This is a genomic window from Microvirga sp. jy35, assembly GCF_056148915.1.
In genome coordinates this window covers 1-57671 of the sequence record NZ_JBWBEW010000031.1, presented here as the reverse complement: position 1 = coordinate 57671, position 57671 = coordinate 1, and the positions used below count along the sequence as shown (strand labels likewise).

General features: G+C 58.7%; 45 protein-coding genes and 4 pseudogenes (1 of these 49 running past the window's edge). 31 read left to right on the top strand and 18 right to left on the bottom strand.

The genetic code is table 11. From position 1 onward, the window contains the following. From AC0QTX_RS19685 to AC0QTX_RS19660, 6 genes are all read right to left on the bottom strand, one after another. Nucleotides 1-67, bottom strand: the beginning of a protein-coding gene (locus AC0QTX_RS19685; protein WP_474605514.1) for a TRAP transporter large permease. It extends 1193 nt beyond the left edge of the window; only the first 67 of its 1260 coding nucleotides appear in the window; it begins with the start codon at nucleotides 65-67; its stop codon lies beyond the left edge, outside the window. Further along, nucleotides 64-645, bottom strand: coding sequence for a TRAP transporter small permease (locus AC0QTX_RS19680; protein ID WP_474605513.1), 582 nt, complete (start codon nucleotides 643-645; stop codon nucleotides 64-66). The genes AC0QTX_RS19685 and AC0QTX_RS19680 overlap by 4 nt, the downstream gene beginning before the upstream one ends. Before the next feature lie 4 nt (nucleotides 646-649). Then, a complete protein-coding gene (locus AC0QTX_RS19675) occupies nucleotides 650-1648 on the bottom strand; it encodes a TRAP transporter substrate-binding protein (RefSeq protein WP_474605512.1) in 999 nt (332 codons plus the stop codon). A 111-nt stretch (nucleotides 1649-1759) separates the two neighbouring features. Next, nucleotides 1760-2812 (bottom strand): transketolase family protein, encoded by a 1053-nt coding sequence (locus AC0QTX_RS19670; protein WP_474605511.1) that lies wholly within the window; start codon nucleotides 2810-2812, stop codon nucleotides 1760-1762. Next, a complete protein-coding gene (locus tag AC0QTX_RS19665) occupies nucleotides 2809-3684 on the bottom strand; it encodes a transketolase (RefSeq protein ID WP_474605510.1) in 876 nt (291 codons plus the stop codon). Before AC0QTX_RS19665 ends, AC0QTX_RS19670 begins: the two co-directional genes overlap by 4 nt. Before the next feature lie 49 nt (nucleotides 3685-3733). Next, complete coding sequence (locus tag AC0QTX_RS19660; protein WP_474605509.1) at nucleotides 3734-4483, bottom strand: SDR family NAD(P)-dependent oxidoreductase; 750 nt, start codon at nucleotides 4481-4483, stop codon at nucleotides 3734-3736. Between the two features lie 115 nt (nucleotides 4484-4598). Here AC0QTX_RS19660 and AC0QTX_RS19655 point away from each other — a divergent pair, with 115 nt between their 5' ends. Further along, nucleotides 4599-5543: a LysR substrate-binding domain-containing protein gene (locus AC0QTX_RS19655; RefSeq protein ID WP_474605508.1), complete on the top strand. Its 945-nt coding sequence runs from the start codon at nucleotides 4599-4601 to the stop codon at nucleotides 5541-5543. 432 nt (nucleotides 5544-5975) lie between these two features. On the opposite strand, the gene AC0QTX_RS19650 is transcribed toward AC0QTX_RS19655, so the two are convergent. After that, nucleotides 5976-6191, bottom strand: coding sequence for a hypothetical protein (locus AC0QTX_RS19650; protein ID WP_474605507.1), 216 nt, complete (start codon nucleotides 6189-6191; stop codon nucleotides 5976-5978). A 23-nt stretch (nucleotides 6192-6214) separates the two neighbouring features. Between AC0QTX_RS19650 and AC0QTX_RS19645 the strand changes: the two genes are divergently transcribed. Further along, entirely contained in the window at nucleotides 6215-6427 is a 213-nt protein-coding gene (locus tag AC0QTX_RS19645; protein WP_474605506.1) for a hypothetical protein, read from the top strand. 115 nt (nucleotides 6428-6542) lie between these two features. Here AC0QTX_RS19645 and AC0QTX_RS19640 read toward each other — a convergent pair. Together AC0QTX_RS19640 and AC0QTX_RS19635 are read right to left on the bottom strand one after the other, a co-directional pair. Further along, nucleotides 6543-6722: pseudogene (locus tag AC0QTX_RS19640) on the bottom strand (hypothetical protein); the annotation flags it as partial. A gap of 186 nt (nucleotides 6723-6908) precedes the next feature. Further along, nucleotides 6909-7082 (bottom strand): annotated as a pseudogene (locus AC0QTX_RS19635) (DUF6538 domain-containing protein); the annotation flags it as partial. A 695-nt stretch (nucleotides 7083-7777) separates the two neighbouring features. Here AC0QTX_RS19635 and AC0QTX_RS19630 point away from each other — a divergent pair. The 13 genes from AC0QTX_RS19630 (at nucleotide 7778) to AC0QTX_RS19570 (ending at nucleotide 27047) form a co-directional block, all read left to right on the top strand. Then, nucleotides 7778-9280 carry a site-specific DNA-methyltransferase gene (locus AC0QTX_RS19630; protein ID WP_474605505.1) on the top strand — a complete coding sequence of 501 codons (1503 nt, stop codon included), beginning with the start codon at nucleotides 7778-7780 and terminating at the stop codon, nucleotides 9278-9280. Further along, complete coding sequence (locus AC0QTX_RS19625; protein WP_474605504.1) at nucleotides 9270-9689, top strand: DUF5681 domain-containing protein; 420 nt, start codon at nucleotides 9270-9272, stop codon at nucleotides 9687-9689. The genes AC0QTX_RS19630 and AC0QTX_RS19625 overlap by 11 nt, the downstream gene beginning before the upstream one ends. After that, nucleotides 9682-11139 (top strand): phage terminase large subunit, encoded by a 1458-nt coding sequence (terL, locus tag AC0QTX_RS19620; protein WP_474605503.1) that lies wholly within the window; start codon nucleotides 9682-9684, stop codon nucleotides 11137-11139. The genes AC0QTX_RS19625 and terL overlap by 8 nt, the downstream gene beginning before the upstream one ends. A 252-nt stretch (nucleotides 11140-11391) precedes the next feature. After that, on the top strand, nucleotides 11392-11943 hold the full coding sequence (locus AC0QTX_RS19615) for a DUF3489 domain-containing protein (protein WP_474605502.1): 552 nt from the start codon (nucleotides 11392-11394) through the stop codon (nucleotides 11941-11943). A 3-nt stretch (nucleotides 11944-11946) separates the two neighbouring features. Further along, entirely contained in the window at nucleotides 11947-12483 is a 537-nt protein-coding gene (locus AC0QTX_RS19610; RefSeq protein WP_474605501.1) for a DUF2924 domain-containing protein, read from the top strand. Next, a complete protein-coding gene (locus AC0QTX_RS19605; protein ID WP_474605500.1) occupies nucleotides 12480-14051 on the top strand; it encodes a recombinase family protein in 1572 nt (523 codons plus the stop codon). Before AC0QTX_RS19610 ends, AC0QTX_RS19605 begins: the two co-directional genes overlap by 4 nt. Nucleotides 14052-14269: 218 nt before the next feature. Then, on the top strand, nucleotides 14270-14905 hold the full coding sequence (locus AC0QTX_RS19600; protein ID WP_474605499.1) for a carboxymuconolactone decarboxylase family protein: 636 nt from the start codon (nucleotides 14270-14272) through the stop codon (nucleotides 14903-14905). A gap of 756 nt (nucleotides 14906-15661) precedes the next feature. Further along, complete coding sequence (locus AC0QTX_RS19595) at nucleotides 15662-16468, top strand: AfsR/SARP family transcriptional regulator (protein ID WP_474605498.1); 807 nt, start codon at nucleotides 15662-15664, stop codon at nucleotides 16466-16468. 612 nt (nucleotides 16469-17080) lie between these two features. Beyond that, complete coding sequence (locus tag AC0QTX_RS19590) at nucleotides 17081-18064, top strand: DUF1702 family protein (protein ID WP_474605497.1); 984 nt, start codon at nucleotides 17081-17083, stop codon at nucleotides 18062-18064. Beyond that, on the top strand, nucleotides 18061-20025 hold the full coding sequence (locus AC0QTX_RS19585; RefSeq protein ID WP_474605496.1) for a CRTAC1 family protein: 1965 nt from the start codon (nucleotides 18061-18063) through the stop codon (nucleotides 20023-20025). Before AC0QTX_RS19590 ends, AC0QTX_RS19585 begins: the two co-directional genes overlap by 4 nt. After that, on the top strand, nucleotides 20025-21017 hold the full coding sequence (locus AC0QTX_RS19580) for a hypothetical protein (protein ID WP_474605495.1): 993 nt from the start codon (nucleotides 20025-20027) through the stop codon (nucleotides 21015-21017). Before AC0QTX_RS19585 ends, AC0QTX_RS19580 begins: the two co-directional genes overlap by 1 nt. A gap of 4 nt (nucleotides 21018-21021) precedes the next feature. Beyond that, entirely contained in the window at nucleotides 21022-26580 is a 5559-nt protein-coding gene (locus tag AC0QTX_RS19575) for an SDR family NAD(P)-dependent oxidoreductase (protein ID WP_474605494.1), read from the top strand. After that, the gene (locus AC0QTX_RS19570; RefSeq protein WP_474605493.1) at nucleotides 26580-27047 is read left to right on the top strand and encodes an acyl-CoA thioesterase; all 468 of its coding nucleotides are present in this window, start codon (nucleotides 26580-26582) and stop codon (nucleotides 27045-27047) included. The genes AC0QTX_RS19575 and AC0QTX_RS19570 overlap by 1 nt, the downstream gene beginning before the upstream one ends. Here the strand turns inward: AC0QTX_RS19570 and AC0QTX_RS19565 are convergent. Next, nucleotides 26985-27578: a transposase gene (locus AC0QTX_RS19565; RefSeq protein WP_474605492.1), complete on the bottom strand. Its 594-nt coding sequence runs from the start codon at nucleotides 27576-27578 to the stop codon at nucleotides 26985-26987. The two genes, AC0QTX_RS19570 and AC0QTX_RS19565, sit on opposite strands and share 63 nt — an antisense overlap. Nucleotides 27579-27622: 44 nt before the next feature. On the opposite strand from AC0QTX_RS19565, the pseudogene AC0QTX_RS19560 reads away from it, so the two are divergent. The 8 genes and pseudogenes from AC0QTX_RS19560 to AC0QTX_RS19525 all read left to right on the top strand — a co-directional run. Then, nucleotides 27623-27912 (top strand): annotated as a pseudogene (locus AC0QTX_RS19560) (IS3 family transposase); the annotation flags it as partial. Between the two features lie 349 nt (nucleotides 27913-28261). After that, on the top strand, nucleotides 28262-29707 hold the full coding sequence (locus AC0QTX_RS19555) for a hypothetical protein (RefSeq protein ID WP_474605491.1): 1446 nt from the start codon (nucleotides 28262-28264) through the stop codon (nucleotides 29705-29707). A gap of 15 nt (nucleotides 29708-29722) precedes the next feature. Then, a complete protein-coding gene (locus tag AC0QTX_RS19550; RefSeq protein WP_474605490.1) occupies nucleotides 29723-31039 on the top strand; it encodes an ABC1 kinase family protein in 1317 nt (438 codons plus the stop codon). Between the two features lie 445 nt (nucleotides 31040-31484). Next, complete coding sequence (locus AC0QTX_RS19545; RefSeq protein ID WP_474605518.1) at nucleotides 31485-31721, top strand: transposase; 237 nt, start codon at nucleotides 31485-31487, stop codon at nucleotides 31719-31721. 522 nt (nucleotides 31722-32243) lie between these two features. Next, the gene (locus AC0QTX_RS19540; protein WP_474605489.1) at nucleotides 32244-33896 is read left to right on the top strand and encodes a hypothetical protein; all 1653 of its coding nucleotides are present in this window, start codon (nucleotides 32244-32246) and stop codon (nucleotides 33894-33896) included. A 159-nt stretch (nucleotides 33897-34055) separates the two neighbouring features. Continuing rightward, nucleotides 34056-35531, top strand: coding sequence for a hypothetical protein (locus tag AC0QTX_RS19535; RefSeq protein WP_474605488.1), 1476 nt, complete (start codon nucleotides 34056-34058; stop codon nucleotides 35529-35531). Between the two features lie 19 nt (nucleotides 35532-35550). Then, the gene (locus AC0QTX_RS19530; protein WP_474605487.1) at nucleotides 35551-36117 is read left to right on the top strand and encodes a DUF899 family protein; all 567 of its coding nucleotides are present in this window, start codon (nucleotides 35551-35553) and stop codon (nucleotides 36115-36117) included. 288 nt (nucleotides 36118-36405) lie between these two features. Beyond that, the gene (locus tag AC0QTX_RS19525) at nucleotides 36406-36603 is read left to right on the top strand and encodes a hypothetical protein (protein WP_474605486.1); all 198 of its coding nucleotides are present in this window, start codon (nucleotides 36406-36408) and stop codon (nucleotides 36601-36603) included. Nucleotides 36604-36914: 311 nt separating this feature from the next. Here the strand turns inward: AC0QTX_RS19525 and AC0QTX_RS19520 are convergent, their stop codons facing one another. Further along, a complete protein-coding gene (locus AC0QTX_RS19520) occupies nucleotides 36915-37454 on the bottom strand; it encodes a hypothetical protein (RefSeq protein ID WP_474605485.1) in 540 nt (179 codons plus the stop codon). A gap of 471 nt (nucleotides 37455-37925) precedes the next feature. Between AC0QTX_RS19520 and AC0QTX_RS19515 the strand changes: the two genes are divergently transcribed. From AC0QTX_RS19515 to AC0QTX_RS19505, 3 genes are all read left to right on the top strand, one after another. Then, nucleotides 37926-39872, top strand: a complete 1947-nt coding sequence (locus AC0QTX_RS19515) for a DUF2075 domain-containing protein (protein WP_474605484.1) — start codon at nucleotides 37926-37928, stop codon at nucleotides 39870-39872. 1902 nt (nucleotides 39873-41774) lie between these two features. After that, nucleotides 41775-44117, top strand: a complete 2343-nt coding sequence (locus AC0QTX_RS19510; RefSeq protein ID WP_474605483.1) for a UvrD-helicase domain-containing protein — start codon at nucleotides 41775-41777, stop codon at nucleotides 44115-44117. A gap of 2 nt (nucleotides 44118-44119) precedes the next feature. Then, a complete protein-coding gene (locus AC0QTX_RS19505) occupies nucleotides 44120-45370 on the top strand; it encodes a cadherin repeat domain-containing protein (RefSeq protein WP_474605482.1) in 1251 nt (416 codons plus the stop codon). Here the strand turns inward: AC0QTX_RS19505 and AC0QTX_RS19500 are convergent. The 7 genes and pseudogenes from AC0QTX_RS19500 to AC0QTX_RS19470 all read right to left on the bottom strand — a co-directional run bounded on the left by AC0QTX_RS19500 (nucleotide 45315) and on the right by AC0QTX_RS19470 (nucleotide 52240). Next, complete coding sequence (locus AC0QTX_RS19500; RefSeq protein WP_474605481.1) at nucleotides 45315-45599, bottom strand: DUF6894 family protein; 285 nt, start codon at nucleotides 45597-45599, stop codon at nucleotides 45315-45317. The genes AC0QTX_RS19505 and AC0QTX_RS19500 overlap by 56 nt on opposite strands. Nucleotides 45600-46199: 600 nt before the next feature. Next, complete coding sequence (locus AC0QTX_RS19495; RefSeq protein ID WP_474605480.1) at nucleotides 46200-47174, bottom strand: bile acid:sodium symporter family protein; 975 nt, start codon at nucleotides 47172-47174, stop codon at nucleotides 46200-46202. A gap of 32 nt (nucleotides 47175-47206) precedes the next feature. Next, a complete protein-coding gene (locus AC0QTX_RS19490; RefSeq protein WP_474605479.1) occupies nucleotides 47207-48595 on the bottom strand; it encodes an NAD(P)H-dependent oxidoreductase in 1389 nt (462 codons plus the stop codon). 73 nt (nucleotides 48596-48668) lie between these two features. After that, nucleotides 48669-49931: a 3-oxo-tetronate kinase gene (gene otnK, locus AC0QTX_RS19485; RefSeq protein WP_474605478.1), complete on the bottom strand. Its 1263-nt coding sequence runs from the start codon at nucleotides 49929-49931 to the stop codon at nucleotides 48669-48671. Further along, a pseudogene (locus AC0QTX_RS19480) lies at nucleotides 49928-50740 on the bottom strand (hydroxypyruvate isomerase family protein). Before AC0QTX_RS19480 ends, otnK begins: the two are co-directional and overlap by 4 nt. Nucleotides 50741-50744: 4 nt before the next feature. After that, complete coding sequence (otnC, locus tag AC0QTX_RS19475; protein ID WP_474605477.1) at nucleotides 50745-51464, bottom strand: 3-oxo-tetronate 4-phosphate decarboxylase; 720 nt, start codon at nucleotides 51462-51464, stop codon at nucleotides 50745-50747. A 74-nt stretch (nucleotides 51465-51538) separates the two neighbouring features. Further along, the gene (locus AC0QTX_RS19470) at nucleotides 51539-52240 is read right to left on the bottom strand and encodes a GntR family transcriptional regulator (protein WP_474605476.1); all 702 of its coding nucleotides are present in this window, start codon (nucleotides 52238-52240) and stop codon (nucleotides 51539-51541) included. 229 nt (nucleotides 52241-52469) lie between these two features. Between AC0QTX_RS19470 and AC0QTX_RS19465 the strand changes: the two genes are divergently transcribed. From AC0QTX_RS19465 to AC0QTX_RS19445, 5 genes are all read left to right on the top strand, one after another. Then, nucleotides 52470-53492 (top strand): 4-hydroxythreonine-4-phosphate dehydrogenase PdxA, encoded by a 1023-nt coding sequence (locus AC0QTX_RS19465; RefSeq protein WP_474605517.1) that lies wholly within the window; start codon nucleotides 52470-52472, stop codon nucleotides 53490-53492. Between the two features lie 64 nt (nucleotides 53493-53556). Then, entirely contained in the window at nucleotides 53557-54552 is a 996-nt protein-coding gene (locus AC0QTX_RS19460) for a Bug family tripartite tricarboxylate transporter substrate binding protein (RefSeq protein WP_474605475.1), read from the top strand. Between the two features lie 73 nt (nucleotides 54553-54625). Beyond that, entirely contained in the window at nucleotides 54626-55105 is a 480-nt protein-coding gene (locus tag AC0QTX_RS19455) for a tripartite tricarboxylate transporter TctB family protein (protein ID WP_474605474.1), read from the top strand. A 30-nt stretch (nucleotides 55106-55135) separates the two neighbouring features. Further along, the gene (locus AC0QTX_RS19450) at nucleotides 55136-56650 is read left to right on the top strand and encodes a tripartite tricarboxylate transporter permease (RefSeq protein ID WP_474605473.1); all 1515 of its coding nucleotides are present in this window, start codon (nucleotides 55136-55138) and stop codon (nucleotides 56648-56650) included. Between the two features lie 33 nt (nucleotides 56651-56683). After that, entirely contained in the window at nucleotides 56684-57571 is an 888-nt protein-coding gene (locus tag AC0QTX_RS19445) for an NAD(P)-dependent oxidoreductase (RefSeq protein ID WP_474605472.1), read from the top strand. Nucleotides 57572-57671 lie beyond the last annotated feature (100 nt).

Sequence of the window (57671 nt, the reverse complement as noted above, 5' to 3'; positions counted from 1 at the left end):
GGGCGTGCCCGACGGGGATCGCCAGCAGCATCAGGACCGTGAAGACAACAACGAGAATGATGCTCATATGCCGGTCTCCTCTGGATCGGGGGTCGGCATGGCCTCGGGGCCGAGCTTCCAGACCCGCAGGGCAAGCGCGAATGTGGTCAGGATGACCGCGAGGCAGCCGAGGGCAAGTGCGTAGTAACTCCAGCTACTGGACAGTCCGAGAACGGGGCTGGTCTCGATCGACACGATATCGGCAACCCCTATCGCCTCCCAGCCAAGAATGGCGTAGGAGGCGATGATGATCGCGAAGCCGACGAGCAGCAGGACGCGTGCGCCGCTGCGGCTGAGGCGGGCCAGCAGTGACTCCACTGCCATGTGGCCGCCCTTCTGCACGGCGAGCGCGACGCCGGCCATGATGAACCAGGGGAAGAGTCGCTCCGGCAGTTCCTGGGAGAAGCGAAAGCCGCCGCTTTCCATCACGTAACGAGCAACGACGTTCGCCGTCAGCAGGACAAGGAGTGCAAGTCCGGTCAGAAGGATCACTGCACGGCATACGAAGCCGACCGTGCGATCGATGATATTGGCCACGGTGAGCGCGCCGCCCCCCATGGCCCGCGCTGGTTCATCATGGTGGGGCAGGGGGGAGACGCGGGTCATGGCATCAGACCTGGGCAGCCTTGACCAGCTTGTCAACGAAGTCACCGAAGGGCTTTGCGCGCCAGGTGTCGACGACCTTGGCGGACGCTTCCCGGAATGCGGGCTTATCTACCTCGTTGACGGCCAGCTTCGGATCGGCCCTGAACTGAGCGTTGAACTTGGCCTCGTTCTCGGCAAACAGCTTGCGTTGCAGGTCGCCTGCTTCCTTGGCAGCGGTCTTGATGATTTCCCGGTCCGGCGCGGACAGGCGGGTCCAGGTGATCTGCGACATCAGGAAGGGCGAGCTCTCCCATTTGTGGCCCGACAGGCTGATGTACTTGTTCACCTCGAAGAGCTTCGAGCTCGCGATGTTGGTGAGCGGGTTCTCCTGTCCGTCGACCACTCCCTGCTGGAGTGCAATATAGAGCTCGCCGAAGCTGATCTGCTCGGTTCCGGCGCCGAGCGCCTGGAAGATGTCGATCGTCATCGGGTCGGGCGGCGTGCGGATCTTGAGACCTTTGAGGTCTGCCGGTTTGGCCACGGGTCGCTTGCTGTTTGTGATGTGGCGAATGCCGTTGTCCCACCAGCCGAGAGGCACCATCTGGACCTTGGCGAAGCGCTGGGCGAGTTCCTCGCCGATCGGGCCCTCGAGCACCTTGAAGGCAGCGGCGCTATCCGCGAACAGGAAGGGCAGACCGAGTGCCGCGAGTTCTGGTATGAGCGCCGACGTGGAGCCCTGGCTGTTGACGGTCATGCTGACGGCACCAGTCCGCAGGCTTGTGAGCAGCGACTGCTCGTTGCCGAGCTGCTCGGATCCTGCAACGCGGACGCTGATGTTGCCGTTCGATCTCTCCTTGACCAATTCGGCGAAACGCTCCGTCGCGATACTGCGTGGATTGCCGGGAGCCGCGTTGTGGCCCAGCGTGAGGTTGGTGGCGGCCTGAGCGCCCCGGGGGAAGGTTAGGATGGCCGGGGTCGCGAAGGCCCCGGCAAGGAGGGTGCGGCGTGAAATCGTGGTCTTCATAAGCGTTTTCCTTCTGGATGATGCCCGTTGGCCGGGCTTCTTGGTCGTTGTGAGGGATTGGATTGATCAGCTACCGCTTGCCCCAGGTCATGGGCCTCGAGGCAAGCGTTCCTAAAGCCAGCCCTTGATGCTGTCCGTCATGGCCTTGGTGGAGATGCCGTAACGGTCATGGAGGGTCGGCAGGGCGCCAGCATCGAGGAATTCATCGGGCAGGGCGACCTGGCGGAAGGCAGTCGGGAACACGCCGGAGCGCATCAGGAGCCCGGCGACAGCCTCTCCCAAGCCGCCGACGATGGTGTGGTTCTCCGCCACGACCACCGTTCGACCGGTGCGCGATGCCTCCTTCAGGATCGTGGCCTCGTCGAGCGGCTTGATCGTGGGCACGTGCAGCACCGCGACATCCACCTTGTCATCCGAGAGGGCCTTTGCCGTCTCGAGCGCCCGCATGGTCATCAGGCCGGACGAGATAATCAGCACGTCATTGCCGTCGCGCAGCATCTTGGCCCTCCCGAGCTCGAACGTGTAGCCGTACTCGTCGAGCACGAGAGGCACGTTGCCGCGCAGAAGGCGCATGTAGACGGGCCCCTGATGCGCCGCGATGGCCGGCACCACCTGCTCGATCTCGTGCGCGTCACAGGGATCGACAATGGTGATGTTCGGCATGCCCCGGAAGATGGCGATATCCTCAGTGGCCTGATGGCTCGGCCCATACCCTGTTGTCAGGCCCGGCAGGGCACAGACGATCTTCACGTTGAGGTTTTCCTCGGCGATCGCCATGCAGATGAAATCGTAGGCGCGCCGTGCCGCGAAGACCGCGTAGGTGGTCGCAAAGGGCATGAAGCCCTCCCGCGCCATGCCGGCGGCGGCACTGATCAGGAGCTGTTCGGCCATGCCCATCTGGTAGAAACGGTCCGGGTGAGCCTTCGCAAAGACATGCAGGTCCGTGTACTTCGCCAAGTCCGCCGTCAGGCCGACGATCTCCGGACGTGTCTCGGCCAGGGCCGCAAGGGCGTGGCCGAAGGGGGCAGGTTTCGTGCGCTGGTCGGAGCCGGCGAGCGAAGCGATCATCGCCGAGGTGGTCAGCCGCGGCTTGTCCGCCGTACCCTGTCCTCCTTCGCCCTGTTCCCCGAGCCAGGCGGGCCGTGTGTATTTCGAGCGCCTCATGGTGTCCTCCCGGCGTCAAGCAGTTCGAGGGCTTTCTGCCATTCGTGCGGCTCGACCCGCAGGAAGTGGTTGCGCTCGCGCTCCTCAAGGAACGGGACGCCCTTGGCCATTTTGGTGTCGCAGATCACGATCCGCGGCTTGGGCTCGTTCAGGTTGCGGGCTGCGTCGAACGCGGCAACGAGGGCATCGATGTCGTTGCCGTTGACCCGCTGCACATGCCAGCCGAACGACTCGAAACGGGCCGCGAGCGGCTCGAAGCCGGTCACCTCGGAGGCCGGACCGTCCGCCTGCTGGTTGTTGACGTCGACGATGCCGATCAGGTTGTCGAGCTTCCAGTGGCTCGCCGACCAGGCTCCTTCCCAGACGGAGCCCTCGCCCAGTTCGCCGTCGGAGAACAGGCAATACACGAATGACTTCGATTGCTTGCGCTTCAAGGCGAGGCAGAACCCTACCGCAAGCGCCAATCCGTGGCCGAGCGAGCCGCCCGTGATCTCCATGCCGGGCGTGTAGGCGGCCATACCCGACATGGGCAAGCGGCTGTCATCGGAGCCGTAGCTCTCGAGTTCGTCTTCCGGAATGATCCCGGCCTCGATCAGGGCCGCGTAAAGAGCGATGGCATAGTGGCCGATCGAGAGAAGGAAGCGATCGCGCTCCTCCCATTCGGGATCTTCCGGCCGGTACTTCATCGCATGGAAGTAGGACACTGCCAGGACGTCGGCGATGCCGAGGGCCTGGGCGATGTAGCCCTGGCCCTGCACCTCGCCCATGCGGAGGGCATTGCGGCGGATGCAATAGGCGCGCTCGGTGAGGGATACGTTGGACAGGGGAGGCTTTGACACCTGCTGTCCAGCGTCGCTGGTGCTCGTATTCATCGGTCTCTCCAGGGTTGGAGGGCGCGAGCTGATGGCGCCCAAGCGCCGATCAGTGGATCAGCATGCCGCCGTTCACGTCGATCACAGCGCCGGTGATGTAGGCGGACAGATCGGAGGCAAGAAACAGGTAGGCACCTGCCACGTCATCGGCGTCGCCGAGACGGTTGAGCGGAATGCCTTTCAGGATGTCCCTGCGCATCTCGTCGGTGAGCTTGCCGCCCGTGATGTCCGTCTGGATCAGGCCCGGCGTGACGCAATTGACCCGGATACCATCGGGGCCGAGTTCCCGCGCCATCGCCTTGGCCAGTCCCAATACGCCGGCTTTCGCAGCAGAGTAATGTGGCCCGCCGAAGATCCCGCCACCGCGCTGGGCCGAGACGGAGGACATGCAGGCGATCGAGCCCTGCCGGCGGGAACGCATGTGGGGAATGAAGGCCTGGCTCAGATAGAGGACACCGGTGAGGTTGACGTCCACGATGCGCTGCCAGCTCGCCTGGTCGATCTCCATCGTCTTCACGGGCTGTGTGATGCCGGCATTGTTGAGAAGGATATCCACCTGGCCGAGAGCCACGATGGCGGCCTCTGCGGCCTGCTTGCACGATTCGAGGTTTGCCACGTCACAGCCGATGCCGAGATGATCCGGCCCGAGTTCCGCAGCCGCGTCCTTGGCGCCTTGTTCATTGAGGTCGAGAATGGCGACCTTCGCGCCGTGCCTGGCGAAGAGACGGGCGGTCGCGAACCCGATTCCGCGCGCGCTGGCCGCACCGGAAATGACGGCAGTCTTGCCTTTCAGCAACATCGTTTCCTCCAATAAGATTTATTGTCTTTACTTTTATTGGGGGAGTATTCGTCGGATCGCGCGTTCGGACAAACGCATTATTTACACCTCCTGTTGAATCTGATTCACTACCCTGATGCTTCAGGATGTGCCTCTCTCCTATCTCCGGATCTTTGAGGCTGCCGGCCGTACAGGGTCTTTTCGGGCGGCCGCCGCGGCGCTGAACCTGACGCCGAGCGCAGTCAGCCACGCGATCCGGAAGCTGGAGCAGGTTCTCGGCCTTCCCCTCTTTGAACGCGATACCCGCCATGCTTGCCTAAGCTATGAGGGCGAGGTGCTGATGCGTCACGTCAGCCGGGCCTTCGATGACTTGCGGCGAGGCATGGAGGTGGTCTCGACCCGCGGACCCAAGCTCCTGCGCCTGCATTGCGCACCGAGCTTTGCAACCCAATGGCTGACACCCCGGCTTGCCGCCTTCCTGAAGCAACATCCCGGCATTGAGGTTCGTCTCGCAGCCGGAACCGACTACACAAGGTTTAATTCCGACGAGTTCGACGCGGACATCGTATATGGTCCTCCCAGGGGCGAAGGGCTGGTAGTCGTGCCTCTCGGCGAGGAGATGATGGCACCCATGTGTACGCCTGATCTTGCAGCGACGATCACCTCGCCAGCGGACCTGTTCGACCACGTACTGATCCAGAGCGACAGCAAGCAGATCCAGTGGGCGGACTGGTTCGCCGCTAACGGCTTGGTCGCGCCGCCCCCGAACGGAAGCCGGTTTGACCGCAGCTTCCTGGCCATCGCCTTCGCTACCCAAGGCCTGGGTGTCGCCCTGGAGTCCACTCGCCTCGCGGAGGGTGAGCTCGCGTCGGGCCGCTTGGTCATGCCCTTGGAGCGAATGTCAATCTCCGTCCGCTATGTCGGGCACAATCTGGTGTTTCCCCGCCACGTCCGGCAACGCCAACCCCTGAGAACCTTTGCCGAGTGGCTTCTGGCGGAGCTTGGGGTCGAGGCACAAGTGCCCCTCGATAGGATCGTAACCGACGCCTCCGTGCTACCGATTGCTGACCAGCCGGCCTGAAAAGGCAAACCCGCCTCGCGGCGGGTTTCATCCCTCGGGCATTCATCCAATCGCAGGGTCCACGGCATCGGCTCACAGGGCTGATTTGCCAAATCGTGCCCTTTTGAGGCAACGGACCTTTGCTTTGATGAACGGATATCGTCAGTAGTGGTAAACCCCACGCTTGGAATTCGCCAAGGCTCGAGCTCCGCGGATCTCGCCTGTACGAACCATGATCTTCCAAAGCCCGAGCCCGAAGCTCTTCAAAACAGCAATCAACATCGTGATCAGCCCCATTTCTTATGCACAGCAATATCAACAATGTATTATGTTCTATTCGCGTATCAACCAGCATTAAGTGATTCAGTCATGCGTCAAGGGCATAGCACGGATGCTACTAAAGTCGGATTCAATTAACCGAGCTTAAACTTCGCTGTTCAGCCGAGTTCATCGTCATGTCCAACCCGGCATCACGGCGACGGTCCTGGCACAGAAGTGAAGTACGAGAAGGGCGTCATGCCACGGCTGCGTCACGGGATGGCAGCGCCCGGAGGTGCCGACGCCGGCAAGGAAGAGCTTTCGCAGCTTGTTCGGCGATGTGCTCGCCCAACCGATGGTTGCGATAATCATGGCATGGCGTTGCGGGAGCATGGTTTGACCGACGTCCATTGTGGAACCATCAGAAGAGGCTGATGGAAATGGCCGGTACCGACGATGGAGTAGGCGGCAACGCTTATTACAAGCGAATTGCCGAACGACCGCATATGGCACGTTCCGGACAGGGGGCGAACTTCCGCTTTGGACAGGAACAACGGAAGTTCCTGTCAGTGAACGAGTTTCACTACCTGACCCGAACCGGACGATCGTCACCCCGCAAGGCTGTTCATCATCCGCATCATCTGTAAGTGCTATGAGGTGGGAAGGCCCTTCTCGCTTCTGATCGTAACATCGCGGAACCTTTATTCAGGCCAACGGGATCGTGCAGGTTGTTCAGATTTCGGTCGGCTGGTGTCAGCCCGCTCAACCCGCCTGTCCTTCCGGCGGGGGCGGCTTGACGAGCTTGAGAGCCTGATGGGCCGCCACCGGCCCGGCTTCCTCGCGACCTGCGACTTGGACACTGGGGACGGCAAACCGGATGCCGTTTCCGTCAAAGGCCTTCTTGATCATGCCCAGGGCGCGGCGGCGGATGACGAACTGCTCCGCATGGGGCGAGCGCCAGTCGATGCTGGCAAGCTGCGCCCACCAGTCCGCTTCACCGGGTTCGTCCTCGTGCGCGGTCACCGTCTGGCGGTAGAACTCGCCCGAAAGGGCGACGATCTGCTTGTGGGTAAGCCTAACCGGCATCGGAGTACCAAGCGTGCTCCCGCCGGACGCCATGAGGTTCCATTGCGCTTCTATCTCGGCGGCGACGGCGGCGTGCCGCTCACGGGCGAGGGCAGGGTCCTTGGTCTTGAGGGAGCGCTTCACCTCGCGCTTGCCGACGAGAGGACGCAGCCGGTCGGGGACGCGCTTGCGGAACTCGTAGACGCCGGTTTTGGGGTGTTTGCGGGGACGTGTCATCGCGAGGACCATGTGGACCACCCTTGTGTACCAAACGGGCGTCCGAAACCTGAAGTCCTGCTTGAAGTTAGCGTAAATCCAGCCTGAGGGGCTGGTGCTGCTGGCAGTCTGGCGCGAACCAGTCTCCACTGGGAAGTCCCTGCTTGCAGGGAAATGTGCAGGGAAACCGGCCTATAAGTGGGAGGCCAGAGCCACCTCTCGGCCCTAGAAGCCGAACGGCAGCAGCAATTTACAACCACTTCCCTTGCGTGAATGAGCAGGGAATTCATCCAACCAGAGTAGGGAACTTTGGCTATCCGAGCAGGAAAATGGAGCGTAGTTTGTCTTTCGCTGCAAGGTTGGGCTCTCTGCAATGAGTGGATCCTAACATCTTAGCCGCCTCAGCGTGGATCTCTGAAGCAAACAGCCGTACAGGAAGGCTGCCAGCAGAGGCGATGACAAAGGGAGTCTACTTCTCTACTTAATTCAGCCCATGATCCTAACGGATGAGCAGGGAAAGTGAGCCAGGTATGCTCAGAAGTGCTTGACGGCAGAATCTGCGCCGCTTATGTAAGCTTCGTTGCACTCTGGTGCAGCATTAGCCCGAGACCGATCAGGTCGACGGCACTCCTGAGGCATTTCGCTTTTGCGAGCAGTCCTCGTTCCGTTCTTCAGCCTCCGAGCGCTTGCGCGTCTCGGCTGGGAGCGGTGCGGGATTGCTCGTTCTGACGTGGTCGATCTCCTTCATCTTGAAGGAATCGATGATGACTACCACCCACCGCATACGCCGTAGCCCCACCCGTCCGGCAGACCAGCCCCTCCCAACCATCGCAGAAGAATCTCCAGGTGCTCTCGCGTTTGATCCTTGTCTCGCTCTCAAGGTGGTCTACTGCCCTGTCGCTTCGTTGCGGCGTTCCCCGCATAACGCGCGCACCCATTCCAAGAAGCAGATCCACAAGATCAAGGCGAGCCTGCGCCAATTCGGTTTCACTAATCCGATTCTGATCACCGCTGAAGCTGAGATTGTTGCTGGTCATGGCAGGTTTGAGGCGGCCAAGGAGCTTGGCCACGAGCAGGTGCCGACGATCTGTCTTGAACACCTGAGCGAGACCGATCTGCGGGCCTACCGGATCGCGGACAACCGGCTTGCAGAGCTGGCGGGCTGGGACGACGAGATCCTGAAGCTCGAATTCGCCTATTTGGCAGACATCAACATGGATCTGCCCGAGCTAACCGGCTTCGAGACCGCCGAGATTGACATCATCCTGGACAGTCCTGCAACGCCAGCCATCAAGGATGACCCAACTGATGCGGTTCCCGTTGTCGCTGAGACTGCTGTGAGCCGGATTGGCGATCTGTGGCTGATGGACCAGCACCGCGTAATGTGCGGCGACGCCCGCGACCCGCACGCCTATGCACGCCTCCTTGACGGTGAACTGGCGCAGATGATCTTTGCCGATCCGCCGTACAACTGTGCCGTGAATGGTCATGTCGGCGGCCTGGGCGCTACTCAGCATCGCGAGTTTGTTATGGCGTCAGGCGAGATGTCCCGACCAGAGTTCATCGGGTTCCTGAAGACTGTCCTCGCTGAACTGGCCAAAGCCTCGCAGGATGGTGCGCTCCATTACATCTGCATGGACTGGCATGAGCTTCACGCACTCTTGGAAGCGGGCCATGCCACCTATGATGAGCTCAAGAACATCATCTGCTGGGCCAAAACCAATGGTGGCATGGGATCGCTGTACCGCTCCCAGCATGAGTTCATTACCTTGTGGAAGAAGGGCAGGGCACCCCACATCAACAACATCGAGCTGGGTCGTCACGGCCGCTACCGCACCAACGTGTGGTCGTATGCCGGCGTGAACACTTTCAAGCGCGGCCGTATGGAGGAGCTCGCCTCCCATCCCACCGTCAAGCCTGTGGCGATGGTGATGGATGCGATCAAGGACTGCTCCAGGCCGAAGGGGATCATCCTTGATGCCTTCGGCGGCAGCGGCACCACGCTGATCGCCGCTGCCAAGACTAAACGGCGCGGTTATCTCTTGGAGCTGGACCCGCTCTACGTGGATGTCATCGTGCGGCGTTGGCAGACACTGTTCAGAAGCGAGGCGCGGCATGCCGAGACAGGCCTGACCTTCAGCGAGATGGCCGAGCAACGGGCCCGCGAGGACAGGGAACTGGCTCCCCTTTCAGAGGAGGAGGGTGGTCATGGCGCCTGAGATTGAGTCCCAACCGGACGCCTCTGATATCGGCTACAAGCGTCCACCACAGCATACGCGGTTCAAAAAAGGTCAAAGCGGCAACCCGAGCGGTAAGAAGAAGGCAAAGCCGATCAGGTCAGAGCACGACAAGCTCGATCTGTCGGAGACGATCACCGTGTCCTCACAAGGCAAGCGCGTCACGATGACGATGCGCAAAGCCTTGCACCAGAAGCTGTTTGCCATGGCTCTCGGCGGCCACCTGCGGGCCATCGAGCTTCTGTTCAAGCTTGATGCCCTCACCATTCACCAGCACGGGCAGAGTGATGGATCCGGACCGGAGGTGTCGCAGAGCGAGGAGGCCCTGATTGCCCGCTTCCTGCAGCGTCACGCGGGTGGGCTGGACGATGCAGGAGGAAGGGATGAGTGATCACGCTACCCTTCTGCGTGCCATCCTGCGCTCTGATTTGACCAGCTTTATCGAGCAGTGCTTCGATACGCTTGAGCCCGGCACACCCTACCTTGACAACTGGCACGTGCACGCCATTGCCTACCAGCTCATGCGGGTGTGGCGCGGCGAGTGCAAGCGCCTGATCATCAATGTGCCGCCCCGCTCGGCCAAGTCGATCTGCGTCACCATTGCCTTTACGGCCTGGGTGATGGGCCACGATCCGCGCAAGCGCATTATGGCGATCTCTTATGCCAATGAGCTGACCCGAAAGCATGCCGCTGACTTCCTGACGATCGTTGAGAGTGCCTGGTTCAAGAGCCTGTTTCCCGAGTTCGAGGTCGTCAGCTCGCGTGACCGGGAGCTGGTGACCAGCGAGCGCGGGTCGCGCTTTGCCGGTTCGATCGGTGGCTCGGTGCTCGGACGCGGCGCGGACCTCATCGTCATCGACGATCCCATCAAGGGACTGGCCGCGGCGCTCTCGCAGGCTGAGCGGCGGCGGGTGACAGAGTTTTACGACTCCACCCTGTACTCGCGGCTCAATGACCGGGTGAACGGTGCGATTGTGATTGTGATGCAGCGCCTGCACCAGGACGATCTTGTCGGGCACGTGCTCGACAAGGAGGACTGGGAGGTGCTCTCGATCCCAGCCATCGCGACAGAGGATTGCACCTACCGCATCGGCTCCAAGCCCAATGCTGTGTACCGCCGGCAAGCAGGAGAGGTGCTGCATTCCCAACGAGAGCCGCAGGCCTGGCTTGAGGCGGCCAAACGCAATCTCGGAATGCTCAACTTCTCGGCCCAGTACCAGTATAACCCCATGCCGGCGGAGGGCAACGCCATCAAGCGGGACTGGATCCGTTCCTACGACCGGCGTCCCAATGAGTTCGAGCTCAAGGTCGTATCGTGGGATACTGCCTCAACCCTGGAGGAGTCCTCCGACTGGTCGGTCGGCACCGTCTGGGGTGCAGTGGGGCAGCAATACTATCTGCTTGATGTGGTGCGGGGCCGCTTCGAGAGCCCAGAGCTGCGGCGCCGCATCATCGACCTTTCCGCCCAGTACCAGGCCAATGCCACCTTGATCGAGGATACGGAGCTGGGGCGGGCCTTATCCCAGGATCTCAGGCGCACAGGCGAGCTGTTTCCGCTGCTGCAGCGAGCCCGGTTTGACAAGCTGGCCCGGCTGCTGTCGCAGGCCGCCCGCTTTGAAGCCGGTCAGGTGTTTCTGCCGCGAGAGGCTCCATGGTTGAGCAGCTATTTGTCTGAGCTGCTGGCGTTCCCAACCGGTCGTCACGATGACCAGGTCGATGCAACCAGTCAGGCGCTCCGGTATCTCACCGCCCTCACACCAATCGTCCGCGAGCGGCCGCAGAGGGTTGAGCGTCCGGCAACCTTGCGCAGGCCGGCAGGGCCAAGACCCTCGCGGCAATGACCTGAGGTCGCATCGGCCGGATCACAGCAGGACAATTGCGCCGCCAACAAAGCACTTTCGTTGCTCTGTCTGCGCTCGACTTCAGGCGCAAAGGAAGCGAATCTGCTAACAGGAACGGAGCAGGCACCCGAGCACCAGCCAAGGAGAGCAGGTGTCGCCCGCAAAGGACGGATCCTCCCTGCTGGCTTTACGCCAGAGCGGGGCTTCAGGCGGTGGCGGCAGAGGTGCCGTCACAACCCAAGGATCAGTCCTATGACTTTGTCTGACACCCAGCTCATGCTGCTCTCCTCTGCCTCTCAGCGGGAGGATCTCCTTGTTACCCTGCCTGCCCCTCCCAAAACTGGATCAGCCAGGAACAGCTTGTCCAAGCTACTGTCACAGGGACTGGTCGAGGAGGTTGCAGTAACTCGTGAGCAGCCAGACTGGCGTACCGACGATGAGGGACAGTTGATCGGCCTGCGGATCACGCGGGCTGGACTGGAAGCCATCGGTATTGAGGCTGAGGGCGAGCCGGAGGGGCATGGGAGTACCCACTGCACGCCAGAATCAACTGAATCTCAGAAAGAAGCAGCACCGGTTGGAAGCCTATCCATCCCGCGGGATGGCTCCAAGCAGGCTCTGGTGATCTCGCTCCTGCGGCGAGGGGAGGGGGCAGGTCTTGGCGAACTTGCCGCCGCCACCGGGTGGCTGCCCCACACCACCCGAGCGGCCCTCACCGCCTTACGAAAGAAGGGCTACGCCCTTGTACGTGAAAAAGGCCAGAGCGGCACAAGCGTCTATCGTATCGTCGAACGGGAGGCGTGAGCGATGAGCGATCGTGAAATCCCAGCACGGGCCGATGCTGATCGTCAGAGGATAGCGCAGGAACTGCAGCGACTGCGTGAACTCGAGACCTATGACTTACAGGTGCGGTGGCGACGCGTCTTCGGGCGCTCAGCGCCGCATCATCTGCCAAAGCATCTCCTGCTCCGTATTCTCGCCTACAAGCTCCAAGCTGACGCCTTTGGCGATCTCGATAGAGGCACCGTCCGTTTGCTTGAGCAGATTGCCCGTGACGCTGCCAAGGCAAAAACCAAGGGAGACGGGCTCAGCAAGGTCGTACCGCCCGTGGAGGAGACGCGGGGCCTCAAACCCGGGACACTGCTGGTACGGGAGCATGAGGGGGTGCTGCACCGAGTAACAGTGCAGGTGCGTGGATACGAGTGGAAAGGCCAGACCTTCGGGTCACTGTCGGAGGTCGCGCGCGCGATCACCGGCACCCGGTGGAACGGCCCCCGGTTCTTCGGCCTGCGCCAGGGTGGAACGACTGCTCAGAGCAAACGGGCTTTGGAGGTGCGGCTATGAAAAGCGAGCCATCAAAGCCGCTGCGCTGTGCAATCTACACCCGCGTGTCGACGGAGCATGGCCTGGAGCAGGAGTTCAACTCGCTCGATGCCCAGCGTGAGGCCGCAGAGGCCTACATCAAGAGCCAGGCGCATGAGGGCTGGCGATTGATCCTGGGCCGCTATGACGACGGAGGCTTCTCGGGGGGCTCGATGGAGCGGCCCGCCCTGCAGTTGCTGCTTGCCGCCATTCGCGCCCGGTCGATTGATATCGTGGTGGTCTATAAGGTTGACCGGCTTACGCGTTCCCTGGCGGACTTCGCCAAGCTGGTCGAGCTGTTCGATGAGCATGGGGTTTCGTTTGTATCGGTCACGCAGGCGTTCAACACCACAACCAGCATGGGACGGCTGACGCTCAACGTGCTGCTCTCGTTTGCCCAGTTTGAGCGCGAGGTCACCGGCGAGCGCATCCGCGACAAGATTGCAGCCTCAAAGCGTAAGGGGTTGTGGATGGGCGGGGTGGTGCCGCTCGGGTATCGAGTCGAGAGCCGTAAGCTTCTCGTCAATGAAACCGAAGCCGAGCAGGTCCGGATGCTGTTCCAGCGTTATCTGGAGATCGGCTCGGTCCCGCGCCTGCAGGAGGAGCTGCGGCGGAGCGGGTTCGTGACACGGCAGAGGAGATTGTCGTCCGGGCGGGTGATTGGAGGCATTCCCTTCACCAATGGTCCACTCGGTCATCTGCTGCGCAATCGCGTCTACCTGAGCGAGATCAAGCACAAGGGCAAAACTTTTCCGGGGGAGCACGAGGCCATCATCTCCCGCGAGGTGTTCGAGGCGGTTCAGGCGCGCCTGGCGCAGAAGAGGCGGGAGCGTCGGTGGTGGGGCTCGGAAGCCCTCCTGATAGGGCGCATTGACGATGACCAGAGCAACCGGATGACGCCGGCCCATGCCAACAAGGGCGGGGCGCGCTATCGCTACTATGTCTCGCAAGCGCTGCTGCAGCGGCGGCAGGACAACGCAGGATCCGTGTCGCGAGTGCCGGCGCCGGCACTCGAGCAAGCGGTCGTCCAGGCAGTCAGGACACGGGTGCCGCAGGGCAGTGACGATGAGTCTGACCAGGAAGTCGTCACCCGATTGATCGAGCGGGTTGTGGTGCGGAGCGGCGTCTTGGAGATCACACTTCAGGCGGCGGAGGGGCACGAACCTCGCGTGGTAGAGGTCCCCTGGTCGCGCCCGCGGCATACTCGCAAGCGCGATCTGGTTCTGCCGAAGGGGGCGGGGGAGGGCACCTCCAGGCCAATCCGTCCCGAAGCTCGAAACAAGCTCCTGCTGAGCATTGCCCGTGGGCGGGCCTGGGTCGAAGAGTTGGTGTCGGGGGAGGTGATGAATACGCATGAGATTGCGGCACCTGAGGGGCTGTCGGAGCGCTCGGTTCGGATGACACTTTCCTTAGCCTTCCTGGCGCCTGACCTCGTGAGTGCTGCTGTCGAGGGCAGGCTAACGCGGGGCACGGGGGTAATGAGCTTCGCCGAGTTGCCGTCCGATTGGGCTGAGCAGCACAGGATGCTCGGGTCCAAGATCGCAGAGTGAGCCTAAGACAAGAGTATTTGCCTATTAAATCGACGGCCCTGGGTTCAGGTCCCAGTGCGCTCATCGCTCGAAATCCTTGCGTGCGGGGCGAATAAGGACGTCGATATTTCGTCGTGACACATCGGTTATCGCGATGGTGCCCAATTGCAGCGGGAGGAGCTGCCTTGCTGAAAAATACGATTAGTAGCTCTCTGCAAATGACAGGTTAGGAGGTTTCTATGACAGCCACACAAGAGGAGCGTATCAAACGTTCGAGAGAGATTCCAATTGTCGGGAAACTGCCCGAGTATCCAGGAATATTGGCAACTATGATGATTTCGTCGGATTTGGAGATACCCCTGCGAGCGCTCGCTGACGCCCTGTTAGTGAAGGATTATAAAGGGACTACGCTGACCCGTTCGGATCGCGAACTGATCGCGACGGCTGTATCAGCAGGGAATGACTGCTTCTATTGTATGGATACACACGGGGAATTTGCCGCTGCACTGATGGGGAAGCAAGGCGTTCATTCGCAGGTGGCTGGTCAACTCGTCGACGACGTCAAGAATGAACGCTGGGATAAGCTATCGACGAAGATGCAAGAACTTATCCGCGTCGCATTGAAAGTGCGAGCTAACGCCCGCCAGTTGCAATCTGTTGATGTCAAGCGAGCGATTGATGTTGGGGCGACTGATGAGGACATTCAGCTCGCTGTTCTGATCTCCTCCGCGTTCTGTATGTACAATCGCATGGTAGACGGGATGCGTGCGCGCACGCCATCCGACCCGAGCGTATTTGAACAGCGTGCCAAGCAAATCGCTGAGTTCGGATATTCAAGTTCCCATGTGACATCCATTCCAAAAACCGTGCCCTGAAGGCATAAAGCTACTTTTAATGTCACCTTGAATCGTACGGGAAGATGAGCTGCTCCGGGCCAAGGGTGAGAACTTATAGCATTAACTGCGGCGATCCCGGCATCATACTTGCCGCATTGCTCCTGCCTCCAGCGACGTAGTCTCGTTATGAACTCTTTCTCCCGTACGTGAGGCAACCCTTTGCTGGTCTGATTATAGAGTATTGAGGCAATAGCCACAGCGCTACCCGTGGTTCGGCCGAGTTTGACGCCATTCAACGCGAATTTAGGTTTCAGACCGACCGGGACGTCTTAAGGTTTTCGAGAGAATTGCAGTCGGCGTCGGGAGCAATAGTTTCAGATGTCAACTGCCCCTCCAAGACCTCAACACGTTTCTCTAAGTGTTTTATATTGGTATAAACCTCTTCCCAAGGACTATAGTCCATGGCTTGCCCATACAGTCCAATTTCATGCCATGCAGACTTTACCATCTCTACCAATCGAGCCAGTGCCATCGACCTCTCCTGCTGAGACATATATTTATAACGAAGCAGAAAGTGTACGCCTGAACGTAAAATGCCTTCATGAGTCACACTCGTTCTTGCGCCAGTCCGATCACGACGCGATCACCGGGTCGTTGCTGTATGCGGCAGTAATAACTCGCAATGAGTAGTTCTATGTCTATGCATTGGGATTGCCTGTGATGCCCTCGTGATTTTATCGTGATTGCTTGATTCTGTTATATACCTGGATCTGCTACACCGCGTGGGGACACGCTATGCTGAACGTGAATTTGCTGGGTGGAGCGTCTTTCGATAATAATGGGGTCGTGATTCGGTCAGAACTTGGTCCGTCTGGTCGTCTTCTCGCCTGCTATCTGTTTCAGTTTATGGGGAGAGGCCATCGTCGCGAGCGTCTGGCAGACCTTTTCTGGGGCGAACTAGAGCCAGATAAGGCGCGTTCGGCTCTCAACACGGCCATATGGCGCATCCGGAAAATGCTCGATACCGGGGTCGAGCAGGGAGGCCGCCATCTGGTGACCATAGGCAATGACGTGGTTCTGGAGCCCACATCCTCCATTCATGTCGACACGCACCTCCTGCAGACCGTATCCCGAAAAATCGCTGGCCATAAGAGTTCCCACCTTACAGACGGGGACGAGGATGCAATCAGTACCGCCGTTGAGAGTTATAGCGGCCCCTTTCTAGACGGCGATGACGGTGATTGGATTCTTCAGGAACGGGAAAGGCTCCACTGCTTGTTCGTGACAAGCACGCTAGAGTTGATGCGCGCTGCGGGACGGCGATATCAATATGAACAGGCGCTCCGATATGGCCGACGAATTCTAGCGGTTGATCCTTTGCGTGAGAGCATTCAGCGAGATGTCATGCTGCTCCTTGTTCTCAACGGGCAAAGAGCAACCGCCATTCACGCTTACCAGCAATTGAAACATGTTCTAAGAACTGATCTCGGCATTGATCCTATGCCAGACACTAAGCGGCTTTATCAGGAGATCGTCTCGGGCGAGATATTCACGCAGATGAACTCCTACGCGGAAACGCAGTTCGGAGGTCACGCGCACTAAAAGGCCGGTGATGTCTAGAGCCTATGCTCTCGGTCCATAATATCGGCTGTATACCTTTCAGTGCCGCACTCCACGGATGGCGAGGCTGTATCCATTTCCAAGTGTGATACTTGTTTGTCCTCCCACACTATGTGAACTGGGGTCCATGTCCCCTTTGGGATGGCTGGCTCACGGCCTGAGTCACGACGAGATCGCTGGCTTTATCCTCTCCTGATACAAGGATGTCGTGATCCTCTCGTGAGGAATCCTGAGATCTCGACGGTTACAACTAGTGGCACTGCATCATGCAGTTGTGGGTCGGCCCATGAGCCATACCAATCAAGATCGCGCACGGGTCTTACAAACATTCCTCCTCCGATTCTGGTTCGAGCAAAACCATTGGCGCGGGACAGTCTGGCATCAGCAGCCAGACTCGGAGGGCTGGCGCCAATCCGTGGACAGACCAGAGAAAGCATTCGAGCTTGTGCATAAGACATTAGTGGAAGCTCAGTCTGCCAAACCGCGGGGGCAGTCAGATATCAGAGATAATGGAGCACCATCACCAAAATCACTCCTTTCGATCTGGGCACTTATGAAGCATGTCGTGCAGCGGTCAATGAGGTGGAGGCGGCGATGAACGACGTGCTAGCCTCTAAGACAACTTGGTCATTCACACGCAGCGCTCATCTTGTTGAGCGACTGCTTTCAATCTCGCCAAGCGCAGCGAGTTTCGACGCGCGCGGGTTCCAAACTCTCGATCCCGAACGGCGCAACCGGCTTGAGGAGATCGCCCAAACTTTCGTTGCAGGCTACAACGTTGGCCTTCGAGCTAGTACCATCGCCCAACTCCGAGAACATTTGGACGATGTCACGAGCCAACTGCGAGGTTTTGCCGCCGAGGGGGCCGCGATGAGCGCGGCTATCAGCGATGCCCTCCCATTTAGATCCATTCGACTCTCTGATTTCATCAGATCGTTCGAGCAGGAATACACTTATCTAATCCATGTTGGGGCAGGCTGGGCGTTCGCTTATGTGCCGTGGCGACGATCGAAGATCCTGAACCTCTTGGATCCGATTCACAGCTGGCTGGCGTTCGACGGTCTCGGATTCAGGGACGGGTTCTTTTCCCATAAGAGAGTGCTGGGTGGCTGGCGCCGCGAGACGTCCGGTTATGCTGCTCGCGTCTACGATCAGGGGATCGGACGGGCGCTCTGGTTTATTTGTGGCGGCTCCGTCGACCGCGTTGATGCTACCATTCGATTGCTCCCACCGGAGCGCCGGAGCGATCTCTGGTCTGGGCTGGGGCTAGCAATGGCATACGCCGGACCAAGCCATGCAGATGACATTGAGCGGGCGCTTCGGTTATCCACCTCCGTTCGACCAAGCTTCCTCCAGGGTATTGCCTTCGCGTGCGAGGCGCGCGCAAGACAAGGTTATATCCCTTCTCACACACACATCGCCTCGCACACGATCGGATTTGAGGCTTCATCTCTTGCAATGCTCGTTCGGAGCACTCGGGAGCATCTCCCAAACACCCGGCGGGACCAACCGCCGTACGAGGCATGGCGCCGGTTGGTCGCTGACTCACTCGCTCATGGGCCGGAGGCGAAGCGATGACCGTACATCTACGACGCCATGGAGCGAAGATCGTCACGGTCATGATGGTGGCTGCATTTTACTTGCTCGCAAAGCCTGCAGGCATCTCGCACGAGGACAGGAGCAGACTGGCAGCTTCGTTGAGCCTCACGCCGTCTTATTTCAAGCCCGCAGACAACGGACAACCAATGCGCGGCATCCGGAAGGTGAACCCCGCCCTCGCGCAAATAGATGCCTGGGTCTCGTCAGTCGGTGCTGGGATTGCAATTGCGGATATCGCCGGAACCGGACTTCCCGCCGATATCTGCCTTGTCGATGCACGCAACGACAGTGTTTCGGTTCTGCCTGCTCCCGGCACTGGCGACCGGTATCACGCCTTTGCCCTCCCGACCCCCTCCGACGGGTACGATCCGCGCACGATCGCCCCCACCGGATGCCTACCAATTGACGCCAACGAGGATGGTTGGCTCGACCTTCTGGTTTACTATTGGGGTCGCACCCCAGTTGTCTTTCTGCGGCGAGATAGTCGAGAGTTAAACTCGTCGGCATTTGACGCCGTCGAGGTTACGTCGAAGCGGGAGATCTGGAACACGAATGCTGCGGTCGTAGCAGATGTGGATGGCGATGGGCGTTCCGATCTCATCTTTGGCAACTACTTTGCAGATGGCGAACTCGTCCTTGATGAACAGGCAACTAGCACTGTGCAAATGCAGCATTCGATGTCTCGGGCAGAGAATGGTGGCAGCAACCGACTTCTGCTCTGGCAAACCGCGACAAGAACATCGGTAACGTACCAGGATGCGAGCGGGGCGTTCACCCCCGAGATGGCTAGAGGTTGGACCTTAGCGCTTGCTGCACGAGACCTTGATGACAAATTCATCAGGAACTCTGGGGACGAGATGCAGAAGTTCCGCTACCTGCCGGAAATTTACATCGCGAACGATTTTGGCTCAGATCGCCTGCTTCTTAACCGCTCTATCCCTGGGAACCCTCGCTTCGAGTTAGTGGAAGGAACACGACGACTAGCCACGCCGCGTTCCAAGGTGCTCGGACGCGACTCCTTCAAGGGGATGGGTGTTGACTTCGGTCAGGTTGGAGATGATGGCCGATCAGCAATCGCTGTCAGTAACATCTCGTCCCCCTATGCACTGCTTGAGAGCCACTTCCTGTTCGTTGACACCGGCGATGCCGGAGCATGGGCCCGTGGCGAAGCACCGTTCCATGATGAGAGTGGCCGCAGAGGCACATGGACGAGTGGATGGGCATGGGACATCAAGTTTGCGGACCTTCTAAATAGCGGGCGCCCCGCGATCCTGCAGGCCATCGGCTTCATGAAGGGAGGGCGTAATCGCTGGCCGGAACTGCAAGAACTTGCCATGGGGAACGATGAACTGCTGCGTTGGGCCGGTATGTGGCCGCGCTTCTCGCGCGGGGACGAACTCTCCGGCCATGACCACGATCGCCTGTACGTCCCAGGACCGGACGGACACTACCAGGATGTGTGGCCGTCGCTCGGGTTGGACGCGGCGACGATCTCGCGGGGCATTGCGACCGGTGATGTCTTCGGAGACGGACGGCTATCGATAGCGGTCGCCCGGCAGTGGAGCGATTCCTTGTTCTTGCGCAACATGTCCTCAGTTGGGCAGGCGATCGTCCTGGACTTGCGACTTCCCGGATCCGTCGCCGGTACCCGCGCCGCCATCGGAGCCGAGGCTCGTGTGAGACTGCCGAACGGCCAGATTGTCACGTCATTCGTGGACGGCGGGAGCGGCCACGGCGGAAAGCGTGCGCCTGAGATCCACCTCGGCGTCGGGCAGGGCCCAGCCGAGCAGGTGTATGACGTAGAAATCCGCTGGCGGGACAATCGGGGCGCTCACGCCCGGGTTGTCAGGGTCGCGGCGGGACGGCACCAAATAGTGCTCGGCCCTTCTGACCTTCCGAAGAACGCTCCGGCAGACACAGCAACTGACGGGAGAAAGTGATGGCCGCTAACATGATCGGTCCCGCCGCGCCCGCGGCTCAAGGCCGGACACTTGCAGACCGTTGGTATTCCGAAAAGCGTCTCGGGGGGTTGTCACGCTTTGCGCTGGCGATCACGATCCTTAACATTCTGGGACACACGGTGCTCGGATTTGAGCAATCCTGGCTGACACCGTTCGTAGCGGTGGGCGCTGCTTATTTGACCGACCTCGTCGGCGAGACAGTAGAAGCGCTATGCTGCCGTCGGGCAGCACGATACGAAGGCGGTCCCCTGAACCTCCTGAAGTTTTTGCTTCCCGCTCATATCAGCGGACTTGCCGTTGGGATGCTCCTCTATGCTGCGGACAACCTCTCTGCTGTCGCTTTCGCGGCTTCAGTCGCGATGGCATCCAAGTATCTCTTCCGGGTCGCAGTCGACGTTGCGAAGAACGGCCAGCCAACCCTTCGACATTACCTTAATCCGTCGAATTTCGGTATTACGGTCACGCTCCTATTGTTCCCCACAGTCAGCATCGCACCGCCCTACCAGTTCACGGAGAACACCGCCGGAATTGTCGACTGGCTGCTCCCGTTAATCGTGATCGGCACAGGGAGCTATCTCAACACCAAGGCTACCGGCCGCATGCCACTTATCCTCGCCTGGGTTGGCGCTTTCGCCGTACAGGCTGTCGTTCGGGCGAGCATCCACGACACCCCAGTCTTGGCCGGCCTCATGCCGATGACGGGCTTCGCATTTATCCTTTTCACCTTCTATATGGTGACTGATCCAGCGACGACGCCAACTAAAGTCTCAAGTCAGATCGCATTCGCGACCGCCGTGGCATTCGGCTATGCGGTCTTTATGGAACTCCACATTGTCTTCGGTCTGTTCTACGCCCTGACGATTGTCACGGCCGGGAGAGGAGCGCTAATCGCACTCTCTGGACACGTGCGGATCCGGCGCTTGCCGGCAAAACCCGCCAGCATTGTGGCTCCGATCACGGCCGCGGAGTAGCATCATGGCGACCCAACCGGCGATCTCTATTCTTTCACTCGCCTGCCGTTTTCCTGAAGCATGTTCTCCGGAAGATTTATGGGCGAACGTTCTAGAGGGACGGAGGTCCTTTCGCGCAATTCCGCCAGAACGCCTCGATCTGGCTCGGTATGCAGCTTCTGTAGTAGGTGAGGCAGACTCCATTACGCCGATTCAAGCAGGTCTCTTGACGAACTGGCGTTTCGACCGCGCCGCTTTCCGAATTCCAAAGAGCACCTTTGAGTCAACGGATCTCACACATTGGCTTGCGCTGGAGTTAGCTGAAGAGGCACTCGCAGGCGCCGGTGGGCTGCATAAGCTCAACCCGGATCGGACGGCAGTTGTGGTGGCCAACACTCTAACAGGCGAGTTTAGTCGGGCATCCCTGTTACGCCTCCGTGCACCGTTCCTCGATGACGTCCTAGCGAGCAGTGCTGAGAGTGAGGGGCTTACTCCTGAACAGAGCAAACGTCTTCGAGCTGCTTTCGCGTCCGAGCTGCGCCGGCAGTTCTCAGCTCCCAGCGAAGATAGCCTTGCCGGCGGCCTTGCAAACACCATCGCAGGTCGCATTGCCAACCACTTTGATTTTCATGGCGGCGCATACACGGTCGATGCTGCGTGCGCGTCGTCACTGGTAGCGATTGCCGATGCTGCCAACCTGCTCGCGTCGGAGCAGGTCGACGCCGTACTCGTCGGCGCAGTTGACCTCAGTCTTGATCCTTTCGAATTAACGGGTTTCTCACGCAACGGAGCTCTTGCAGCAGAAGAAATGCGAGTCTTCGATGCGCGCTCGAACGGGTTTTGGCCGGGCGAGGGCGGTGCATTCGTGTTGCTGATGCGGGAGGGTGACGCCAGCCGTGCTAACCTGCCTGATCTTGCTCGCATCCGTGGATGGGGTCTTTCGACGGATGGGGCTGGAGGGCTCACGAGACCATCGGTAGCTGGTCAAGTCCTGGCTCTTGAACGTGCCTATGAAGGCGCTGGGGTTGATCCAAACGACGTTGCCTTCATCGAAGCCCATGGGACCGGGACGCCCGTAGGAGATCCGATCGAGATACGAGCCCTGGCAACGCTTCGGACGCAGGGACGGCAGTCGCTCCCCGTCGGGTCGATAAAGGCCAACATTGGCCATACGAAAGCGGCTGCTGGTTTCGCCGGAATGATCAAGACAATTGCGGCGCTTCAGCATAGAACCGTGCCACCGCACACCGGCTGTACCGTGCCTCATCCGGTATTCGAAGAGGTCGATCATCGGGTTCAGCCGGCAGCAGTGTCAGCAATTGAGGGCCGGGCGGCGCTCGCTGGGGTGTCTAGTTTTGGATTTGGCGGCATCAACGCCCACGTGGTGGTCGAGCGCACCGGAACGACCCGCCAGGTGGTACCCCGTCGAGCCCCGAATTCCCATGATGTTGAACTCTTCCTATTCGCGGGAGAGACCCCGGCGGATGTGATCGAGCAAATCGGCCCGATTGAGGCCCGCGCGAGCTCGATGAGCATGTCCGACGTGACCGACGCAGCCGCATCTGTGGCACAGCGACTGCAAAAAGGATCCGTTCGAGCTGCGGTTCTCGCCCGACGGGGGGACGATCTTGCCGCTCGTCTCACCCGCGCCAAGGCCGGGATGACGAGCGGCCAATACCGAAGCGAGCCGGAACACGGGGTATTTCTTGGCCATGCTGCGACAGCGCCACGCCTAGGGTTCCTGTTCCCTGGACAGGCCGCCCCAGTGAGACCGACAGGCGGGCTATGGCCGCGATGTTTTGGACTCGCTGCCGAGCTGGTGTCTGGGCTTCCGCCGAGCGCGGGCGCAAAGTGTGACGCGACGGAGATTGCCCAGCCGGCCATCATGGCGGCGAATCTGGCGGCGCTCGGTCTCATAACAAGCCTAGGACTTCAGGCGGACCTTGCGGTCGGTCACAGCCTGGGAGAGATCGCCTCCGTGTGCTGGGCCGGTGGGTTGAGCCCCGAAGCCGCTCTCGTGCTTGCCGGGCAGCGGGGTGCCGTTATGGCCCGCGACGCCCGTCCAGGCGGCGCGATGCTCCGGGTTGCGCGTCCTGCCAGCGAGATCGAGCCGATTGCCGATCGATACGGGGCTGTCATTGCCTGTGAGAACGGACCTGCTGACACGGTCCTTGCCGGGCCGTCCGTGGCGATTGACAGGCTGGCGACGTTGTTCGGCGAGGGGAACATCGAAACGACGTCGATGCGCGTCTCTCATGCGTTCCACAGTCCAGATATGGTGGGAGCCATTCCTGGTCTGCAGTTGCTGTTGGATCGTATTCACTGGCAGCCTCTTAGGAAGACAGTCATCTCTACGGTGACTGGAGCACCTCTCGATGCGCAGGCGAGTATGCGTGACCTTCTATCAGAACAGCTCACAAGAAGGGTTTGCTTCGATACCGCAATGAGCGCAGCGGCAGGTCTTGCCGATCTGTTCATCGAGATCGGGCCAGGTCAGGGATTGTCCCGATTGGTTAAGGAGCGTGGGATCCCATCGATGCCGACGGACGCCTTCGGGCCCTCTTTGGCTCCTCTCCTTTCCACATTGGCCGAACTCCATGTTCGAGGATGCGACCTGAACTCCAGGCCACTCTATGCCGAGCGGCAGATCCGTTCCCTAGACATGGTAGTTCCGGCCTTTCTTGAGAGTCCCTGCGGCAAGGTCACATCGGACCCCGCCAAGCGGCTGCCACTGGCTCCGGAACCTTTTGAAGTTCCCGATCATCCTGTGGTGCTATCGGGCGATCCTCTCGCAAAGGTCCTTGCGGTCATTGCCGCTCAAACCGGATTGCCGGAGGGGACGTTCGGGGCGGATGATCGTTTCCTTGAGAAGCTCCATTTGAACTCACTTGCGGTCACCCGCATAGTAAGCGCAGCTGCGAAAGCCCTTGACGCCAGGACGCCCGCAGCCCCCACTGAATTCGCAAATGCAACGTCGCGGATTCTCTGCAGTGCACTTTTGGAGCTTCGAGATCTCGATCAGGAGCCTCAGTCGAGGCGAATTTCAGGTGTGCGGCCGTGGGTTGACACATATGCGATGCGCTGGGTGCCGGCCGAAGCGACGCAACCCAGGCAAGAATCTATCGAATGGTCGATCCTGACCATCGTTGGCGCGGATGAAGCGCTCACTTGCCCCCGCACAGAAGGACTGGCGATCCGCCTCGCTGGCCCATTCACCCGTATAGTGGCGGAGCAACTGATTGCTCTGGTCGCTCAGGCTGCACGCGAGGGAATCTCACACCTAGCAATTCTGCACGACGATGCACCCGTCGCAGGTTTTGCCCGATCGCTGGCGCACGAGCGATCGTTTCGCAAGGTTCGCGTAATCGCAGGAGACCAAGGCCATCTGTGTTCCAACGACTTGGATGCGGCACTGAACTGGCCATGCGAGCGCTATTCGGAGATCCGTGTCCGCGCCAGCGGCGCACTGGAGGTGCCAATATTTGAGCATGTGCAGCCGACCTCAGATCCCCAAGCGGCCACCGGACCCGGTGACGTGGTGCTGGTCGTCGGAGGAGGGCGCGGCATCGCTGCGGAATGCGCTCTCCGGCTCGGTCAGACTGGAGCATCGCTCGTGCTTGTAGGCCGCAGTCCGCCGGACGCACCTCAGATTTTGGAGACGCTTACCCGTGCCAAGAGGGGAGGGATCCGCTGCGTCTACGTCTGCGCCGACGCCAACGAGCAAGCACCCTTCGCTTCTGCTCTTGCTCCTAGCTTCGAGGAGTTTGGAGCTCCGACGACATTGCTTCATGCCGCCGCGGTGAATGAGCCAATGCGGATCTCGTCAGTCGACGCCGATACGGCGCGTCGGGCACTTCTCCCGAAGATGGATGCATTCACGAATGCCATCGCAGCCTGTGGGCCATCGCTGCGGCGGATCATCACCTTTGGCTCCCTGATTGGCCGCATCGGTCTTGACGGTGAGGCGCATTACGCCCTTGCGAATGCGGCGCAGAGCGCCGCGACCGACGACTGGGCCCAGGCGGGGCCCGGCCGTTCGGCACTCGCCATCGAGTGGTCGGTCTGGGGCGGCCTTGGTATGGGAGAACGGCTCGGCACGATCGAGCGACTCACATCGTCGGGCGTCGACCCGATTTCAATGGACGATGCTTTGGACGTGTTCGACCACTTCGTTGGGGCGGGCGCGTGTGGAGTCGTCGCAGTGACTAGTCGCTTCGGGCCGCCTCCGGATCTTAATCTTGGTGACCTAGCGCTTCCATCGCTTCGGTTCGTCGACCAGCCTCTCATCCACTTCCCTCACAAAGAAATTGTGCTCCAGACAAGCCTGTCGCAAGGACGCGATCCCTATCTCGCCGACCACATTATCGAAGGGCACCCAGTCTTCCCGGGTGCCATGGCGATCGAGGCGATGGCTCAGGCAGCGTCATGCCTTTTGCCGGTTCGGGCACTGAGGGTGGTTGAGAATGTGGCGTTCGACCGAGCAATCAATGTTCCGCGGAGAGGAGAAGTTGTCATTCGCATTGCAGCGCTGCAACTCAATGAATCGGTCGAAGTTAGCTTGTTCTCGGCTGATGACAACTTCACGAGCCCAGCCATGCGAGCTGTCTTCAAGTCGTCGGAGGATCGTCCAATCCGGCCAGCGGCTAGCCTACCGGATATCGTACCACGGTGCAGCCTACCGAGTGACGATCTATACCAAGGCTTGATCTTCAGTACGGGCCGGTTCCGCCGATTAGAACGCCTCGAGGCTGCCAGCTCACGTCGCGTCGACGCTTCGCTCTCGCGGCCCTCCGGAGAACGTTGGTTCAGCGCCTACGAACCTTGGAATTTTCTTCTTTGGGATCCGGGAGCGGCCGACGCCTGCATGCATGCTCTGCAAGTCACAATCCCGCATCGACGGCTTCTGCCCGTCTCCATCGGGCAGATTGAGGTGGTGAGTGACCGAGTCCCGGCGCGGATCTGCGCCATCGAGCGCGAGGCGCAGGCGAAGAGATATGTGTTCGACATCTTCGTCGAAGACATGAATGGGGAATGCATTCAGCGCTGGGAGAAGGCTGTGTTTCGAGCGCTGAACGATATCGACCCAACACCAAGTCTCTTGGCGCAGCCCGCGCTGTTCGTACCGTACCTTGAGCGTATGGTCCGTGAGGCGTTTCAGGACGACAGTGTCGAGGTCGCATTTGTTAGAGACCAGCGTAGCGGGCGGGACGGGCGTCGCCGCATCGCCCTCGCGCAATTGGGGATGGAAGACGTGGATCATCGTGCCGACGGAGCGCCAATGCGGTCGCGGGGCACTGGATCAGTCTCAATAGCTCACCGACAAGACGTTACTCTGGCTGTCGTGGCTCGGGGACGCATCGGATGCGATGTTGAGACCCTGCAGGAGGACATGACTGCCCGGCACACTGCAGCAACCGAGGCATGTAGGAAGCTCGGCCGGCGGGTCGTCCTCGATCCGGCGGGCGAGTTACCATCGGGTCGGGTCGTGCGCATAGAAGACATGGTTCTACTCACGCTGGACCTTCCATCGGTACTGGGCGTTCAAAGTGTCGCCTTCAGCACCATTGCACAAGGAGAGGGTTAATGGAGTACCAACTAGCCCTGCAAGCGCTAGATGTGACTGACGCCACAGCATTCGTCTACCGTCACACCGTATGCTTCGAGGAAACAAATGTCGTCGGGAATGTCTACTATGCCCGGCACGTATCGTGGCAAGGTCGATGCCGCGAGATGTTCCTAAAGACGTATGCGCCGGAGCTCCTCGAGGAGATCGCGCGTGACCTCCGGCTAGTGACGATCCGGGTGACCTGCGAATACTTCGAAGAGCTGCAAGCGTTCGACGAGATTGAGATCAGGATGCGGCTAGGCTACGTACGGGCGCACCGCATCGGCCTCAACTTCGAATACGCGCGGCCTCTAATCGGCGCCAACGCCGTTGTCGCCCAAGGATTCCAGGAGATTGGTTGTATGCGGATGGCGACTGGTGGCCTAGTCGCAACGGCACCACCGGATGCCCTTCTGAATGCTCTGCAACCGTTCTGCAGACGGTAGCTTCGGTAAGGCTCGCTTCGGCAAGCCGAACGCCACCGTGCCGGATTGCGATCCCGTACTCGATGCAGAATGCGTGGGCCTAGTTGTGAGCCGCGCCCGACGGGTGACCAGCTGGTCACGCATGCAGTGAAAGGCCTGCAGGCCGACCTGCTCGGTCGAGCGCACCTGGGTAAAGCGCATTGTCGGGCGCGTTACCGCCTCGGCAATGGCCCCGGCATGGATGGTGTCGCTCCTGTTCGACTTCACATAGGGATTCACGAATTGTGCTGGAATGGTACGCACCCGACTGCCCATGCCCTGGAGCTTGCGCGCTAGCCACGGCGGACCGGGAGAGGCCTCCATGTCGATGAACGCCTGCTCGGTCTTCCCGAAGTAGGCCAGAAGTTTCTCCCGTCCGAACTTCAACCGCTGGATGACAGCCCCACGCTCGTTGAGCCCTACGACGTGGAGGATGCTCTTTCTGCGGTTGGCACCATAAACGACGGCGCTCCCTTGCCGGCTCTTGGATAGCGCCTTTCCTCCTCTGCTCACGTGCTCCCCCTCCCCGAGGTAGAGCGGGACAGATCATCCCGTTAGTGGTGAAGCCCGCCGTTCGACGTGAGGTCGCAGGCGATCTGCAGAAGACCTATGGCATCAGCGAACGGCGGGCAGGCTCGGCAAATGGCTTTCATCGCTCCTCTCAGCGCTACCGCAAGCAGTCGGACGCGCAAATTGAGTTGCGGATGCGGCTCAAGGAGCGGGCAGATGCTCCGGTGCGCTACGGCTACCGCAGGCTGCACATCCTGCGGCGGCGGAAGGGCTGGCCAGTCAACACAAGCGCACGTACTGCCTCTACTGCGAGGAAGGGCTGTCGATCCGGCCCAAATAATGGAGGCAAAGGCGGTACCTGTCCGTTGAGCCGCCGCAAAAGCTGACGTCCAGCTGGGATGACTCTGACCATTCTGTGATGGACTGCTACGAGTTGCTGCTTTGATTCAAAATCGCTGTTCTGCGGTGACTTAACCGTGATCAATGCGCCACCTCCCGGCAAGCCAGCCGACACACCCCTGGAATCCTGCGGTGCTCTCCGTCACCTACGGTGCACTTCGCTGCCTGGCTTAGTACTAATAGAGCGTCGAGCGACCAGAGCTATAATGGACTGAACGAAAGAGACAACCTTCTGGTCAAGTGGCTAGGACTTCCGCCACACACTGATCAAAAAATGGAGGATGATCATGGTAAAGCCTATTATCTCCGGGCCTTATAGAACGTTCCGCGCGCTAAATCAGTGGGAGACATTTCTAGAGTATGAAGGATCAACTATAACGATTCCAATAAAAGCACGCCGGTCTGCTTCTGATCCTTGGATGGAAGATACTCTGCGCCTTAAGGCGTTTATGAGGCTTGAGGTGATGCCACCGTACATCAATAATCTTGGAACACGAGAGTTCCAATTCATTATACGAGACTGGGATCTATACGGGAAAAGCCCAGTACTGAACCAACTCTTTTTCAACGATCCACGCGGGCATTTTCTAGAGGATGCGGCAACAGGGTTTGCAGATTATGTTCCGGCAGCGATTACCTTTTGTGTATCTCGAAATTTTCATATTGGCGTCGATCCGGGCCAAGACATCTCGCCAAGCGATATCTTCTCAAATGCTAGAGATATTGAGATACGGAATCTTACAAGTCATCACTTCCGCGTTTGGGCACCGTATGAGGAGCATGGACCAAATAGCACCTTCTATAGTCACTCCAACAACCGGATTTACTGGCAGATACTTCCGCCGCAAATTGTAGCCAACGCTAAGCTCGAGTACATAGCTTCAGCCAATGGTAACTTGCTCAATGCTTCTACCGCTGAAGGGCAACCACTGATCGTGTTTCACAAGAAATCTCCAGGTATACCTGGAGTATCGGACGGGTTCGATATTGCGAATGCGGTTGATAGAGCGCGCTATCTGCTTGCATTGGCGCCACTTGCTCCAACCGGGAGACGTCTTGTTGGAGGCGAAGAACGACCTTTTGTAGCAGCCTCGTTACCAGTACGCGGGCTAACCGTTAACTCCGTCCAAGTTCCGGGCAACACCACTCTCTCTTCGCTCTCCCGCTCACAGCAGCCTTTGGAAATTCGTTTTGGCCTCAATCCGTCAATAAGAGACGCAGCAGATGCGAAGGCTGCATTAGAACGTGCATGGGCAGTTGGCACGGAACCCAGAATATATAGTGGCTGGATTCAAACCGTGAACCCCGCGCGGAGCTTAGCGACCGCGGATCAGGCGCCAGATCCCGGATATCCCTATGATTCAGCTGATTTTCCAGCCCGCATCGCGTATGCGATAAATTACGACATCTTTATAAACAAAGAGCGTTTCGTTGAGGATCAATCAGGAATTGCAATTGCAGTCGGGGCAGGCGAAGTTCCACCTCGCGATGTGAAAGTAGCGTTTGAGAAGCCACATGCCGGATATGTTTCACAGAAGTATATAGAATTCGCTGCGGGCTCCTGCACGGGAATGAGTGAGATTTCGCAGCACGAATTCGACGAGGGAATAAATTTCTCTCGTTACTGGCGAACAGTACCCTTGGACTTCTCGAGCGTCGGTAGTTTCGCTGCAGGGGTCGGCCCGGGAGGAAGTGCTGGCTTCGAGGACTATTTCCGCGACCGTGTTTACTGAGTCAGCAACCAGGCCATGGTTCGGTTAGGCACAAAAAGGGAGCGGAGCAGAACTGGCCCAGACTTGTGGCGACTGGCATCGATCAGCGCTGTTCTGCTTGGGGCAACGGTCAGCCAGTTGCCGCAAATTATCGCTGCAACTGCGACACGGGACCGGAGGAGGCGGGACAATGCGATTGGGGTAGCGCTTGCAAATACGGCAGAGTCACTCGGCCCCGTGTTCATAAAGTTTGCTCAAATGCTAAGTTATCGGACCGACCTCTTTCCTGACACACTGCTTCATCCAATATCAAGGTTACAGGACCAAGTTACTTCGCCGAACCAGATCGAACTACGATGCGTTGTCGAGAACTCGTTCGGCAAACCTCTGTCGGAAGTGTTTCAGAGTTTCGACGCGAAGCCTGTTGCGTGTGGCAGCGTCGCGGCCGTATGCCGAGCAGTAACACGGGATGGAACTCCAGTTGCTGTGAAGATCGTACGCCCGTGTGTGGCAGATCAAATCACTCGTGATGTTTCCTGTCTTCGCTGGTTAGTCGAAACAGTTTCTAAGTGGCCCTCTGTTAAGGGAATTCCAATTATTGAGAGTTTCGATGTAATCTCCGCGATGATATTGGCGCAGACGGATATGCGTGAGGAGACGCGCCACCTTTTCTGCTTTCAGAAGGCGCTCGCGCACCTTCCACGAGTTGTAGTACCACGAGTTCACGAGAATATTTTATCGGGCTGTGTACTCGTGATGGAATTCGTCCAAGACGCAGTTCCACTTACCCACGCAAGTGTGCCGGTTACTGTCTTCCGTTCAGCTGTGAAGGATCTTCTGAATGGTCTGTACACAATGATTTTCAAGACGGGAATTGTACACTGCGACATGCACCCAGGGAACCTACTCATTCGGCCTGACGGGGTCCTTGTGCTTGTGGATGCTGGCCTAGTCACAACCCTCAGCGATCATGATCGACGTTGTTTCAGAGATTTCTTTCTTTCGATCGCGTGCAACGATCCAGTCGGCTGCGCGAACGCGATCAAAGCAACGGCGCTATCAGTGCCGGCGAATATGGACCCGGTTGCGTTCCACGAAGAGGTCTGCCAACTGGTCCACCGGTACCATGGACGTCTAGCTGGCGATTTCCTAGTGGCTGATCTCGCGCATCACGTATTCAGGATACAGCGACGCTTTGGTCTGTTTAGCGCTCCCGGCTTTGTAGCAGCTATTTGGGCGCTCGTTATGTTCGAGGGACTGGTGCGCAAGCGCTTTCGAGATCTCAACTTCCAGACTCAAGCAAAGCCATTCTTCACAGCAGCGATTCTCGACGACATTAGGCGAACGAACTGATCTGTTTCTGAGATTTGGCCGCCGCTGCTTTGCAAAATTTTAGACGTAATCGTAGTTTTGGAACAAGTCTATTGCCGAGACTCGCGCCACTGCTGAAGATTGGGTCCTAAGAAGGTCCTGGTGCAGGCCTCGATAGCGATGCCAGATTCGGGAGTTCAAGGACCCGCGCCTTTACTGAGTCCAGGTCACCATGCCGGGGGAAGCACCGCGTTGGTGGAGCGCCTTCTCTAGCATATCGAGCCATAGCGATATTATCGGAATGATAGTCATTCGGCGCCGTTCCGCCCTAGCGAGCTAACCCTGGCGCTGGACCACCAAACCCAAGCGCTTCAGCCTAACCTGATCCCTGGAAGCTGGACCGGCCAAAGTGGGAATTTTCCCGTAATCTCTCCCGGCTGGGAGAAGGGGATAGGCCATGAAGGTGTCCAAATTTTCGGAGTAGCAGATCGCCGTCCTGCTCAAGCAGGTCGATGACGGCGTGAGCGTCAAGGAGGTGTGCCGCAAGGCAGGGATCTCGCAGCAGACCTACTACCGTTGGCGCAAGAAGTACGGCGGTCTGATGCCCTCGGAGGTCGGGTGCCTCAAGCAGTTCGAGGAGGAGAACCGGCGCCTGAAGCAGATGGTGGCGGACCTGTCGCTCGACAAAGCCATGCTGCCGGACGTGCTGTCAAAGAAGCTCTGAAGCCTGCGCGGGTGCGGCGACTGGAGGATGGTCTGCAGGACGCGTTCCAGGTCTCGATCCGACGGGTATGCCACGTGCTGCAGTTCCAGAAATCCTCCTACTTCCACCGCTCCCGCCGGCTTTCGCAGGCTGCCCTGTCGAAGCGCATCCGGGAGATCGCCGAAACCCGTGTGTGCACTACGGCTATCGGCGCATTCACATGCTGTTGCAGCGGGAGGAATGGGCTAGCCTTGGTATCGATGCTGTCGTGAGCGAGCCGTAACGGAAATACAAGAATCGGCCGCGTCCGCCGTGTAGTCCCTCTGACAGAGCCGGGTGACCGTTGGGCTTTAACTGCTTGAAATCCGCCTTAAGACTACGTCGTAGGTGACGAACGTGCCGGAGATGCCCGAGTGGGTCTTCACACCCGCATTCTCACGAAGCAATCCTTCCGAGTATGGGAGCTTGGCGCACAGATGTGCTGCAAGGACGTGCGCCGGGCCTTACCACGAAGGCTGCGACCCCGAGCAGGCATTCGCGGATATGCCTCGTGCACTTCAGGCGGCGGTGAAAGCGCGCTCCAAGACGCTCGAGAGCCTCCACTCGAAGGATGCCCGGGCGGGGCACATCACGCTTCGAAACAGGATCGAGCAGCTCGCTGCGCGGCAACGGCTGACGGGAGGCCCGAGGACGAAAGTCCGGTTTGCCGCCGCCAGTATTGCGGAGGCGATGCTCGCGTCCGTCGGACTGAGGCACGTCCTGAGTAACAAAGGCTCGGCTCTTCAAAGCGTCGGGAGCAACCCACAGCATAAAAGCGGATCGGAAGCGCACACCGCGCAGATCTTTACACTTGGGGATCGAGTAAAGGAGGAAGAGATGAGAAATAACATAGAGCCGAACGCCCTCCAGCAAGATCTCTTGATCGGGGGCGTAGCGGCCAAGACTTGCGCGGACTATGCCGAGCTTCTCCTAGGCGAATTGGAGAATTACGTCTTCCCGCAAGAATTGTCAAAATCCTACGGAGCCGAAATTTTGCCAGAGATCGCGGCATCAGTGAAAGCGTTCCGCGACGCATCTGGTCAATACAACATAAGGCGCCTGCGCCGGATTCTTATCAACGACAACCCTCCAATCGGCGAACGTGCCGCTACCGTCCGCGCCGACCAGGAAATATGGGCGCAGGTCCGGAAACACAACCCGGACGTCGACTGCATTGTCTCCCGCATCAATGAGATGCCTCCCGGCCGAGGTCGTGTATCTGCTCTTCTGGCCCTACGGAAAGTCATGAACCGAGCGCCCGAAACGGTCGAAGCGGCATTGCAAACGTGGGCTCGAGACGCAGACACCGTCGACATCGAGTTGGCGGAATGGGCACGCGTATCCCTCCAGGAACTAGCCATACTGCGTGGCGTAAACTCAGGCCATGTACTGGCACAGTCTGCCTCAATTCGTCCGGTGCGCCACTATGAAGGCCGCACGTTCGACGTCACGATGCCGCTCCTTTTCGAATGCCGAGCCATAACGCGAATTGGCGCGGTCGAGGTTGAAACCCAGATCTCACCCCTGTGGTTCACCGAAATCTTCGGCGACGCGATGGCATTGGTTAAAGCCGAAACCTTCGAAAATCTGCTCGTTCTCGAAAAGCAGGTCGCCGGCCTCCATCCTGACGGAACAATGCACTTCGAGCATTTCCCCTTCTCCGGCGAGACGACAGAGATTAGCGCATCAGTGCATCGGCACAACTATTGGGCTTCTGTAAAGCGTCCTTTCTACGCATCCGGCAAAGTCGAGGACGTATCGCACAACCAGCCTGTGTACACAGGCTGTCCTATGACTTTCTTCAGGCTCGCCCACACATTCACGAACGCTCGATACACGGTGAGGGGTACGGCAATGCCGGAATCAGTGCGCGGGATATTCTTCGGATTTGGACATACTGAGCCGCTGATGCTTGTGAAGAAGGCTGGCAACCTCGGTGTAGGCGACTTTCAGATCTCGCCTCGAATAAACCCGCATACCGGAGTCGAAGCCAATACAATTTTCTTCGGAACTTTTTTTGGAAAGTTATCAAGCGGCGAAAACAGCGGAGAAATTTGCTTGAATAATCGGTCTGTTCATTGTGACGCAAGCGGACGACTTGACTACAACGGAGATGGCGGCATGGCGCCGGATCCGATCAGACCTAAAGACTGGTAGTGCCGATGCCGCCTTCAATGGTGCGGCAGCGGCCGGAGCTCTAAATGACGTGCACTGGCGAGCCGCTAGAATGAAGCTCCGAGATGGCGTTTCTGACAATTACGGAACAAGACACTCACGGCGCTGACCATCTTTACCAACCCGAAAGTGGAGGCGAACATGCCCGCTCTGGATCAGGCTGAACTTGTCGATACAATCCTTGAAGTGGACCGGGTGCCGGCTCAGCCTGCAGCTTTCACGTCGACGGGTCTGCCCACACCCTCGCCGTTCGCTGGACCCAGCGTAGATTTTCCCAGCGAATTTTATGTCAAAAGCTATAGTTACTCGGTAAACGGGCAAATTTTGTCAACACAGTATTCTAGAGCGATAAGAAAATCTGACCGCCTGTTGCCACTTCCTGCTGTCTTTAATGACGATGTAGAGGTGGTAGTGAGGGAGTACAAGGTGACCAAGTTATTCGATGTGCCTCGCTCCGCGAGAGGCATAGCAAGCGGGACGCTGACCGCCAGCGACGGAAAAGAAAAAGAATTCGTCGCGGTCTCTTACTGCGACCATTCGGAATTCTGGATGTCACTCCAAAGTAGCCTAACCACTGAGAACGGTGAAACTTTCTCATTCTTGTTCGAAGCTGAAGGCTCTTCCGAACCTGGTGAATACAATGAGTTTGGCTTCAGAGCGAGCGTGGTAGATGGCTGTCTCATCCGAATCTCTGGACGGGACGGAAAGGCTCCGCTTGTTAGCGAGTACGACTTTCAGTCGATCAGCGAAATCAGGATTCGATACGAGGCGCCCACTCTCACCGCTGAGATCGAGGGTTTTGTCAAGTACCGTGGGGTCAGGCACCGCCTGACCGGAGTCTTCCTGATTGGAGCAGACATCTTCGGCGTCGACCTTTCAATGACCAAAGAAACGAAAATGGATTCGCGGAAGGGGCGGAAGGCAGAAGGGTCCCCAGTATTCTTCGCTGCGAGCGCCCCGCGCGAGCGGGCAAGTATCCGCTTGGTCGGGGGCATCCAAATGCCTAAACACGGCGTAGTTACAATCCTGGACCGGGAGACGGGCCAGATGATCAAGGAGATTCCAATCAAGAGCAGGCTGACGGGAGCTTCATGGGACGGAGAGCACTTGTGGCAGGCGCACTGGCCGGAGGGGAAACTATCGAAAATCGACATACATGATGAGGGTCGGATAGTCGACGTTATCACGATACCAGGAGCTACTAACATCAACGGAATCGACGTAAAGGGCGACATTGCTGTCTTTGGCGTCTGCTCGGCAGACGTCATGATGGCGGCGGGCGGGACGAATCTTAGTTTTTTTGATCTCAGCAAAGGTGATTTCATTTCCTCCGTCGATAGGCCGCATGTTCTCAGTAGCGGGTTCTGTCGCCATGCAGGTGGCATTCTGGGATCAATATCAGGCATCGATCAAACACCGGTCTCATCTGATGCTGCACTGTTGAAGCTGAATATCGAGAACGGGGAGATAGTAGAGACGATTTTCCTGCCTAGAAATTTTTTCGTCGACGATGTTTGTTCGGAGAGAAATGGAGATATCTTGGTCGCCGTCTCAAAGGGGCTCTCTGGCGCGGTGGTCTCGTCCGCAATTTTCCGGATAAGTCTTGAGGCGGCCTAAACGGACTGGAGCGGCGAACATGGCACGCATCAAACCTGACGATCACGTTAAGGCTCGTGAGCTGGAAATGAGGATATACGAACTTCAGGAAGAACTTGTCCAGCTTCGGCGGTCGAGCGCAGCCTGCGTCTTGCCAGATTATGAACTCCAAACGACATCTGGAACAAGGCGTCTCAGTAGCTATTTCGATGGAACGCGAACCATCATTTTAATTCATAACATGGGCGCAAGCTGTCAGCATTGCGCCGCGTACGCCGACGGCATAAACGGATTAAGCGCTTATTTTAGATCCGTCGGAATAATACTACTAGTTTCTCCAGACCCGCCTAATATCATAGAAGCACTTGCGGAATCGCGCGGATGGAGCTTCCAATGCGCATCGATCCAAGGTTCGTCATTGTCAGAGGATTTGGGGTATCGTTCTTCGGACGGCGAGTACTGGCCCGGGCTCTCCGTGCTCAAGTTGAGAGAGGACGGTGAGATTGAACTCACGGCCAGTGATGACTTTGAGCCCGGAGACAGGTACTCTCCAGTGTGGCATATTTACGCTCTTGTACGCGGAAGATACACAGATGAATTTGAGTAGCATCCGTTTGACCTTGGATCTCCGGACGCAGTTGGGCGAAGCTCGGGACCGCCGGGCGTGTCTTCGGCCGGGCGGAGGCCGAAGCGAATGCCGGACGAGGCGCAATTATGCCGGCTCCGCAAGTAGCTTTGGGAGGGCAATGACCCGCGGCATACCCGCAAGCGTGAGCGACTCCGCCAAAAGGGATGGAGGAGGGATCTCCATACCAATTCGTCCCGAAGCACGTACAAGCTACTGCTCAGCGTCGCTCGTGAGCGGGCCTGGGTCGGAGAGCTGACCTCGAAGCAGGTGACAAGCACGCATGCAATTGCCGCCCGTGAGGGGCTGTCGGAGCGCTCAATCCGGATGACGCTGTCGCTGGCTTTCCTAGCGCCTGCTCTTGTGCAAGCGGCTGTCGAGGGCCGACTGATGCGCGGAACAGGGGTGACGAGCTTCGCCGAGTTGCCGCCCGACTGGGCTGAGCAGCACAGGATGCTCGGAATCTAAAGGGGCAGAATGGCTCTGGCTCTGCGATGAGCATTCAAATGAAACTGACTTCACGGAAAATTCCTGTGACGCCAACGGCGCAAATAGTATGGCATCATCGCCACAGCATTCGCCGATAGCGGATATGGGATCTGGTTATGCCAAGAGGAACAGAGGAGGGGATTTCGCGGCCGATCCGTCCTGAAGCCCGGATCAAGCTTCTTTTCAACATTGCCGGTGGGTGGGCCTGGGTCAAAGAGCGATGTTGGGGCAAGACCAAACCCTCACTCTATTAACGTTCCAGCCTGATCACTCACTAGAAATCTATCAGGTCAGCCTGTGCTTCGCCGCCCCTTTTTGTACTGGCGCTCGTAGAAGAGCGTTCCGGCTTCGAAATCTCTAACGTCTCCAGATTGAATATCTATACGTCTTTTCTTATCATTGAAATGAAGCTGCGGACCTGCCGCCCTTATCATGATTGTTTCAATCTCACGTTCATGGATCTTGTCTTCGACTATGTAAAAAGAGAAATAGGCCAACTCCAACATTTGCGCTTTTTTGCGCGCAAGTAGGCGGCTGAACACATTCCCTCGGCCAATATACCGAGCATAGCCCATTGAGTCATGAGCGATATAAACACCATTCTCACCGATACTGCCATTCTGCGCACGCACGTGTTTGCGGACCTCAGAGATGAGCCCATAGGGTACTTTCTCTGCTACTGCTTTGAACAAACTCTTTTCCTTTGAGGGGCGTCCCTTTTGAGTTCGAGCAAGGCGGCCAAAATGGATGCTCCATGTCGGATCACTTGCAACCTTCTCAACGACGCGCTTGGTCGAGGTCGCTTTTCTCTTTCTTATCTTAGTTGCCATACGTCATTCACCTCTTGGGCGTCATTGCCAGCTTTTCGCGGGGGACGCTGATAGTCAAGGTTTTACATAGGTCTGATAAGAGTACAGAAGGTGCATCTTGCGATTGTCCCAGCTTTGGGCTGTCTGGCCTGTCCAGAGTGGGTAATCCGAGTCTTGAGGTAGGTCGGGCCTTAGCCTGGAACGCTGCACTAGCTGCGGGGCACTATTCGACGGGTGTTGATCTACCATAAACCCATTGCCGAGAGGTCATGGCGCTCGATGCCGCCGCCATAGACACGGCGCTATGATCTCAGGTGATCTTCTCGTTCAATAGTCAATTCCAACAGCAAGGGGAGATCATTTGCGCCCCACCGCTTGCTCTAACCCAACAAACCGGTGCCTTTGCACGCAGTTGCGAGCCCCAACCAGGAGAAGGAACGTCAGACGCAGGTCGGGGTAGCTTGTCGGTTCGGAAGTGCAGTATATGTTCTTATGCGCAGCTCGTACCACCAAAGCACGATTTCCGAGTTCAAGTCGGCGGACGCCTCTTTCCTTTTAGGAGAGCTTACACGAGCTCACGGTTTTGCGCTCGAGCAGCAGCAGCGGCACGCTTGGCTTGAGCAAATTAGAATTCTCAAGTCCGTAGTGCCTGACCTCTGTGGCCATATCCTCTTCGAGTTAATTATCCCTCGCATGGGGAGGAGAGCCGATGTTGTTCTCGTCATAGAAACCGCGGTGATAGTTCTCGAATTTAAGGTCGGCGCTAATACATTCGACCGTGGTGCCATCGAGCAGGTCCATGATTACGCACTCGATCTCAAAAACTTCCATAGCGGAAGCCATGATGCGCCAATTATTCCAGTTGTTGTGTCGACTGGCGCGCCCAAAAGAGGGCTGCAGCCGATCACCTGGCATAACGATATGGTAGCTGAGCCAATTCTGGCTAGCCAATTCGATCTTGGAGCGGCGCTCCATTGTTTCTCTCAGATTCAGACGAGCAGCACTGTTGATTTCACAACTTGGATCGCCTCCGGCTACAAACCGACACCAACGATTATCGAGGCGGCTCAAGCTCTATTTCAGCGACACGAAGTGAAAGAAATTACTCGCTCTGATGCCGGTGCTAGAAATCTTGGCGCCACGACGCAGGCACTCGAACAAATTATAGAGACAGCTAAGGCCAAGAAGGAAAAGGCGATTTGCTTCGTAACCGGTGTGCCAGGAGCGGGCAAGACTTTGGCCGGCTTGAACATCGCAACTCAGCGGGCGCACAGTCATGGGGACGAACATGCAGTCTTCCTGTCTGGGAACGGACCTCTCGTTGATGTTCTGCGAGAAGCATTGGCCAGGGATGAAAGCACCCGAACCGGCATTAGAAAGAAGGACGCCGCTCGAAAGGTCGGAAGCTTTATTCAAAACATCCATCACTTTCGCGACGAGGCGCTACGGGACCTCAGGGCTCCGGCCGAACGCGTGGTAATATTCGATGAAGCACAGCGCGCATGGACACGGGAGCAGGCGTCGAAATTTATGAAGGCTAAGCGCGGTATAGCCGATTTCGGTATGTCAGAGCCCGCCTTCCTCATTAGCGTCATGAACAGGCACAAGGACTGGTGTGTCGTGATTTGCCTTGTTGGCGGCGGCCAGGAGATCAACACTGGCGAAGCGGGACTCACAGAGTGGCTAGAGGCGCTGCGTGCTGAATACCCTGACTGGAAGGTCCACGCTTCAGATAAGATAACCGGGGAGGATTACGTTGGAACAGACGAAGTAGTGGCTTTCTCTGGCTTGAACATGGAGGTTCGGCCGGAACTTCACTTGTCAATTTCAATGCGCTCATTCCGCGCTGAGGCATTATCAAACTTTGTAAGCCACCTGGTGAATAACCGATCCGAGGAAGCCCGCGAGGCATATGCTGAAATTCGTGACCGTTATCCGATCAAGCTCACCCGTGACTTAGCGGAGGCGAGAACGTGGTTGCGGCGAAACGCCAGAGGGAGTGAGCGCTACGGCGTGCTTGCATCATCTGGAGCCTTACGACTTAGACCTGAGGGTATTCACGTCAGGGCGAAGGTTGATCCGCCCGCTTGGTTTTTGAATGATCGATTTGACATTCGCTCATCGTACTATTGCGAGGAGGTAGCGACTGAGTTCGATGTACAAGGGCTTGAGCTGGATTGGGCCTGCGTATGTTGGGACGGTGACTTCCGCTACCATGTAGGAGGATGGAGCAGCTTCGAGTTCGTGGGCTCGCGCTGGCAGAACGTTAGAAATCAACACGCCCGAAACTTTCTCAAGAATGCTTACCGCGTTATTTTAACCCGTGCCCGCCAAGGAATGGTTATCTTTGTTCCAGCAGGAGACCATTCCGACGCAACACGTCCACCAGCCTACTACGATGAGACTTTTCAGTTCTTGGTTGAGTGCGGTCTTGAGTAACAGGTGCGAAGTGGGTGTGATCATGCAGTCCTATTGACTGATGCAAGAGGCGTAGCGCCGCTTACCGTGTTCGTCGATTGACTACTATCGGGTGAAGTGCTCCCGCACAGTCTTGCAGCGTTTGATGCTGGAGCGCTGAGACTCAGTACAGCCTTCATAGAAGTCGCGGTCAATGTACAGGATGTTCGAGATGGCGTCGTACTGTGCGATAACCGGCCAACGTAATACCCCCGGGGTCGACAAAACGAAAGATCTGCGAGAAGCGCTGGCGGGAAACACCCTCTAAGTCATAGCTAACACTGTAATTCACTGGCTTTCTCCCTCGCTAGCCGACCGTTCATTGCCACTTCGCCTACAGGTAGGATCGACAATCACTCACATTGAGGAGTTACGATCGAAGCTGAACTCAGGATCACCCTACGCAGGTGAGCACTCCAATGAAGAGCAGTTCATCACGTACGCCTTAACTACCTGCAACTAAAATAGACAAGCTAAGCTTAACCTACACGCTGCGGATTTTCGGCATTCGAAAAAGTAGTAGGAGATGATGATGGAGATATCCGCGTGCACCTATTCGTTTGGACAGAAGTGCAAAGCACGTAATACAGCCAGAATTTCAGGTTATGCCGTTATGCACTCAGACCTAAGCACGATGACGGCCTACGTTCTTCGGAAAGGTTCAGTCCGGAAGCGTCGCCATCCATTCATACTGGCATACCGAGATCCCTCCCGAGGGAATCGGAAGAGTTGCCTGAACCTTTCTAGTTCAAAAAGTGGCTCGAACTCAAAGACAATGGCGTCACGGGTGCTTATACCCTCATCTAACGCTTTTACAGGCCAGCGATAATTGTAGCAGGCATATCGTCCAACAAAGCGCACTTCACTCCTGCCCGGAATGGGTTCGTCAAAGAGAAGAATATCGTAGCCGAGCTTCCGGTGGTCGCGGATAGTACAATTTTCGCGGCTATTAAAGTTCATATTTCCCCTGGGGCCCATGGCGTAGTAGAGGAAAGTATCGCCGTCGCGGCGATCCTCGTATCCGTTTGCTAGGCCTTGCTCGCTAGTGAAAGCAATCACTCGCCTCAACCCATCCTGAACCCAAATACCACGCCCTTTGTTGGTCCCGAAACTGGCATCCACCTCGCGTCGAGGAAGGATTGTCCCCACCTGGTATGACATCAGTACCCTCGTGAAACTCACCCTCTACAATCTGTTGAATAAGGCTCCCTTAGTACAGATGGGCCTGCAGTCGAATTGGAGTTACTGCCATTGAACCACAATGCTGAACCTGCAACCGTTACTCTCTTGAAAATTACTTCAGAGGACGATCCAAATATGACGTTGAGATCTGTAGTGAGAAAATCTGTCAACGAAATCTAGCCATTACGAAAATGTAATCTTTAGTCTTATTCAACAAGAAGTTTTATTGTTATATGCGCTAATGAGATGGTTTTCGGTCAATGAAAGTCATTAGTTTGACACTGAAATAACTTGGCAGCCAGGGTAGCGCGCCTCGATTAATCGACGAGCCGCCGCAGGCGTAGTGCAGGAGACAATCTCCCTCATTGAGCGACCATCGAATATGAAGCTGACTTTGTAAGCCAACATTGCTTCTCCCCGAACGTTCTCGCGCCAAGATACCTAAATCGGCATGCTCAACTTTTTACGCCCACTCTAGATCACGCATGTAGCGATTGTTGTAGCTCCAGTCGCTAGTCCTTCAATGCCTCGGGAGAATTACTACGCCTGTAGCTCAGTATCCTGCCCTAGGAGTTATCGTGCCTCGGTAAGATCTACGGCACATTTGGCTTCGTTACCATAGGTCGCAGACACCATCCCCTATCGAGGTGTTAGTCAGCCTCGGTAAGCTTGGAGCGGAGGCGACGGCACGAGGGCGGGGGAATGTCGACAGCTCAGATGAAGATACGCCGCACACCGGCGGGGGCGCCTCGTCGGACATTGTCTCCCGACGAGTTCTTCGCAGCCTGTGCTGAACTTGGAGACCGGCCTAATCCTGAGCAGAAGGCAGCAATCGAGGCTGGAGCGCAGGAAGATCTCCACCTCGTGGCGGGCCCCGGCACCGGCAAAACGAGCAGCGTCGTGCTGCGCATTCTGAAGGTCGTCCTCGTTGACGGTCTAAAGCCCAGTAGCGTGGTCGCAACAACCTTCACTGTCAAAGCTGCCGCCGAACTCAGGTCTCGGCTTCTGATCCGAGGGTTCGCTCTCGTCGAGCATCTTGGGAGAGATCCGGCCCTCCCATCGTCGGTCCGCGAACGCATTGGACGCCTTGATATCAATCAGATCACCACGAACACCGTTGACGGACTCTGCCAGTCGGTGCTCCGAGACTTCCGCGAACCGGGTGCCAATCCTCCTGTTATCGTCGATGAGTTCGTAGCCTCGACCCTCATGCTGCACGCTGGATTACTCGAAAAGCAGCGGTACCGCGACAGTGATCTTGATAGCTACCTCCTAACTTTGGCTGGTGGAAACAGGTTTGGCTGGAACATTGGCCGCAAATTGAGTGTGCTCCGGACCATGTGGGACCGAAGGTTTCACGACCAAGTCAATTGGGATAGGTTCACGAGCGATCCCAGCGTGCCCAACGCCTTTGCTGAGGCACTCGAGGCTTACGAAACCAAATTGCGCGATCGCCAGATGGTCGACTTCGCACTCCTCGAGCAAACCGTATTAGATCAATTGCGCGCCGGAGAGCTTGCCACCTTTACTCAAGGTGTCCAGGCGATCTTTGTCGACGAGTACCAGGACACCAACCTGCTCCAGGAGAGCCTCTATTTTGCACTCGCACAAGCCAGTGGGGCAAGCCTCACAATCGTTGGTGACGACGACCAGAGCCTGTACCGCTTCCGCGGTGCAACCGTCGATCTCTTTCGTGATTTCCCACAGCGCGCCGCTCGTGCGCTTGGGCGCCGGCGGCCTCGCACAACCTTCCTTCGGCGTAACTATCGTTCCACACCAACGATCGTCGGCTTTGTTAACGCCTACGCCCGGCTCGACCCAGCATACCAACCGGCGCGGGTAAGCGGTAAACCGGTGTTGGTCGCGGGCCGCAACACTGATGGTGCCGCACCGATATTGGGCATGTTCCGTCCCAATGCCGCGGCCCTTGCAACCGACCTCGCCGCCGCTGTAGAGGCTATCTTCCAAGGTCGCGGGCTTCGTTTACCGAGCGGTGATCAGGTCCGAGCCGCCCGTGGCGGAGACCTGGGAGATGCCGCTCTCCTGTGCTCATCACCTCAAGAGAATGCTGCTGACGGCCGGCGACGCCTACCTGGCCTGCTGCGGGACGAACTGCTCGGCCTCTCTAATCCCATCCGGATGTTCAACCCGCGGGGTGAAGAGATCAGCGCAATTCCAGTGGTGAAAGAATTCGGAGGGCTTCTCCTCGAGATCATCGACCCGCATGGCTCGATCGAGGGGGCTGCGAGCGGCCTCAGCGGCGCGACAGCAGTTTTCGCCGAATGGCGGGCATCTGCTGCGCGGCGGCTCGCGCACAGCAGATCCGAACTCCGACGCTTCGATGCATCTCTGGCGGCTCGTACACCGCGGCGGGGAGGGCGGTGGCCTCGTTCTGTCCCAATGCTGAAGCTGGTCTATAGCCTCCTCCACTACTTCCCGGATTTATTCGACGACCCAGAAGGCCAAATCTATCTTGAGGTCTTCACGCGCCAGCTCGCTGCCTGCGCCACCATCGGCACCTACGAGGGCAATCTGCTCGCGCCGCCGGCCACTGCCGCTCAGATGCTCGCGGCCGGCAAGGAGCTCCTCCGCCTGTTCCTTGCCCCGATTGCCACCTGCACAACAGGCGTCAACGAGGAGATGATTGAGGCTTTCCCGCGCAGCCGACTTGCGGCGCTCTCGATCCATCAAGCGAAAGGGCTCGAGTTTCCGCTGACGATCGTTGATGTTGGATCGGATTTCCGTACGAACCACCCGGCACACGCTTTCAAGCGCTTTCCGAGTGACGGCAGCTTGCCACACGGGCTCGAGGACCATATGCGCCCGTACTCTCCTCTTGGAGCGCCGACCCGCCCGGCTCTCGACCGCGCGTTCGACGACTTGTACCGCCACTTCTTCGTGGCCTTCAGTCGGCCGGAGCATGTGCTCCTCCTTGTCGGTCTTGATGGTGCCGCTCCAGGCGGAGGAATCGCGAATGTCGCCACTGGCGCTCAGCGCAACGACACTAATCCTTGGGTACGCCGCAGGCCGTACGTGGAGATCTGATCATGCCGATCATTCGTCTTGGCGTGCGGCCGCAGCCGTTCATGCTTCCCTCTTACAGCCTTACAGCCGATCTCCTGTCGTTCCTCCGGTGTGGGCATGAGACAGAGCCCGCGGTTCATCTAACCGTCACGGCCACGGACAAGGGTGGCTTGTTCAAGGCGCAAACTTTCACCATCAGTGTGGCAGACGTCAATGAAGCCCCTCAGGCCATCATGTTGTCGTCTATGTCCGTGGATGAGGGGGTGATAGGCGGCATTGTTGGTCAAATCCAGGTCGACGATCCAGACGACAAGGATACTCACACCTACCAATTATCGGATGCGCGCTTTGAGGTGACAGGAGGGCTGCTCAGGCTGAAGGACGGGATTTCGCTCGATCATGAGACAGAAGCTACACTTCCGCTCACTGTGACAGTTGCAGACAAAAATGGATTGACCAAGTCTCAGACCTTTGAGGTCAACGTGCAAGATGTCCAGCACGAGCTGGTCGGCAAAGCGGATCAGGCGGACACGTTCGATGTTACTGCCCTTAGCAGCGGGGCTGACTACGTGATCACTGGTTTTCAGGGTCTTCAGGCGCTTCGATTTGACGACGTTGCGACACCGCCGGGCTGGCGCTCGGAGGCACGGATTCCGGACGGATACGGAGGCTTCAGCTGGAGGTCCGCCGGTGTGTATGACACCAAAGATGCATTAGGGCTGTATACGGCTACGTCAGGGACGAAGCTGGGCTTTATCGCGGAGGCCAGCGGTAATGAGGTCACCGGGTATGAGGACACACCGGCAGGGACGCCCGCAACCCTCACCCGAAGCGATAACTTTGATCTGGTATCTATCGATCTGTCACCCGCCTTCAGGACGCCTATAACAGTTCACCTGAGGGGGTATGACGCGATCGGAGCTCTTGTCGGCGAAAGTACGTATGAGATCACGGGCAGCACAGTACAGGCTGATCTGGAAGGCCACCTCGATTTTGGCTTGTTCCATAATCTCAGGCGGGTCGAACTGACAGCTGGTGATGGGAGCAGTGGAGTGCAGGACTACTTCGGGTTCGATGACTTGGTCTTTGCTCCAAGTTCTACGCGGGATCAGATAAAGATCGCAATATCCGGTGTTCACAACTACTCAGACCTGATCGCAGGCGGTTATCTGACAGAAGAGGGTGGAGATACCATGATCCGGTTCGGTGCGTCCTCCGTTAGATTCGCTGATAAGGTCGGCCTGCACGCGGGCGACTTCCTCTTCGTCGCATAGGAAGGGCCTCGATGAAGAGGATTGTCATCTGCTCCCAGCTTGCCTCGTCCGTGATGACAATGGCGTCATCCAGCCAGTCATCTCTTCCGTGCCGAAGGGCTTCTCCGAGAAGGTCCCGGCCCCCCTCAAGAGCCTCGGCCCGAGCGGCATTGAGGTTGGGATGCTCAATGCCTTCCGGGCCTTCCATGAGCCAGTCACCATGGCAGTTGTGGAAGTCGTATCGGGGCATGCCCTCCAACTACTCCCCCATTGGCTTGTTCCTTCGACAGCAGGTCTGGAGCGAACGGGGAATGTCTCGTCCTGGCACGAGGCGGACCTTAGCCTTACTTCCGCAGTCACAGGATAAGCTGAACTTCATTCGTTAGGAACTGAGTAGACATCATGAGTGCCAATGCCCCATTTCGGAGTTTGGCAAGCTGCACCCGCCCTCAGACACCAGGTCTCCCAGTCGAGGCTCCGCCATTGACGTGGATCGCTTGCCCGATTATGACGCTCGCCTCTCCTGACAAGCCGGTTGCGGATCGCTTGCACAGATGGAACTGCTCCAGCTGATGCAGGACAGAATGAACCGTCCAGCGGTAGCCCGTGGAATGATCGACTAGGATGCCTCGCTCGACCATCATCTCCTCCACACTCCGCGGACTGAGGTCATAGACCAGCTACTTCCACACCCAGAGCCGGATTATGGACTAGTCATAATGATTGCCCTTGAATACGCCAACCATCCGCTCGGGAAGCCAGGAGAGAAACTGCTGACACGCGGGAAACAATAGCTCCAAAACCTTTGCATCTGCTCCAAGTCTGCGAAACACCTCGATCGTTTATCCCTTTATCTAGCCGCCGAGGGCGGAGCGCCTGCATAGGAACGGGCCAGGATTGCACAGACGATCAGCTGGATTTGATGGAAGAGCATCAGGGGAAGGATGATCGCGCCGATCATGGATGCAGGAAAGAGAATGCTTGCAATAGGAACTCCGCTGCCGAGGCTCTTCTTCGATCCGCAGAACACGATGGCGATTTCGTCCGGCCGCGAGAACCCGAACAGGCGGCTTGCTGCCGTCACGATGAACAGAACGGCCGCAAGGAGCACGCAGCTGAGAACGGCAAGGACGATGAGGTCGCGCAGCCCGAGCTCGTGCCACAGCCCATTCGCGGCAGCTTCTCCGAAGGCATAGTAGACGACAAGCAGGATTGCGCCGCGATCCACTAACCCCGTGAACGTGCGGCTCCTCTCGACCCATTCTCTGACCCATGGACGGGCCATGTGCCCCACCAGGAACGGGACGAGGATCTGCATCACGACCCCACCGATGGCGCTGAGAGGAATGCTACCCTGCGTGTTCATGAAGAGACTCATGAAGATCGGGGTCAGAAAGACGCCCAGCACATTCGAGGCAGATGCGCTGCACACGGCCGCAGCAACGTTCCCGTTCGCAATCGAAGTGAACGTGATGGAGGACTGGATCGTCGAGGGCAGAAGACACAGGTAGAGAACCCCCAGGCCTATGCTGGGCGCGAGGATGGACCCGAGACTGAAGCTGAATAGCAATCCGAGCAGCGGAAACATGATGAAGGTTGCCACAAACACCATCAGGTGAAGACGCCAGTGAATGGCGCCATCGATGATGGCTTTCCGCGAGAGGCGGGCGCCCTGCAGAAAGAACAGAAGCGCAATCGAACCTGCGATGATGACCTTGAGGACCGGAATGCCTCCGCCGGTCGTGGGCAGAAGCGTCGCGATTATGGCAACCGTCACGAGGGCGACTGTGAAGCGGTCGGGCCGCAGGTATGAGAGGAAGCCCATCGTCCAGGCGCTCCGGATGATTGGTGTTATTCTTATTGCCCGAAGAAGCGCGCATCCTGCCGGCGGCGCAAAGCGAGAAGGGGTGAACCCTCCGGCAGTTCTAGATGGATCATGCGGATCTCCTCGCCTTTGCGAACGGCCTTCGCCAACCGGCAGTCGGCGGCAAGATAGAACGGGGCAGGGGCATCGGCCACGAGCGCTTTGGCGGGTCTGAACTCGGCGGTGACGCCGGAGATCGTGTGGTGATGGCCGCCCATGGACAGGACAGTACCGGCCGGAAGGTCCTCGATTGCGACAGCAATCAGGTCATAGCGGGGGCGGTAGTCGGATCCGTAGCCGGACACCTTGTGGATCGCCGCATCGAGGATGCTCGTGGCAGCTTCGAGGCCAAGAAGGTGGCGGGGCAGGAAGACCATGGCGTTCGCACCCGTCCGGCTAACGATGTGTCCCTTCTGGGCGAGCATGTCCCAGCTTTTGGGGTCGTCACAGCGGACAACGACGAAGACGCCTCCCGCGAAGCTGATCTCGTCGGGCTTGCGCAGGCAGTGGAACACGTCAATACGCCGGTCGCCGCCGAGGATGCCGCCATCCTCGTGGCGGGAGAAGATCGTCGGCAATTCGTTGATGCGCGCAAGCGGTGCGTGAAGGTCCATACGATCCGGCTGTAGGCCAGTTGCGTTCGCGACCACCATGAGCTCGCATAGGTCGGGCACGGCCCGCTGCGGGAAATTCGCGACGGCTGCGGCGCGTGATGCCACTAAGTCATCTGTGCCGCGGTCTCCCAGATTCCAGTGACGGGCGAGGTCGACGTCGTCCGCGCTGCGCTCGTTGCTGGTCAGGTGGCTCGTGCGGGCATCGAAAACAAAATCGTACTCGCTGGATTTTCCAGCGGCGACGATGTGAAAGCCCATTACCTCGGCCCAAGAGGCAAGGCCGATGAGCAGGCTTGGTTGGTCTCCATCCACGGTCGTGACGATCCGGCCCCGCTCCTCAGCCATCACCTTGAGTTCCGGGCCGACCACGCTGTCAAGTTCCTTGGTGACGAGCGCCAGATGCTTCCCAGACTCGATGGCGATGAGGGCATGCTGTGCAGCAGCGACGGGCTGTCCGGTCGCCTCGACGACAACATCGATGGGAAGTTCGACCGCAATTGCGAGGTCGCTTGCGGCGATGAAGCTGCCGCGGTCCCAGGCAGCTTTTGCATCGGCGGCCGAGTTGCAGATCTGGATTCTGTCCGGATCGATGCCGGCGGCTTTCAGTCCCACTGCGGCACTCTCGGCTGAAACATCGACGGCGACGCGTGCGCTCAGGAGCGGAACGCGCTGGGCCTGAGCCAGGTAGCTCTGTCCGAAACTTCCCGTGCCAACGATGCAGGTCTCAACGGGACGGTCGGCCTTGGCATAGTAGGTGCGATAATCCATGGCATACTCCTCTTGTCCGACGAGCGCGTTGGCGTCGGTATTTGCGACGATTGAAGCGAAACGCTAGTCTGTATTAGCGGAGCATGCTCCAAGCCTTCAGGAAGAAGTCCGGAGCGCCGAAGTTGCCCGACTTGAGTGCGAGGGCGAGGTCGGTTCCGGAGAGCGTTCTCGTCCAGGGAACACCCGGATCAATTTCTGGTCCGATGGTAAGCGCTCCGACATCGAGCGCATTCACAACCGCGCCGGATGTCTCACCTCCTGCAACGATGAGGCGTGTGAAGCCTCGTTCCGGGAGCGCGCAGGCAATCTGCGCAAGTGTGCTCTCGACGATCTCACCTGCATTCATGCGGCCGAGCTTGCGTTGAACCTCCTGCACCTCGTCGGGCGTCGCTGTCGAGTAGATCAGGACGGGGCCGCTCGTCTGCTGTGCGGACAGCCAGTCCAGGACCATCTGTGCATTGAGGTCGCCGGATGCGAGAGCCATGGGGTCGAGACGGAAGGTGGGGACATTCCTATCGATGGCAATCTCGACTTGGCGCTTGGTTGCAGCAGAGCAGGAGCCCGCGAGAATGATCTCACGTCCTGCGGGAGCGTCGAATACCCTTTCGGATGAGGAGGAGGATTCACTGCCGCCGCGATAGGCCGCGGGCAGGCCCATGGCAACACCGGAGCCCCCAGTGATGAGCGGAAGTTCCGCCGCAGCCTGGCCGATGGATCGCAGATGGGTGTCGGTCAACGCGTCGACGATTACGACACGATGCCCTGCCGCTTGCTCCCGCTCGAAGGCAACCTTGATGGCATCCGGCCCCGCCTCAACATCCTCGAAGGATACGAGGCCGACCGACAGCTTCGTCTGCCGCTGCAGCACCCGCACGAGATTGGGATCTCGCATCGGTGTGAGCGGATGGTCTCTCATGCTGCTCTCGTGCAGCGGTACGCCGTTTACGAACAGGTGCCCCTTGTAGACTGTGCGGCCATTGGCCGGGAAAGCAGGGCAGGCAAGGGTGAAGCTGCTTCCCGCAAATTCCAGAAGCGCTGCGGTCACCGGCCCAATATTGCCTTCGTCCGTGGAGTCGAAGGTGGAGCAGTACTTAAAGAAGAAGTGCTCTGCGCCAGCCTTTTTCAGAGCATCCGCCGCCGCTAGGGATTGCGCGATTGCGTCCTTGGCGGGAATGGTTCGCGATTTGAGGGCGACAACCACTACGTCTGTGCTGGATAGGTCAATATCGGCGTTCGGGACGCCAATCGTCTGCACGGTCCGCATCCCCTCGCGGGCAAGCATGAGAGCAAGATCGGTGGCTCCGGTCAGATCGTCCGCGATGCACCCGAGTTTCATACCCTGCCTCCGCTTGTCTTTGGTGAAATGTCGCTGCCAGACCAGCGTCCGAGCCAGCCGAGGCCATCCTCAGTGCGTCCGCGTGGTTTGTATTCCGCCCCGATCCAGCCGTCGTATCCGACTTGTTCGATCGTGTGGCAAAGCGAAGCGTAGTCAATCTCGCCCTCATCCGGTTCTGCACGGCTAGGCACTGCGGCGATCTGGACATGCCCGATCAACTCGCGGTGTGCTTCGAAGCGCCGGGTCAGATCGCCCTGCATAATCTGCGTGTGATAGCAATCGAACATGATCTTCACATTGGCTCGGCCCACCTGTCCGATGATCGAGGCGGCCTACTCAATGCGCGACAGGAAGTAGCTCGGCTTGTCGCGTTGATTGATCGGCTCCAGCAGGAGTGTGATGCCGACCTGCGCAGCCTTGTCGGCTGCCGTCCTCAGGTTTGCCACGAAGGTGCGTTCGGCTACCTCGAGTTCATCTGCTGTAACGACGCCCGCCATGCAGTGAACAGCGCTGGCGCCAATCTCCGATCCGTATGACAGGGCTTGGTCCACCGCCTGGTGGAATTCGCTCTCGCGGCCCGGCACAGCGCCCAATCCGAAATCTCCCGCAGCGGCGTTGCCGACTGCTGTGTTCAGCCCCAGCATCGTGATTTTACTGCGTTCAAGGGCCGCGCGCATCTCGGCGGCGGGAACCTGATAAGGCCAATGCATCTCGACGGCCTCGAAGCCGGCGGCGGCGGCAGCTGACACCCGTTCCAACTCGGGGCGGTCGGCGAAAAGAAAACCAAGATTGGCCGAGAAGCGGGGCATGGGTTTATCCGCACTTTTGAGAATGGACATGGGCCTCGCCGCAGGAGCCGTGACTGTGCTCGGAACCTTCCTCGCCAATCGCCTGATCCAACCCGAAATGGTCGACGAGATCGCGCACCTGTGCACGGGTCAGAAGGCGCGGGTTGAGGCCGTGGAGGAGAAGGCGGAGTTTGGCCGTTTCCTCGAGTTCCTCGGTGGCATAGACGGCAGCCTCGAGATCCCTCCCGGCAACGACCGGACCGTGATTGGCCAAGAGGACGGAGGTGTACTTCCCGGCAAGTCCGCGGATCGCATCCGCTACGGCAGGATCCCCGGGGCGGTAATAGGGAACGAGGGCCGTTCGCCCAACACGCATGACGTAATAGGCTGTCATCGCCGGAAGGACGTCCGCCGGATTGATGTCGGGCAGCATGGAGACCGCGACGGAGTGGGTCGAGTGCAGATGCACGATGGCTCCCGCATCCCGGCGAGTAGTGTAGAGAGCCGTGTGAAGCGGCAACTCCTTCGTGGGAGCATCTCCCGAAATGAGGCGTCCCTCCGCGTCGAGGCGGCTCAGCCGGGCGGGATCGAGAGACCCGAGGGAGGTGTTGGTCGGCGTCGTCAGCCAGCCGCCGTCGCTGAGGCGAACGGAGATGTTGCCTGAGGAACCGGCCGTTAGGCCGCGCTCGAACAAGGAGCGGCTGAAGCGGCAGATTGTCTCGCGAAGTTGGCTTTCATTGCTCACGTCGGCGACCTCGCAGAGTAGAGTGGTTACGATCAGCCCGCGCCGCTTCAGGTTGAACGGGCGTGGTCCTCGTGTCAGATGGCGTTCCTTACGCGATCCCAGGTCTTGTCCATGTGAGCCGTCAGGACTTTCGACAGGCGGTCGGCGTCCCTGGCCTCGAGAGCCACGATCATGTCCTCGTGCTCGGCAACAGCGCCTGCCCACTTGTCCGCCCCTTCGTTACCAATGTAGCGGATGCGGCGAAGACGCGCCTGTAGAATGCCATGCACGTAAGCCAGCGCCTCGTTCTTTGTGAGGCGGAGGATGGCCGAGTGGATGCTCTGGTTCAGCTTAAAGTAGGGCAGGCGATCGCGCTTCTCATACATGTCCATCATGCGATCATGCAGTTGCCGGACCTCCTTGATCTCGGCATCCGTGGCATTCTCGCAGGCGAGGCGGCCTGCAAGTCCTTCAAGACTTCCGAGCACCACGAGGCTGTCGTGAACGTCCTTTTGGCTGAATTGCCGCACCACGGCGCCGCGCCCCGGTGACAACTCCACCAATCCTTCGCTGGCAAGATACTTGAGAGCCTCGCGCAGGGGGGTGCGGGACACGCCAAGCTTGGCCCCAAGGTTTCCCTCATGGATCCGGCTGCTAGGCGTGAGCTCTCCCTCGATGATCATATCGCGGATGCGCGCCACGATCGCATCGTGAAGGCTTAGGCGAGCAATAGGCCCACGCTTGTCGGAAGCGCCGATCAGCGAGCCTGAAGTGTCTGGAATTGTTGGTTGGTCCATTGTCGAGCCGTCCATCTCTGCATTCAGACAGAACATAGGTCCTAAGGCAGCGCTCTGCATCACCTAACTTATAACTGTATACTGGATGCACAACAACAAAATTCTGTATGCAGCATGCTTGCATGAAGAATGTTGGACTGCTACTGTCCTTGTGTCACTCCAAGATGAGGCTGCCGTGAATTCTTCTTTTTCGCCGACCATCTCAGCGAGACCCACCATTGCCTTTGCTATGGGCGATCCGGCCGGCATTAGCCCGGAACTCGCTGCCAAACTTATTGCTTCAGATGAATTCCGGACCGGCGCGCATCTGGTGATCTTCGGGGATCGCCGTATTCTGGAACAGGGCGCTCAGATTGCCGGCGTCGATGTGGACGTGGACGTCGTCTCCTCGGAGGAGGCGATTCCGGCAGGAGCCGCTCGGCCGATCTTCGTCGACCTGAAGAATCTGAGTCCTGAGCGGGTCACTCCTGCGACGGCGACGCTAGAGGGCGGTCAGTTCGCGACCGAGAATTTCCGTCGCGCATTGCAGATGGCTGATGCGGGCCAAGCCGACGGCGTGTTCTTCACACCCTTTAACAAGAAGGCGATGCGCCTCGCCTATGAAGGGTATGATGATGAGATCCGCTTCGTGCGCGACGTTCTCAAGTCCTCTGCCGCCGCGAGCGAGTTCAATGTTCTTGGGAAGCTTTGGAACGCTCGCGTTACCTCCCATATCCCCCTATCGCAGGTTGCGTCTGCGATATCCGAGGGGGCAATCCTGAAGTCGCTGCGGTTGGCGGATCAGTGTATGCGCGCTGCCGGGTTCAATCCGCCGCGCATCGCGGTGGCGGGGCTCAATCCCCATGCGGGCGATGGCGGTAATTTCGGACGCGAAGAGATCGAAATTCTTGAGCCAACCGTTCAGAAGGCCATTGCGGAAGGCCTTACCGTAGAGGGGCCATTTCCATCAGACACGGTCTTCCTGCGCGCCAAGAGCGGCGACTTCGATGCGGTTCTCACCATGTACCACGACCAGGGCCAGATCGCCATGAAGCTCATGGGCTTCGACCGTGGTGTCACGCTGATCGGAGGCTTCCCGTTCCCGATCTGCACGCCTGCCCACGGCACGGCCTATGAGATTGCGGGCCGCGGTATCGCCAATCTGGGCGCCAGCCGTGAGGCGCTCCTTCTTGCGGTCCGCATGGGCGCGGAGGTTGCGGCCCGACGTCATGCTGCGAACGAAGCCGAGCGCGAGCTCAGGGGCGTTGCATAGCCGGACTATCAAGATCCCGGGCCGACGCCATCGGCTTAGTACTTTTCATCAAGGGAGGAAAACTATGCTCAAGAAGACCCCATGGATAATCGCGACGGCCCTTACGGCCGCATTCGGTGGCATTGCTCACGCCGATTGGAAGCCGGCCAAGCCTGTCGAGTTCATCGTGACATCCAGCGCCGGTGGCGGTACGGACAATTTTGCGCGTATCGTTCAATCGATTATTTCAAAGCACAAGCTGATGGAACAGCCGGTCATCGTCACCAACAAGGGCGGCGGCAGCGGCGCGGAGGGCTACGTCTATACAAAGGTGGCCGCTGGAGATCCCCACAAGCTTACGTTCGGCACGAACAACGCCTATCTTCTGCCATATGTCGCGAAGCTCGCCTTCAAGCCGAGCGAGCTGACCCCGGTTGCCGCCATGGCGCTGGATGAGTTCCTGCTTTGGGTCAATGCGAACGCTCCCTACCAGGACGCAAAGAGCTACGTTGAGGCCGCCAAGGCGAAGCCCCAGACCCTGAAGATGGGCGGCAGTCAGTCAAAGGATACTGACCAGACGATCACGAGCCTCATCGAGGACGCGACCGGAGCCAAGTTCATCTACGTTCCATTCCAGGGCGGCGGCGCGGCGGGCGTTCAATTGGCTGGCGGCCACATCGACTCGAACACGAATAACCCGAACGAGAACGTAGGGCAGTGGAAAGCAGGCGCAGTGAAGCCGCTGTGTGTCTTCAGCCCGACGCGCCTTCCAGAGGGCCCGAAGGTCACGGCCACCATGGGCTGGTCCGACATCCCGACCTGCAAGGAAGCCGGCATCCCGATCGACCAGTTCCAGATGCCGCGCACCGTCTGGTTGCCGGCCGATGTTCCTCAGGATGCGGTGGCGTTCTACACCGATGTTCTCAAGAAGGTCAGTGAGACGCCCGAGTGGAAAGAGTACATCGAGCGCACGTCCCAGACGGACCGCTTCCTTGCAGGTGATGAGTTCAAGCGCTTCATCGCCGAGGACGACGCCAAGAACAAGAAGGTCTTCGAGCGCGAAGGCTGGATTGTCCAGTAACTCAGATGCCTGACCGTCGGCGCAGCTTCGGCTGCGCCGGCTCGCAGGATGCTGCACAGATAGGGAACGATCCATGATTTCGCGATTCCAGGCGGAGATCGGAACAGCAACCCTGACGGCAGGCTTTGGATTGGCCGCTGTCATCGGAGCGCTCGAATTCGGCATTGGCTGGGGCGATGCCGGTCCCGAGTCCGGAACCTTTCCGTTCTACATGGGCCTTCTGATCGTCGGCGCTAGTCTTGGTACCATGATCCAGGCCGCCAGGTCCCGCTACGACCTGCAGTCCGTCTTTGTGGACAGAGAGCAGGCGGGACGAGTGGTCTCGTTTCTCGTTCCCATCATTTTCTTTGTCGGCATCGCAGTCGTGCTCGGCCTTTACGTGGCCACGGCGCTCTACCTGGCCTTCGTCATGTGGAGGCAAGGCGGATATCGGCTGATTGTTTCCGCCGCCTCCGGCGTGGCCGCCACAATGTTCTTCTATTTCGTGCTCGAATACGCGTTTCAGGTTCCTCTCCTGAAAGGGCCGCTCGAAAGCGCGCTGGGCCTCTACTGAAAACTCCAACTTTCCTGACGGAGACAGGCGATGGAAAATTTAGCCTCGCTCATGCATGGCTTCGGCGTTGCGCTCACGACTTACCACGTCGTGTTGATGATAGTCGGCGTGCTGCTTGGGATCCTGGTCGGCGTCCTGCCGGGCCTGGGCGCGCCCAACGGTGTTTCGCTCCTGCTGCCTTTGACGTTCACGATGGATCCGGTTGCGGCCATCATCCTTCTCACAAGCATGTATTGGGGCGCGCTCTTCGGCGGCTCGACCACATCCATTCTCTTCAACATCCCTGGCGAGCCCTCGTCCGTCGCAACGACCTTCGACGGCTACCCCATGGCCAAGCAGGGGCAGGCGACGCAGGCTCTGACGCTGGCTTTCCTGTCCGCCGGGTTCGGTGCTCTGGTAGGTGTCATCCTCATCACCATCCTCTCGAGTTGGGTCGCCAAGTTCGCTCTCCGGTTCAGCTCGCCTGAATACTTTGCGGTTTATTTCCTCGCTTTTGCGAGCTTCGTGGGACTCGGCGGAGCCTCTCCGTTCAAGACGATTGTTTCCCTGGGCCTCGGCTTCGCCTTCGCGGCGGTCGGCATGGACACCATCTCGGGCGGGTTGCGCCTGACCTACGGCTTCAACGAACTCCTGGCTGGCATCAGCTTCCTGATCGCGGTCATCGGCTTGTTCGGTATCGGCGAACTCATGCTGACGATGGAGGAGGGGCTTCGCTTCGATGGAATCAGGGCCCGTATCAGTCCGCGCGACGTCATCAAGACGATGGCGACGATGCCCCGGTACTGGGTCGCCCTGCTGCGCAGCAGTGCAATCGGATGCTGGATGGGGATCACTCCTGGTGGACCGACCGCGGCCTCGTTCATGAGCTATGGTCTCGCCAAGAGACTGTCCCGTCGGAAGGAGGCGTTCGGAAATGGCGAACCGGAAGGCGTCGTTGCGCCGGAAACAGCGGATCACGCGGCCGGAAGCAGCGCCATTCTCCCGATGCTGGCGCTCGGTGTTCCCGGCTCCGCGACCGCAGCCGTGATGATGGGTGGCCTCATGATCTGGGGTCTCAATCCGGGCCCCATGCTCTTCATCGAACGTCCGGACTTCGTGTGGGGCCTGATCGCCAGCATGTATCTGGGCAACATCGTCGCCGTAGTTGTGGTGTTGGCCACCATCCCGCTCTTCGCATCCATCCTGCGCATCCCGTTCGCAATCATCGGTCCCGTGATCGTGACCGTCTGCTTCATCGGCGCCTATACTGTCGCAGGCCGTCCTTTCGACCTCTGGCTGGCCTTGGCCTTCGGACTCGCAGGCTACCTGTTCAAGAAGCTCAATTATCCCATTGCTCCGCTGGTCCTGGCGATGGTGCTCGGCGACAAGGCAGAGGATGCCTTCCGCCAGTCCATGATCATGTCGAGAGGGTCTCTGTCGATCTTCTGGGCGAACGGTCTGGTTGGAACCCTGATCACGGTCGGACTGCTCCTGGCGTTCTGGCCCGCCATCAGCGCTGTCATGGCGCGGCTGGCCCGGCCGAAGTCCTCATCCGCGCTGGCATAGTAGCACATCGACCCGGTCAAGGAGTTCTCGGCCATGACATCTGGCTCAGGCGCGGTCGCCTTCCTCGGTATTGGCCTCATGGGCGCGCGCCAGGCAAGGCGGCTGCTGGATGCAGGCCATTCGCTCGTGGCCTGGAACCGGTCGCGCGAGAAGGCTGAGGCTCTGGCAAGCCATGGAGCCCGGGTCGCCGATACGGCTGCCGAAGCTGTCCGGGATGCCGACGTGGTCTTTCTCATGTTGGAGAACGGAGCGATCGTAACAGATGTGCTGTTCTCGCAGGGCGTTGCCAAAGCCCTGCGGCCGGGCAGCATCGTCGTCGATATGAGCTCGATCAAACCCGCCGAGGCCCAGGATCATGCACGCCGCTTGGCAGAGCGCGGCGTGTCCCACATCGATGCCCCCGTCTCAGGGGGAACCGTTGGGGCGGAGCAGGGCACCCTGGCCATCATGGCTGGAGGCGAGTCCGAGGCGTTTTCCCGCGTGAAAGACATCCTTGAGGCGATGGGGAGGCCTGTCCATGTCGGCCCGCACGGAGCTGGCCAGCTGGCGAAGCTTGCCAACCAGATCATCGTCGGCGTCACCATCGGCGCGGTCGCCGAGGCGCTGATGCTGGCCGAGCGTGGGGGCGCGGATCCGGCCAAGGTGCGAGAGGCTCTCAGGGGAGGGTTTGCTGAGAGCCGGATCCTTGAACTCCACGGCCAACGCATGATCGAGCGCGACTTCGTCACCAAGGGGCGGTCGGTCACGCACTTGAAGGATCTCGATAATGCACTCGACGCAGCGGAGCAGTTGTCGCTTGATACGGTGCCCTACACCGCGGTGACCGCCGATCTTTTTCGCGGTCTCCTCGCCAATGCGGGCGATCTCGATCACAGCGGATTGCTTGTCGAACTCGAACGCAGGAACGGGCCTGCCGCCTGACAGCACCCCTGGAGCAAACGACCATGAGCGAAGACAAGAAGCGCCAGCTGCGCAGCCAGGCCTGGTTCGGGCGCCAGGACAAGATGGGGTTCTATTACCG

Bases quoted from the DNA above. Each gene is read 5' to 3' on its own strand.
- AC0QTX_RS19680 (WP_474605513.1), bottom strand. From the start codon at position 645: ATGACCCGCGTCTCCCCCCTGCCCCACCATGATGAACCAGCGCGGGCC.
- AC0QTX_RS19675 (WP_474605512.1), bottom strand. From the start codon at position 1,648: ATGAAGACCACGATTTCACGCCGCACCCTCCTTGCCGGGGCCTTCGCG.
- AC0QTX_RS19670 (WP_474605511.1), bottom strand. From the start codon at position 2,812: ATGAGGCGCTCGAAATACACACGGCCCGCCTGGCTCGGGGAACAGGGC.
- AC0QTX_RS19665 (WP_474605510.1), bottom strand. From the start codon at position 3,684: ATGAATACGAGCACCAGCGACGCTGGACAGCAGGTGTCAAAGCCTCCC.
- AC0QTX_RS19660 (WP_474605509.1), bottom strand. From the start codon at position 4,483: ATGTTGCTGAAAGGCAAGACTGCCGTCATTTCCGGTGCGGCCAGCGCG.
- AC0QTX_RS19655 (WP_474605508.1), top strand. From the start codon at position 4,599: ATGCTTCAGGATGTGCCTCTCTCCTATCTCCGGATCTTTGAGGCTGCC.
- AC0QTX_RS19650 (WP_474605507.1), bottom strand. From the start codon at position 6,191: ATGGACGTCGGTCAAACCATGCTCCCGCAACGCCATGCCATGATTATC.
- AC0QTX_RS19645 (WP_474605506.1), top strand. From the start codon at position 6,215: ATGGAAATGGCCGGTACCGACGATGGAGTAGGCGGCAACGCTTATTAC.
- AC0QTX_RS19625 (WP_474605504.1), top strand. From the start codon at position 9,270: ATGGCGCCTGAGATTGAGTCCCAACCGGACGCCTCTGATATCGGCTAC.
- terL (WP_474605503.1), top strand. From the start codon at position 9,682: ATGAGTGATCACGCTACCCTTCTGCGTGCCATCCTGCGCTCTGATTTG.
- AC0QTX_RS19615 (WP_474605502.1), top strand. From the start codon at position 11,392: ATGACTTTGTCTGACACCCAGCTCATGCTGCTCTCCTCTGCCTCTCAG.
- AC0QTX_RS19610 (WP_474605501.1), top strand. From the start codon at position 11,947: ATGAGCGATCGTGAAATCCCAGCACGGGCCGATGCTGATCGTCAGAGG.
- AC0QTX_RS19605 (WP_474605500.1), top strand. From the start codon at position 12,480: ATGAAAAGCGAGCCATCAAAGCCGCTGCGCTGTGCAATCTACACCCGC.
- AC0QTX_RS19600 (WP_474605499.1), top strand. From the start codon at position 14,270: ATGACAGCCACACAAGAGGAGCGTATCAAACGTTCGAGAGAGATTCCA.
- AC0QTX_RS19595 (WP_474605498.1), top strand. From the start codon at position 15,662: ATGCTGAACGTGAATTTGCTGGGTGGAGCGTCTTTCGATAATAATGGG.
- AC0QTX_RS19590 (WP_474605497.1), top strand. From the start codon at position 17,081: ATGAACGACGTGCTAGCCTCTAAGACAACTTGGTCATTCACACGCAGC.
- AC0QTX_RS19585 (WP_474605496.1), top strand. From the start codon at position 18,061: ATGACCGTACATCTACGACGCCATGGAGCGAAGATCGTCACGGTCATG.
- AC0QTX_RS19580 (WP_474605495.1), top strand. From the start codon at position 20,025: ATGGCCGCTAACATGATCGGTCCCGCCGCGCCCGCGGCTCAAGGCCGG.
- AC0QTX_RS19575 (WP_474605494.1), top strand. From the start codon at position 21,022: ATGGCGACCCAACCGGCGATCTCTATTCTTTCACTCGCCTGCCGTTTT.
- AC0QTX_RS19570 (WP_474605493.1), top strand. From the start codon at position 26,580: ATGGAGTACCAACTAGCCCTGCAAGCGCTAGATGTGACTGACGCCACA.
- AC0QTX_RS19555 (WP_474605491.1), top strand. From the start codon at position 28,262: ATGGTAAAGCCTATTATCTCCGGGCCTTATAGAACGTTCCGCGCGCTA.
- AC0QTX_RS19550 (WP_474605490.1), top strand. From the start codon at position 29,723: ATGGTTCGGTTAGGCACAAAAAGGGAGCGGAGCAGAACTGGCCCAGAC.
- AC0QTX_RS19540 (WP_474605489.1), top strand. From the start codon at position 32,244: ATGCCTCGTGCACTTCAGGCGGCGGTGAAAGCGCGCTCCAAGACGCTC.
- AC0QTX_RS19535 (WP_474605488.1), top strand. From the start codon at position 34,056: ATGCCCGCTCTGGATCAGGCTGAACTTGTCGATACAATCCTTGAAGTG.
- AC0QTX_RS19530 (WP_474605487.1), top strand. From the start codon at position 35,551: ATGGCACGCATCAAACCTGACGATCACGTTAAGGCTCGTGAGCTGGAA.
- AC0QTX_RS19520 (WP_474605485.1), bottom strand. From the start codon at position 37,454: ATGGCAACTAAGATAAGAAAGAGAAAAGCGACCTCGACCAAGCGCGTC.
- AC0QTX_RS19515 (WP_474605484.1), top strand. From the start codon at position 37,926: ATGCGCAGCTCGTACCACCAAAGCACGATTTCCGAGTTCAAGTCGGCG.
- AC0QTX_RS19510 (WP_474605483.1), top strand. From the start codon at position 41,775: ATGTCGACAGCTCAGATGAAGATACGCCGCACACCGGCGGGGGCGCCT.
- AC0QTX_RS19505 (WP_474605482.1), top strand. From the start codon at position 44,120: ATGCCGATCATTCGTCTTGGCGTGCGGCCGCAGCCGTTCATGCTTCCC.
- AC0QTX_RS19500 (WP_474605481.1), bottom strand. From the start codon at position 45,599: ATGCCCCGATACGACTTCCACAACTGCCATGGTGACTGGCTCATGGAA.
- AC0QTX_RS19495 (WP_474605480.1), bottom strand. From the start codon at position 47,174: ATGGGCTTCCTCTCATACCTGCGGCCCGACCGCTTCACAGTCGCCCTC.
- AC0QTX_RS19490 (WP_474605479.1), bottom strand. From the start codon at position 48,595: ATGGATTATCGCACCTACTATGCCAAGGCCGACCGTCCCGTTGAGACC.
- otnK (WP_474605478.1), bottom strand. From the start codon at position 49,931: ATGAAACTCGGGTGCATCGCGGACGATCTGACCGGAGCCACCGATCTT.
- AC0QTX_RS19470 (WP_474605476.1), bottom strand. From the start codon at position 52,240: ATGGACCAACCAACAATTCCAGACACTTCAGGCTCGCTGATCGGCGCT.
- AC0QTX_RS19465 (WP_474605517.1), top strand. From the start codon at position 52,470: ATGGGCGATCCGGCCGGCATTAGCCCGGAACTCGCTGCCAAACTTATT.
- AC0QTX_RS19460 (WP_474605475.1), top strand. From the start codon at position 53,557: ATGCTCAAGAAGACCCCATGGATAATCGCGACGGCCCTTACGGCCGCA.
- AC0QTX_RS19455 (WP_474605474.1), top strand. From the start codon at position 54,626: ATGATTTCGCGATTCCAGGCGGAGATCGGAACAGCAACCCTGACGGCA.
- AC0QTX_RS19450 (WP_474605473.1), top strand. From the start codon at position 55,136: ATGGAAAATTTAGCCTCGCTCATGCATGGCTTCGGCGTTGCGCTCACG.
- AC0QTX_RS19445 (WP_474605472.1), top strand. From the start codon at position 56,684: ATGACATCTGGCTCAGGCGCGGTCGCCTTCCTCGGTATTGGCCTCATG.